Origin of the sequence: Promicromonospora sukumoe 327MFSha3.1, assembly GCF_000385135.1 — a bacterium.
Lineage (GTDB): Bacteria > Actinomycetota > Actinomycetes > Actinomycetales > Cellulomonadaceae > Promicromonospora > Promicromonospora sukumoe_B.
Genome location: NZ_ARQM01000011.1, coordinates 57,423 through 115,093 on the forward strand (window position 1 = coordinate 57,423; position 57,671 = coordinate 115,093).

Genomic DNA, 57,671 nt, shown 5'->3' on the forward strand with positions numbered 1-57,671 from the left:
TCAGCGGCCAGCGCCGGCCCGACGCCGGGGTGGTGCGCCTGAACGGCCACGACCCCCGCGACGCGCGGTCGCGCACCGTGCTCGGCCTGACCCCGCAGGAGACCGGCCTGCCCGCCACGCTGCGCGTGCGCGAGGTGGTCGACTTCGTGGGCGGGCACTACCCCGACCCGGTGCCGACGGCCGAGCTGCTGGACCAGTTCGGCCTCGCCGACCTGGCCAAGCGGCAGACCGGCTCGCTGTCCGGCGGGCAGAAGCGGCGGCTGGCCGTGGCGCTGTCGCTGGTCGGCCGGCCCCGCGTCGTCCTGCTCGACGAGCCCACCACCGGCCTCGACGTGTCCGGCCGCGCCGCGCTGTGGGACGCCATCCGCGAGTACCACGCGAGCGGCGGCACCGTGCTGCTCACCTCGCACTACCTGGAGGAGGTGCAGGCGCTCGCCGAGCGGGTCGTCGTCATCGACCACGGGACCGTGCTCGCCGACGACTCCCTGGAGAACATCCTCAGCAAGGTCGGTGCCCGCCGCGTGCAGCTGACCGACGCCGCCGGGGTGCGCCAGGAGCACCTCGTCGCGGACTCCGACGCGTTCGTGCGCGACCTGGTCCGCTCCGGCACCGAGTTCAAGGACCTGGAGATCCGCGGCGCCTCCCTCGAGGAGGCGTTCGGCCAGCTTGTCGACGCGACGAACGAAGGGGCAGTGCGATGAGCGCGACCACGAGCACGACCGGGGCCCCGGGCCTCGACGCCCCCGCCGGGCAGACCCAGTCGTTCTGGGTGCTGTCCTGGCTCCACCTCAAATACCAGTTCCTGGAGACCGTCCGGATCCCGATCGCGGTGCTCGGCAACGTGCTGTTCCCGTCGCTGTCGATGTTCTTCTTCGTGGTCCCGCAGGAGTCCGTGGCGGGCAACCCCCTCTATGCCACCGTCGCGGTCGCGGGCCTCGGCCTGTTCGCCGTCTGCTCCGCCAGCCTCTTCACCTACGGCCTGGGCGTCGCGGAGGACCGGCAGCTGCCGTTCTACCCGTTCCTGCGGTCGCTGCCCGCCGGCCCCGGGCCCCAGATGGTCGCCCGCGTGCTCAACGGCGGCGTCTTCTCGCTGTTCGGTCTGCTGCCGCTGATCCTCATCGGCTGGCTGTTCACGGCGGCCACCCTGACGTTCGGGCAGCTCCTCGCCGGCATCGGGACCATCCTCGCCGTGTCCGTGCCGTTCGTGCTGCTGGGCATGGCCATCGGCTACAAGCTGTCCGCCAAGGCGGCGCTGCCCGTGGTGCAGGTCATCCTGTTCCCGCTGGCCTTCGCGGGCGGCCTGTTCCTGCCGCCCCAGATGTTCCCCGCCTGGCTGGACGCCATCTCGAAGGCCACGCCCACCCGTGCCGGCCGCGACCTGCTGGTCCAGGCGACCACGGGCCTGGACGCGTACGCGCTCGCGCTCCCGGTGCTGGCCGGGTGGACCGTGCTGTTCGCGGTGCTGGCGATCCTCGCCTACCGCAGCGACGAGGGGCGCCGCTTCCGCTGACGTCAGCCGGCGCGGCGCAGGCGCAGCGAGTTCGCCACCACCAGGACCGAGCTCGCCGCCATCGTCCCGCCCGCGATCATCGGGCTGAGCAGCCCGGCCGCCGCCAGCGGGAGCGCCGCGACGTTGTACGCGAACGCCCAGAACAGGTTCTGCTTGATCACCCGCAGGGTCTTCCGGGACAGGCGGACGGCGCTCGCGGCGGCCCGCAGGTCGCCGCGGACCAGCGTGATGTCGCCGGCCTCGATCGCCACGTCGGTGCCGGTACCCATCGCGAGGCCCAGGTCGGCGGTGGCCAGGGCGGCGGCGTCGTTCACGCCGTCGCCCACCATCGCCACGGTGCGGCCCTCGGCCTGCAGCCGGGCCACCACCGCGGCCTTGTCGGCGGGCAGCACCCGCGAGATGACGTCCTCCTGCGGGATGCCCACGGCCTCGGCCGCGACGCGGGCCGCGCCCGCCGAGTCGCCGGTCAGCAGGTAGGGACGCAGGCCCAGCCCGGTCAGCTCGGCGACGGCCTCGGCCGACGTCGCCTTGGCCGGGTCGCGCAGCGCGATCACACCGCCCGCGGCCCCGTTCCAGGCGACGGCCACGGCCGTCGCCCCGGCCTTCTCCTGCTGCCCGACGGCGGAGCGCACCTCCGCGGAGACCGTCACCCCCTGCTCGGCGAGCCAGTCCGGGCGGCCCACCAGGACGCGCCGGGTGTTCAGCGCGCCGTCCGGCGTCAGCCCGGCGTGCGCCCGCCGGACCAGGCCCTCGACACCGCCGCCCGGGTGCGCCACGAAGCCCGTGACCTCCAGGGGCGTCTCGGGGTCCGGGTCGGCGGCGGCGCGGCCCGCGGCCGCGACGGCCCGCGCGATCGGGTGCTCGCTGAGCGCCTCGACGGCGGCCGCGTACCGCAGCACCTCCGGGGCGTTGGTGAGGTGGTTCGCGTCGTCGGCGGCCGAGTGGCCGACGCCGGCCATCGCGGGGCTCCGGTCGGGGCTCCACACGTCCACCACGCGCATGCGGCCCTCGGTGACCGTGCCCGTCTTGTCGAGCACCACCGTGTCCACGCGGCGCGTGCTCTCCAGGATCTCCGGCCCGCGGATCAGCACGCCGAGCTGGGCGCCGCGGCCCGTGCCGACCAGGATCGCCGTGGGCGTGGCCAGCCCCAGCGCGCACGGGCAGGCGATGATCAGCACCGCGACGGCGGCGGTGAAGGCGGCCTCGACGTCGCCGGTCACGGCGAGCCAGCCCGCCAGGGTCAGCACGGCCAGCACCAGCACGACCGGCACGAACACCGCCGAGATGCGGTCGGCGAGCCGCGCCACGGGGGCCTTGCCCGTCTGGGCCTGGGCCACGAGCCGCCCGATGCGGGCGAGCATCGTGTCCTCGCCCACGCGGGTCGCGCGCACCAGCAGGTGCCCCGACATGCTCACCGTGCCGCCCACGACGTCGTCGCCGGCGGACACGTCCACGGGGACGGGCTCGCCGGTGACCAGGGACGTGTCGAGCGCCGAGACGCCCTCCACCACCGTGCCGTCCGTGGCGACCGTGCCGCCCGGGCGTACCGCGAACACGTCCCCCACCTGCAGCGCGGCCACCGGCACCGCGGTGGTGCGCCAGCCGCCGTCGGGCACGCGCAGGGGCGTGCCGTCCGGGCCGAGCGCGATGCGCTCGGCGTCCTTGGCGCCCAGGCTGAGCAGGGCGCGCAGGGCGTCGCCCGCGCGGCGCCGCGACCGGTGCTCGGCGTACCGCCCGGCCAGCAGGAACGTGGTGACCACGGCGCCGACCTCGAAGTACACGGCCGGGCCCATGCCGTGCTCCGCGGGCCGGACGACGCCGGCGACCAGGACCCAGAGAGACCACAGGGTCGCCGCGACCACGCCGATCGAGACGAGGGTGTCCATGGTGGAGCTCGCGTGCCGGGCGGCCCGGAACGCCGCGGCGTGGAACGGCCAGGCGCCCCACACCACGACGGGCAGCGCCAGCGCGGCGACCAGCCACTCGCTGCCCGGGAAGGACAGCCCGGGCACCATCGACAGCAGCAGCACCGGGACGGTGAGCACGGCCGAGACACGCAGGCGGCGGAGCAGGTCGTCGCCGCGGTACCCGTCGCCGGGGGCCGCGCCGGGACCGGCGGCGTCCTCCGCGCCGGGACCGGCGTCGTCCGCGGCCGCCCCGTCCGCGGTGCGGCGGCGCGTGACGCGCGCCTCGTACCCGGCGGACTCGACGGCGTCGACCAGGTCCTGGTCGGTGACGTCGGCCGAGAGCACGACGTGGGCCGACTCCAGGGGCAGGTTCACGGTCGCGGCGACGCCGTCGAGCCGGTTGAGCTTGCGCTCGACCCGGGCGACGCACGAGGCGCACGTCATGCCGGACACAGCGAGCTCGACCTCGCCGAGGGGGTGCAGGGCCTCAGCGGCAGGCACGGTGCTCCTTACTGGGGGTGGGGCGTCCGATCAGGACTGGACGATCGGCAGCATGCGGGTCGCCTGGCGGCCCGGGGCCTGGGCGGCGGACTCGGCCGCCACGGCGTTCTCGAGCACCTCGACGTCGGCCACCTCGTAGCCGGCCTCGTCCACGGCGTCGCGCAGCGCGGCCTCGGCGAGCGGCAGCTTGGAGATCACGTGGACCTGCGAGGTCTCCCCGGCGTGCAGCTCGATGCTGACGTCCTGGACGTCGGGCACGCCGCGCAGCTCGTTGGTCACGGCGGACACGCAGTGCCCGCAGGTCATCCCGGTCACGGCGAGCTTGGTCACGGTGGTCATGCGTTCTCCTCGGTTCGTGGGCTGCTGGGCGTGCGGATGCTGCCGGCCATGCTCGGGTCCCTGGACCGTCACATGCGGACGAGGCGTGCGATCGCCTCCGAGGCCTCCCGGACCTTGGCGGCGCCCTCGGCGTCGGAGGCCTTGGCCGCGTCCACCACGCAATGTCCCAGGTGGTCCTCGACGAGCGCTAGGCTCACCGCTTGCAGCGCCTTCGTCACGGCGCTGACCTGGGTGAGCACGTCGATGCAGTACTCGTCCTCGTCGATCATCCGGGCAATTCCGCGAACCTGCCCCTCGATGCGGCGCATCCGCTTGAGGTAGCCGGTCTTGTCGGACGCGTAACCGTGCGGCCCGTCGTGCGCACCGGCCGCGTGCTCGTTCGGGGTGGCGGCCTCGGTCGCCTCGGTGATCTCCGTCGCCTCGGTCATGCAACCATGAGATACCCCTATGGGGTAGTGAGTCAAGTGCCCGGGCCACAGCCCGGGGGCGGCGTTCACCACCTCCCAGGATCGGATACCTTTCGTCCTTAATACCCCAGATTCTGCATGAGAGGTCCTCCCGCCGGCATGCCCGCCTCGATGACTCGCCGCCTCCTGCTCGCCGCGCTCGCCGCGGCCGGACCGCTCGCCCTCACGGCGAGCGCGGCACCCACCGACTCCCCCGTAGCGCCGCCCGCCGTGGTTCCCGCGGCGACGCGGAAGGCCCAGGCCCAGGAGGCGCCCCGGATCTACATCGCCGGCGACTCGACGGCGGCCCAGAAGTACGCCGGGGTCTTCCCCGAGACCGGCTGGGGCATGGGACTGTCCTGGTACGTGGCACCGCGGATCGAGGTGCTCAACCACGCGATGAACGGGCGCAGCTCCAAGAGCTTCATCACCGAGGGGCGCCTCGACGCGATCCTGGACGTCCTCCGCCCCGGCGACGTGCTGCTGGTGCAGTTCGGCCACAACGACGAGAAGGCCCACCCGTACGTCCACAGCGACCCGTGGACCACCTACCCGTCCCACCTGCGCCGCTATCTCGACGGCGCCCGGGAGCGGGGCGCGCGGCCGGTGCTGCTGACCCCGGCGGAGCGCCGCCGGTTCGACTCGGCCGGGAACGTCGTCGCGACGCACGGGTTCTACCCGGACGCGATGCGAGCGCTGGCCGTCGCGGAGGGCGTGCCCCTGGTCGACGTCACCGCGCAGACCATGGCGCTCTGGCAGGAGCTCGGGCCCGACGGCACCCAGGTGTACTTCCTGAACACCTACGAGGGGCGGCAGGACAACACCCACTTCAACACCCCGGGCGCCCGCCTGGTCGCCCGGATGGTGGCGCGCGGCCTGCTCGCCGCGGGCGTCCTCGCGGAGGACCAGGTGCGCCGCCTCGACGAGAGCATCCCGGTCGAGTGGTTCACATGGCCGGAGGAACCGCCTGCTGCGACCTGATCCGGTGCGGTGACCAGCGGAGCGGCGTCGTCGTTGCTACGTTCGACGGATGGACCAGTCAGGGGGACGGGGCGTAGCGGTCGTGGTCGAGGACGACGACCTCATACGTGAGGTCATCGAGGTCATCCTGCAGCAGGCCGGCTTCACCGTGCACCCCGCCGCCACCGGCGCCCAGGGCGTGGCGCTGGTGAAGGCGCACCGGCCCATCGTGACCACCGTCGACATCTCCCTGCCCGACATCGACGGGTTCGAGGTCGTCCGGCGGGTCCGGACCTTCTCCGACACGGTGATCGTCATGCTCACGGCCCGCGTCGACGAGGTCGACACGCTCATGGGTCTCGAGTCCGGCGCCGACGAGTACGTCACCAAGCCGTTCCGGCCGCGCGAGCTCCGGGCGCGGATCGACGCGCTCCTGCGCCGGTCCGGACACCTGACGCCGGCGGCCGGGCCCGTGGGGGAACCAGACCCCGCTCCGGACGACAGCGGCCGGCTCGAGGTCGACACCGCGCGCCGCACGGTCCGCCTGGGCGGCGAGCTCGTGCACCTGACCCGCACCGAGTTCGTGCTGCTCGCGGCCCTGCACGACGCGCGCGGCCGGCCGGTGCCGAAGGGCGACCTGGCCAGCCTGCTCTGGCCCGACGACCACGGCTACGGGGGCACCGTCACCGAGGCGGACCGGCGCACGGTCGAGGTCCACGTGGCCAACGTCCGCCGCAAGCTCGGCGACAGCCCGACGAGCCCGCGCTTCATCCACACGGTCAGGGGGCTGGGGTACCGGTTCGAGAACGCCTGACCAGTGCCGCCTCGGTGTGGTGGGCCAGGCGCATGAGGTGGATCAGCGTGTCGATCTCGGGGACAGTGCGCGTGCGCGCCACGTCCTGCGCCGCCGCCCAGGACGCCTGGGCCAGCGGGACCGCCCCCACCATGGCGCCGGTCACGGCCAGGTCGGCCGCCGTGTCGTAGACGGCGTACACGCTGCCGTCCAGGGCGGCGACGGTGAGCAGCTCGAGGCGGCGTCTGAGACCGGCCGCGAACTGGTCGGCGAGCCGGCGGGCGGTCTCCGCGCCGAGATCCTGGTCGAGGTCACGGAGCACGGTCTCGTCGAGGATGCCCGAGGCGAGAGAGTGTTCCGGCCGCTCGGGTACGGGCGCGCCGCCGTCCGGGCAGCCGGTGCGGGCGGACCGCCCGGCCCCGCCGGTCCCGGTGTGTCGTCGAATCTCGGTCATGGCCCGCCTCCCCGTGAGTGCCTGTGCGGCTACTCCCAGGGTGCGGGCCGGAACTCAACGCCCGGCCGAAGAACCTCAAGGACTGCTCAGGATCGGTCTTGAGGTACTTGAGGTTTCTTGAGGTTCTCCGGGCTCGGCGCGCTCCGGCGTGCTTGCGCTGCTCAGCGCGTCAGGTTCCCGATCACGATCGCGACCACGGCCACCGCCGCCCACAGCAGCAGCCCGAACCGCCACCAGAAGTTCAGCGTGAGCCGGTTCGGGGCATCGAGCTGCATGGCCTCCTCGTCCGAGAGGGGTCGCGTGGCCCACCCGGCCTCCGTGGCGGTCGCGAGGCTGTACCGCAGGCCCCACGACACGCGCAGGATCCAGAACAGGTGGAAGTACGAGTAGCGCAGCACCAGGGCACGCCCCGCGTCCAGCGGCGCCGTCTTGCTCTTGCTGCCCCAGCCGAAGAAAACCATGTTCGATCCCTTGTCTCTGACCGCGCACGCCCTGCGCGCGGCGAGCAGAGCGTGGCAGAACCGCGCCCCCAGGTCAGTGGGGAGAACTCCCCACCCGGGACCGGCGGACGCCGTCGGGCAGAGGGGATGAGGTTCGCCGTCGCGGATGAGAGTCCCAGGGGCCCGGCGTAGCGTGAAAAGGGACCGAAGCCAGTTCAAGGATGACCTGGAAGGGGTAACCCAACATGCCTGGAAACAAGGCGGTCGCTTACCGCGAACCCGGCGTGGTTGAGGTGGTCGACATCGACTACCCGACGTTCGAGCTCCGGGACGGACCCGGGGTCAACCCGGCCAACGTGGGCCGCAAGGTGCCGCACGGCGTGATCCTGCGGACCGTGTCCACCAACATCTGCGGCTCGGACCAGCACATGGTCCGCGGCCGCACTACCGCGCCTCCCGGACTCATCCTGGGGCACGAGATCACCGGCGAGATCGTCGAGAAGGGTCCGGACGTCGAGTTCCTCGACGTGGGGGACATCGTCTCGGTCCCGTTCAACATCGCCTGCGGGCGCTGTCGCAACTGCAAGGAGCGCAAGACCGGTATCTGCCTGAACGTGAACCCGGACCGGCCGGGGTCGGCGTACGGGTACGTCGACATGGGCGGCTGGGTGGGCGGCCAGTCCGAGTACGTGCTGGTGCCGTACGCGGACTTCAACGCGCTCAAGTTCCCCGACAAGGACCAGGCGCTGGAGAAGATCCTCGACCTGACGATGCTGAGCGACATCTTCCCGACGGGCTTCCACGGGTGCGTGAGCGCGGGTGTGGGCGTGGGCTCCACCGTGTACATCGCGGGTGCCGGACCGGTCGGCCTGGCAGCCGCGGCGTCGGCCCACCTGCTCGGGGCCGCCGTGGTGATCGTGGGCGACCTCAACAAGGAGCGGCTGGAGCAGGCGCGTTCGTTCGGCTGCGAGACGGTGGACGTCGCCGCCGGGCCGATCGGCGACCAGATCGATCAGCTCCTGGGCGAGCCGGAGGTGGACTGCGGTGTGGACGCCGTCGGGTTCGAGGCGCGCGGGCACGGGTCCGACTCGGCGACGGAGCACCCGGCAGCCGTGCTGAACGGCCTGATGGAGGTCACGCGTGCGGGCGGTGCGCTGGGCATCCCCGGCCTGTACGTGACGGGTGACCCGGGGGCGTCGACCGAGGCCGCGAAGGTCGGGTCGCTGTCGCTGCGGCTGGGGCTCGGCTGGGCCAAGTCCCACGCGTTCACGACCGGTCAGTGCCCGGTGATGAAGTACAACCGGGGGCTGATGCAGGCGATCCTGCACGACAAGGTGCAGATCGCCAAGGCCGTCAACGCCCAGGCGATCTCCCTGACGGACGCGCCGACGGGCTACCACGAGTTCGACGAGGGTGCGGCGACGAAGTTCGTGCTGAACCCGAACGACTACATCAAGGCGGCCTGACGGCGGCACCGCTGGTCGAGCCGGCCACCGCTGGTCGAGCTTGTCGAGACCCGGGTCTCGACAAGCTCGACCAGCGGAGGGGTCTCGACAGGCTCGACCCGCGGGCGGGCTAGCGCGGAGCCGCAGCGGCCGCCGCCCGTGCCGCGGCCGGGAGCGCGTCCAGGATCCGGTTCACGGCGTCGTCGTCGTGCGCCGCGGAGACGAACCAGGCCTCGAACACCGACGGCGGCAGGTTGACCCCGGCCTCCAGCATCGCGTGGAACAGGGCCGTGTACCGGAACGTCTCCTGCGCCTGGGCCTGCGCGTAGTCGCGCACGCCCGACGCCGCGGCCAGCGGCCCGAAGAACACCGAGAACAGGGAGCCCGCGCGCTGCACGCGGTGCTCCACGCCCTCGGCGGCCAGCGCCGCGCCCACGGCGTCCGACAGCACGCGCGAGACCTCGTCGACGTGGGCGTACACCGCGTCGTCGGCCAGCCGCAGGGTCGTCAGGCCCGACGCTACCGCCACGGGGTTACCGGACAGCGTGCCCGCCTGGTACACGGGCCCCAGCGGCGCCAGGTGGTCCATGACCGACGCGGGCCCGCCCAGCGCGGCGACGGGCATCCCGCCGCCGATGACCTTGCCGAACGTGAACAGGTCGGGCGTGTAGCCCGCGCCCCCGGCGGCGCGGATCGCGTCGTTCTCGACGCCCCACCAGCCGGCCGGACCCACGCGGAACCCGGTGAGCACCTCGTCCATGATGAACAGCGCGCCGTGCGCCGACGTGATGCGGCGCAGGCCCTCGTTGAAGCCCTCGACCGGCGGCACCACGCCCATGTTCGCCGGCGACGCCTCGGTGATGACGGCGGCGATCTCGGAGCCGCGCTGCGCGAACGCCGCCTCGACGGCCGCGAGGTCGTTGTAGGGGAGCACCAGCGTCTCGGCGGCGGTCGCATCGGTCACGCCCGCCGAGCCCGGCAGGGCGAGCGTCGCGACGCCGGAGCCGGCCTCGGCCAGCAGCGCGTCCATGTGCCCGTGGTAGCAGCCGGCGAACTTGATGACGAGCGGCCGTCCGGTGACGCCGCGGGCCAGGCGGATCGCCGTCATCGTCGCCTCGGTGCCCGTGGAGACCAGGCGCACGCGCTCGGCCGCGGGGACCCGGCGGCGCACCTCCTCCGCGAGGTCGACCTCGGCCACGGTCGGGGCGCCGAACGACAGGCCGCGCGCGGCGGCGTCCTGCACGGCGGCGACGACGTCGGGGTGCGCGTGCCCCAGGAGCGCGGGGCCCCACGAGCAGACCAGGTCCACGTACTCGCGCCCCGCGACGTCGGTGACGTACGGGCCGCTGGCCGAGGCCAGGAACCGCGGGTCGCCGCCCACGCTGCGGTAGGCGCGGACCGGCGAGTTCACGCCGCCCGGGATCGCGCCCTGCGCGCGCAGGAACGCCGCGTGGTTCGCCTCGGGCGCCCGGCGCAGCCCCTGCGCCTCGACGGTGTCTCCGTTCGGTTCGGTCACTTGATCCACTCCGCGATCTCGAGGGCCCAGTAGGTGAGGATGACGTCGGCGCCCGCCCGCTTGATGCTCGTGACCGACTCCAGGACGGCGCGGTCGCGGTCGATCCAGCCGTTCGCGCCGGCCGCCTCGATCATCGCGTACTCGCCCGAGACCTGGTACGCGGCCACGGGCACGTCGCTCCGGTCGGCGACGGCGCGCAGCACGTCCAGGTACGACCCGGCCGGCTTCACCATCACCAGGTCGGCGCCCTCGGCGAGGTCCAGGTCGGCCTCGCGCAGGCCCTCGCGGCCGTTCGCGGGGTCCATCTGGTAGGTCTTGCGGTCGCCCTGCAGCTCCGAGTCCACGGCCTCGCGGAACGGGCCGTAGTACGCGCTCGCGTACTTGGCGCTGTACGCCAGGATGCTCGTGTCGGCGAAGCCCGCGTCGTCCAGCGCGTCCCGGATCGTCGCGACCTGGCCGTCCATCATGCCCGACGGCGAGATCACGTCGGCGCCCGCCTTCGCCTGCGCCACGGCCATGGAGGCGTAGCGCAGCAGCGTCGCGTCGTTGTCCACAGCCCCTGTGGACGTCAGGACGCCGCAGTGGCCGTGGTCGGTGAACTCGTCCAGGCAGGTGTCTGCCATCAGCACCGGGGTGGCGGCACCGGGGGCGAGGCCTTCGTCCAGCGCCGCGCGGGAGGCACGCAGCGCCCGCTGCAGGATGCCGTCCGCGGCGTCGGCCTGCGAGCCGCTCGCGTCCTTGACCGAGGGGATGCCGAACAGCATGACGCCGCCCAGCCCCGCGTCGCGCGCGGCCCGCACGGCCTCGACCAGCGACTCCTCGGTGTGCTGCACCTGCCCGGGCATGCTCGTCAGCGGCGCGGGCTCGGTGAGCCCCTCCTTGACGAAGAGCGGCAGCACCAGGTCGGCAGGGTGCAGGCGGGTCTCGGCGACCAGGCGGCGCATGCCCGGTGTGGCGCGCAGACGACGGGGCCGGTACACGATCCCGGAGGAGCTCACGATGTCCTTCTCTCTCGTTGTCGTGTCAGACCTACAGGTCACCAGAGTGACCTGTAGGTCTGACAGGTGCATCAGGTTCTGACAAGTGCTTCGGTCACGGCCGCGGCCAGGGCCGCGTCGGTGGGTGCTTCGGCCACGCCGAGCACCGTGTGCCCGACGTCGCCCGCCACGCGAGCCGACGGCTCCCCGATCGCCACCACGCGCTGCGGTCCCAGCTGGGCGGCGACCTGGCGGGCGGCCGACCCGGAGGCGACCACGACGACGTCGTAGTCCCGCCGCAGCTCCGGCGGAATCTCGTGCGAGACGGTGCGGTAGGCCGTCACGACGTCGACGACCCAGCCCTTGGCCACCAGGCCCGCGCGGACGGTATCGGCCGCGAGGTCGCCGAGCGGGAGCAGCACGCGCGGCGCGGTGCCCGGCGCCGCAGGGGACGCGGCGTCGGCGGGCGCCGTGGGGAACGCGTCGGCGAGGCCTGCTCCGGTCGCGGTCCCCGGCACGAGGTCGACGGCGACCCGGTGCGCGGCCAGGGCCTGCTGCGTCGCCGGCCCGACGGCGGCCCAGCGGACCCCCGCCGGCTCGGGTGCGGCGCCCTGCCCGACCGCGTGCGGGACGGCGTCCGGGGTCGTGCCGAGCAGCGCGTCCACGGCGTTCACGCTGGTGATCGCCACCCAGTCGTACGCGCCGGCGGCGAGGCGCTCGCGGGCGGCGTCGAGCGCTTCCGGGTCCTCGACGGGAGCGCGCTCGATCACGGGCGCCGCTACCGGGTCGAGCCCGCGCTCGCGCAGCAGTGCCAGCAGCCCGGCGGCGCGCTCCGGGGAACGTGCGACCAGGACGGTGGGCGCACCCTTGGACGCGACCACCGGGGGGACCGGCTCGGTCACGCCTTCTCCGGGACGGTCGCGCTCAGCGGTGCGAGCCGCTCGGCGCCGTCGGCCAGCAGGTTCTCGGCGACGGCCACACCCAGCGTGCGGGCGGCGGCGTCGAGGGCCTCGGGCGCGACGTCCTGGGACAGCGGCGTCTCACCGGTGCGCGACATCTGCTCCGAGCCGTCCACGGCGGCGACGACGGACCGCAGGCGCAGCACCGATCCCGACACCGTCGCGTGCGCGCCGACCGGGGCGGCGCAGCCGGCCTCCAGCCGCGCCAGCACGGACCGCTCGGCGAGCACCGCGAGGCGGGTCGGCCGGTGGTCCAGCAGATGGATCGCCTCGGCGAGGCTGTGTCCTGAGCCCGCCGAAGGGTCGGGTGCGACAGGCGGCGCACCGGCCTCGGACACGATGTCCGCGGTGCGCACCTCCACGGCGAGCGCGCCCTGGCCGGGGGCGGGGGAGACGACGTCGACGTCGAGCACCTCGCTGATCACCTCGGTGCGGCCCAGGCGTGCGAGCCCCGCGTATGCGAGGACCACGGCGTCGAGGTCGGCCTCGGGGCCGAGCGCGCGGTTGAGCCGCGTGCCCACGTTGCCGCGGATGTCCACGACGTCGAGGTCCGGCCGGGCGGCGCGGATCTGCGCGGCCCGCCGCGGCGAGCCGGTGCCAACGCGCCCGCCGTGCGGCAGGGTGGCGAGGGTCAGGCCGTCGCGTGCGCACAGGGCGTCGCGCGGGTCCTCGCGCTCGGGCGTCACGAAGGTGAGGCCGTCCGCGGGCGTGGTCGGCAGGTCCTTGAGCGAGTGGACGGCGACGTCGCAGCGCCCGTCGAGCAGCGCCTCGCGCAGCGCGGTCACGAAGACGCCGGTGCCGCCCAGGCTCGCGAGGCTCCCGGTCTTCACGTCGCCCTCGGTCCGAATGTGCACCAGCTCGACCGGCCGTCCGGTCAGCTCCTCGAGGCGCCTGGCCACCAGACCGCTCTGGGTCGTGGCGAGGGCGCTCGCGCGGGTACCCAGGCGGATCGGCGTGGCGTCGGCCGGGGTGCTTCCGGATGTGCTGACGGACAGGGGGGTCGGGGTCACCAACCCAGTCTCCACCCGAACCCCCGCCGGGAGGAAACCGGAAGGTGCCCGATGGACGGATTTCACAGGGTTGGTAACGGGTTGTCAGAACGTCGCGCCGAAACGCGCCCTCCGGACCCTCCCTCAGGCCCCTTCGCTCAGCCGTTCGGCAGTGCGACCCGCGTGCGCGACGATCGCCGCCAGCCCCGTACCGGCGATCCAGCCGCCCGTGACGTCGAGGCCGGGCTCGGCCAGGACGACGTCCTCGAACTGCCGGACGGCGGCCCGGTAGGCGGGCGTCGGCGGGGGCAGAGCCCCGTCCCAGCGCTGGTGCAGGCTGTCCCGCACGCGTCCGGTCAGGTCGACGCCGAGCAGCGCGGACGCGTCGCGTACGGCCTCCTGCGTGGTGGGCTCCGGCGTCGGCTCGCCCAGGCGCCCGTAGCTGAGGCGCACCACGTGCACCCCCGGCCCGACGGCGTCGCGCACCCGGCGGGCGAGCCACGGCCACTTCGCGGTCGCGTGCGTCAGCGCCTTCGCCCGGACGGCACCCGGCGCGGTGCCCGGGGCGACGAGCATCCCCGAACCGCGCGGCGCGGCGTCGAGCGCGGGCGCGTCCAGCAGCAGCGTGACGAGCCAGATGTCGGCCCCGTGCTCTGGCCGCGCGGGCGGCTCCAGCGTGGTCCGCTGGGTGGCGGCCGCATCGGCGGCGGCTTCGACTTCGGTCGGTTGCACCGAGGCCGGTCCGTCAACCGACCGGTCTCGATGCGACCGACCGATCTCGGAGTCAGGTCCCAGGTCTGGGGCAAAGTCCGGGCGGGTCGCCAGGACCACGCGGGGCGTGCGCAGCGCCCGGCCGTCGGCCAGGTGCACCAGCCAGTCCGGCCCGGTCGCAGCGTTCCCGCCGACCGCAGCGGCAGCGTTCCCGCCGGCCGTGCCCGCGGCAGTCTCTCCGCCCGCGGCATCCGAGCCGACGGCGTCCGCAGCACCTGCACCCGCACCGGCCCGGTCGCCCACGCGCTCCAGGCCCGTGACCGAACTGCCGAACCGCACGTCCAGCCGGCTCACCAGAGCGTCGACCAGCGCGTGGACCCCGCCGTCGATCCCGCGCACCGCCGACCCGGGCGGCGCCGCGGCCCGCAAGGACGCCACGGCGCGCGACAGGGACCCGGTCCGCTCGTACGCGTCCAGCAGCCCGGGGGCGACGGCGGCGACGTCGAGCCGGTCGAGCGGCGCCGAGTGCACGCCGGCCGCGACCGGCGTGACCAGCCGGTCCGCGACCCGCGAGCCGAGCCGCGACCGCGTGAGGGCCCCGAGGTCGGTCGGGTCCACGAGCCGCGCCGGCAGCACCCGGTCGAGCGAGCCGCGAAGCACGCCCGGCCAGCCGATCGCGCGGCGCACGTCGGCGGCCCAGGGCCGCGAGGGTATGCCCAGGACGCCGGCGGCCGGCAGCGGGAAGGCGCGCCCGGCGGCGTAACCCCAGGCGGAGAGGCCCGCGGGCGCCTCGACGGTCAGCCCGAGTCCGGCGACGAGCCGCTCCACGGCCCCGCCCCGCACCGCGAACGACTCGGCCCCGAGGTCCAGGGGCACGTCGGGCAGCGAGCCGAACGACCCGCCCCGGATCGGTCCGCCCGCCCGGTCGGCGGCCTCCAGCACGACGACGCGCAGCCCGCGCTCCGCGAGCGTGTGCGCGGCGACCAGCCCGCCGATCCCGGCCCCGACGACGACGGCGTCGGCCACCTCGGCAGCACGGCCCGCCTCAGCACGGCCCGCCTCAGCAGCACGCCCCGCCCCGGCACCGCCGCCCGCAGCCGCGCCCGACGAGGTCACAACGAGTGGACCAGCTCGACCACGCGGGTCAGCACCGTCGGGTCCGTGTCCGGCGGTACGCCGTGGCCCAGGTTCACCACGTGCCCGGGCGCCTTGAGCCCGCGCGAGACGACGTCGCGCACGTGCGCCTCCAGCACGTCCCACGGGGCGGCCAGCAGCGCGGGGTCGATGTTCCCCTGCAGCGGCACGCCCGGCAGCAGCGCCGCGGCCTCGTCGAGCGGGGTCCGGTAGTCGATGCCCACGGCATGGTCGGAGATGCCGGCGTCGGCCAGGACCTGGCGCATCGCGGGCAGCAGGTGCCCGGTGCCGGTGCCGAAGTGGATGGCGGGCACACCGGCGTCCGCGACGTACGACAGCGCCCGCGTGGACGACGCGGCGACCCGCGACGTGTAGTCCGTCAGGGACAGCGAGCCGGCCCAGGAGTCGAACAGCTGCACGGCGCTGGCGCCCGCCTCGACCTGCGCCCGGAGGAACGACCCGGTGAGGTCGGCGGTCCACGTCACGAGCGCGTCCCACGTCTCGGGGTCGGCGTGCATCAGGGTGCGCGCGGCGAGGTGGTCGCGCGACGGGCGGCCCTCCACGAGGTAGGCCGCCAGCGTGAACGGCGCGCCGCCGAACCCGAGGAGCGGCGTCGACCCGAGCTCCGCGACCGTCAGTGCGACGGCCGCCCGGATGGGTTCGAGGGCCTCGTCGTCCAGCGTGCGGGAGGTGAGCCGGGCGACGTCCTCGGCCGTGCGGTACGGCTGGTCCATCACGGGACCGACGCCCGCCGTGATGTCCACGCCCACCCCGGCCAGCTTGAGCGGCACCACGATGTCCGAGAAGAAGACCGCGGCGTCGACGCCGTGCCGGCGGACGGGCTGGAGTGTGATCTCGGCCGCGAGCTCGGGCCGCAGGCAGGCCTCCAGCATCCCGGTGCCCCGCCGCACCTCGCGGTACTCGGGCAGGGAGCGGCCGGCCTGTCGCATGAACCAGACAGGCGTGCGACCAGGACGTTCACCCCGGAGCGCCTGCACGAGGGGTGCGGCGGTGGTCCGCCCGTCGACGAGCGGGTGAGCAGGGGTGATCGTGGTGGACTTCACGCTTCACGATTCTGCCCTGCCCGGCCGTGGTGCATAAAGTTGGAGCACTGTGGTTCTCCTCTCCCTCACCGCCAGCCACCGCGAGCTCGACCTCGACGCGCTGGAGCGCCTGTCCACGGGTTCGTCGTCAGTGGGCCGTGTCGTCGTGGGTACCTGCGGCCCCGTCGCCGGCGCCGTGGTCATCTCCACGTGCAACCGATTCGAGCTCTACCTCGACGTCGACGCGCCGCTCAGCGGCGACAGCGTGAAGCACGCGACGCGCCACGTGGCGCAGCTCGTGGCCCACGCGTCGGGCGTGACCGGCGACGTCGCCGCGCGCAGCTTCACCGTCCGCACCGGCCCGGAGGTCACCGAGCACCTGTTCGCCGTGGCGTCGGGCCTGGACGCGATGGTCGTGGGCGAGCGCGAGATCGCCGGCCAGGTGAAGCGCTCGCTGGCCATCGCCCGCGAGCAGGAGACCACCTCCAAGACCCTCGAGCTCCTGTTCCAGACGGCGTCGCGCACCTCCAAGCGCGTCGGAACGGAGACGGAGCTCGGTGCGGCGGGCCGCTCCGTCGTCGCCCTCGCGCTGGACCTCGCCGAGACCGAGCTGCCGCCCTGGGACGGCGCGCGCGCCGTGCTGATCGGCACCGGCTCGTACGCGGGCGCCTCGGTCGCGGCCCTGCGGGCCCGCGGCTGCGAGGACATCGGCGTCTTCTCCCAGTCCGGCCGGGCCGCGACCTTCGCGGAGTCGCACGGCGTACGGTCGGTCGACTCGCTCGTCGAGGCGCTCGCCGACGCCGACATCGTGGTGAGCTGCAGCGGCGCCCGCGGGCGGGCGCTCGCGGCGCGTGCGGAGTCCGACGACGAGCAGCTCGGCGCCATGGTGGCCGGGAACTTCGGCGGCGAGACGGTGCTGCCGCAGGGGCTGTCGGGCGACGGCGGCCCCGAGGCGAGCCTGGGCCACGTGCTCGACGCCGCAGCGGTGGTGCGTGCCCGGGAGCGGGCCGCGGAACGCGCCGGCGACGAGCCGGAGCCCCGCCCGCTCGTGATCCTGGACCTCGCCCTGCACCGTGACGTCGACCCGCGCGTGGCCGACGTCGAGGGCGTGCTGCTCTACGACCTCGCCACCCTGAAGGCGCACGCGCCGGCGGTCGCGCGGGACGTCGTCGCGCACGCGCAGGGAATCGTGGACACCGCCGCCCGGCGCTTCGAGGAGACGCGCCTGGGCCGCGAGGCCGACGCCGCCGTCGTCGCCCTGCTGGACGAGGCGGAGGTGCGGGTGGTGGCCGAGATCGACGCCGCCGTCGCCCGGCTGACCGACGAGCTCGCGCTGCGCGGCGAGCCCGCCCCCGAGGAGTCCGACGTCGACGTGATCGCCCGGGACGTGCGCAAGCGGGCGCACGCCGAGCTGCACGACCAGATCGTCGCCGTCCGCGCGCGGGCCACCGCCGAGGCGCGTGCCGCGGAGGCCGCGCTGGTGCAGGGCGCCGAGGCCCTGACCCTGGAGGCGTCCGCCCAGCGAGACGCCGACCACCCCACACGCCGATAATCAACCGGTGATAATTGTCCGGATAAGCCGGGCGGACTGGTATCTCGGGTCCAAAGCTGTCTTCGTTACCGAATCGTGATCTGGGTGATTTTATTCACCCGGTGGTCCGCACTAGGTTCGGGGGCTCAAGGACCGAACGCGCATTTGCGCATCGAGATGCTGGAGCAACTTTTGAAGCACGCAGCACACAAGAAGAAGACCGCATCGGCGGGCGCGCGGACCATCGCGACCGTCGCCATCGCAACCGCGGCCACGAGCATGGCCGCGCCGGCCATGGCCGCCGAGACCTCGCCGCTGGACTCCCTCGGGGGCCTCGGCACCACCGCCGAGGGCCTGAAGTCGACCGTCCCGGCCCTGTCGTCGACCTCGATCGACCTCAGCGAGCTGACCGGGTCGCTGCCCGCGACCGACGTGGTCACGGACGTGGCGAAGAAGGCAGAGCTGCCCGCCTCGATCGCCCCCACCACGGCCCTCGCGCCCAACTACGAGCCGGCCCAGTACGTGTCCGGCGCCCTCCAGGGCGCGGCACCCCAGGTCGTCTCCGGTGTCGTCTCCGGCGTGACCGGCGGCTCGGCCGTCTCCGGTGTGACCGGCACCGCCAAGGCGGCGCTGGCCAACGTGCTCGGCGGCGGCGTGGTCGGCACCGCGACCGGTGTCGTCGGCACCGCGACGGGCGTGGTCGGCAACGCGACCGGCGTCGTGCACGGCGTCGCCGGCGGCGCGCTGCAGGGCGACGTCGTGAACGGCGTCGTGGGCGGCGTGGCCGCGGGTGATGTCGTCTCCGGTGCCACGGGCACCGTGGCGGGCGTCGCGGGCGGCGCCGTGGACGGCGTGCCGGCCACCGTGGCCGACGTGATCCGCAACGTGCCGAACGTGTTGGGCGGCGTGACCGCTCCGGTCGCCGGCCTCACCGCGAACCTGCCGGGCGTGCTCGGTGGCGTGGGTGGCGTCGTGAACAGCGTCGTCTCGAACGTCCCCGGCGTCGTCGCGAGCGTCCCGGGCATCGTCGCCAAGGTCACCACCCCGGCCGCCGGTGCGGTCGAGACGGTCGTGGGCGACGTCGCCGTGGACGGCGTCGTCAAGCCCGCCGTGACCGAGGTCGTGCCGGGTGCCGTGGGCACCGTCCAGGGCAGCGTCGTGCCGGGCGTCACCTCGACCGTCGGCAACGTGACGGGCTCCGTGGTCCCGGGTGCCGTGGGCACCGTGACCCGTGACGTGGTGCCGGGTGTCGTCGACGGCGTCGCCAAGCCGGTCGTCGGGGACGTCGTGCTCGGCGGGGTCGTCGGGGACGTCGTCAAGGGCAACGTCGTCGAGGACGTCGTGACGCCGGTCGTCAAGGACACCGTCGTGGACGGCGTGGCCAAGCCGATCGTGAAGGACGTCGTCGTGGACGGCGTCGCCAAGCCCGTCGTGAAGGACGTGGTGGTGGACGGCGTGGCCAAGCCCGCCGTGAAGACCGTGACCGACACCGTCGAGGGTGTCACCGGCGGCGCCGTGAAGGACACCGTGGGTGGCGTGACCGGCACCGTGGACGGACTCACCGGGGGTGCCGTGAGCGGCCTCACCGGCGGCCTGCTGGGGGGTCTCTCCTGAGCTGATTCCCCCGAGAGGACCCCAGCCTCTTCGGTCTTGACCTTGACGTATGCGGGGTGGAGCGCCTTTGGCGCTCCACCCCGTTTGCGTTCTTCGGCGCTTTGAGAAGGTTCCATTCTTTCGTTCGTTGTTATCGGATCGTTACCATCGCATGAGGTTTTTCCGGTGTACCCCTTTTTCCTGCTATTACCGATCAGGTAACGTGCGAGCCAGCCCGGGTTCCGGGCCGTCGTAGCCGATCAGCTGGAGCAGCTCTCATGAAGCACGCCGCAGTCAAGACCTCGTCCGTCGCCCGGTCCACGGCCACCCGTGTCGTGGCGACGCTCGCGCTCGCCACCGCGGCGACCGCCATCGCCAGCCCGGCGATGGCCCACGACGGTCGCGGGCACGGCGGGAACGACGGGCGCTCCGCGGACTACGACCGCGGCCACGACCGGGGTCGCGACGGCCACCAGGGCGGCCGCCACTCCGACCAGGCGCCGCGCTCGTACCAGCCGTCCGCCTACACGCAGCCCAACTACGACGTGCCGCAGTACAACGGGTCCCAGGACAGGTCCGACGAGGGCCGCTCCGGTGGCAACTGCGGTCGTGGCGAGTCCCAGCAGGGCGGCCGCAACCAGGCGCACGGCAACCAGGCGCAGGGTCACGAGGCCGGCTGGAGCCACGAGGACCGCGAGAAGGTGCGCGACGCCGTCCGCGAGTACGTCAAGGAGGCCAACGACTCGGCCGCCGAGGCCCAGCCGCAGGTCGAGGCCGAGGTCGAGAAGCCCGCCGCCCCCGCCGAGAAGCCGAAGCCTGTCGAGGCGGAGAAGCCCGCCGAGACCGCGACCACGACGACGGTGGCCACCGCCTCCGAGCCGCTGAGCGCCGTGCAGGCGCCGGGTCAGCAGTGGGAGGGCACGCCGGAGAAGGTCGACACCTCTGGCGCCGAGCTCACCGCGTACGTCCCCGGCGAAGGCGCCGCGGCCGAGAGCATCGAGCAGGACGCCTCCACGCTCACCGAGGCCACGCTGGACGCGCCCGTCCGGCTCGCCACGACCGGTGCCGAGGCCACCGCCCTGACGGTGGCGGCCGGTGCCCTGGTCCTCGGCGGCGCGGGCTCGCTCCTGGTCGCCCGCCGCAGCCGCGTCCGCGCCTGACGTTCTTCCCGAGCCGGGCCTGACCTGACGGGGCCCCGGGCCGGACGGCCCGGGCGTCGTCGTCGGCCCGGTCAGGTCCGCTGGCCCCCGCGGCTGCGCCAGCCCGGAGCGTCCGTGCCCCACGCGTGCGCGGGGTGCGGGTAGTCGTCGTACCCCGGCAGCACCGGCCGCGCCGTGGTCACGCCCGCGTGCGTCACGGTCACCCCGGGGCCGTCGTCCGGCCCGCTGCCCGACGGCGCCGCGGCGGCCGGGTGCAGCGGGTCCCGTCCCGGCAGGTCCAGCAGCCAGGCCGCGGTGCGGGCGAGCGAGACCGAGACGTCGCGGCCGAGCCCGTCGTGGTCCCGCTGGACGAGCGCGTCCACGATGCCCGCCGCGAGCAGGTACCCCGAGGCGTGGTCGAGCGCCTGGGCAGGCAGCGCGCCAGGGACCCCGTCGCGGCCCTCCAGCAGCGCGATGCCGCTGGCCGCCTGCACTATCGAGTCGAACCCGCGCCGGCCCGCCCAGGGGCCCTCGTCGCCCCAGGCGGAGACCCGGCCGGTCACCACGCCGGGCGGCACCCGCAGGCCAAGTCCTTCGATCGCGCCCGGCCGGTAGCCGGTCACGAGCACGTCCGCCGAGTCGAGCAGGTCCTGGGCCGTGCGGTGGTCGCGGTCGTCCCGCAGGTCCAGCACGGTGCTGCGCTTGCCCTGCCCCGAGTCGAGGTGCTGCCAGCCGATCTCCGCGGGGTCCGGCGGGTCCACGCGCAGCACGTCCGCGCCCAGCAGCGCCAGCGTCCGCGTGGCCACCGGCCCGGCGATCACCCGCGTCAGGTCGAGCACGCGGACGCCCGCCAGCGGCGCGGCGCCGTCCGCCACCGCGTGCGGTGCCGGGCCGGGGGCGAGGTGCCGTCCGGTCGCTCCCGGGCGCGGACCCGCTCCCGGGCGCGGACCCGCGCCCGGCTCGGCGCCGGCGCCCGGCTCCCCGCCGTCCCGCACCCGTACGCGCACCAGCGGCCCCGACGCGGCGGCGAGGCCGGGCGCCGACTCCCGCCACTCCTGCTCGGTCCGCACGCGCGCCACGATCGCGCCGACGCGGGCGGCCTGGCCCTCCAGGTCGTGCGCCGCGAGGCCGGCGAGGCGCTCGGCGAAGGCGTCCCGTCCGACGTCGTCGGGCAGGGCGACGAGGTCCGTGAGGCGGGCGCGGTGGTGCGGGTAGTTCGCGTGCGTGCGGACCCAGCCGTCGGCCGTGCGGAAGAACCCGGAGAGCGGGGCGAACCCGGGCACGGGCTCCCCGTCGAGCCTGAGGACCCGGTCGGACGCGAAGCCCGCCGCGACCCGCGCGGGGTCGAGCGGGGCCAGGTCCGCCGGCCCGGCGGCGCCGTCGGGCCGCCGTCCGGCCCGCGCGGCCGCCCGCTGCACGGACCGGACGGCGTCGAGCGCGAGATCCGGCACGGGCAGGTGGGCGGCGAGCCAGGGTTCCACGCATCCATCATGTCCCGCCCGCACTGCTGCGAAAACATCACCGGCCCGACAGATCTGCCTCCATCCGCGCGGATACACTCGCCGCATGGCCAAGAACCCCTCCTCCGACTTCGTGCTCCGGCCCTTCGAAGGTCTCCCCGGGGAGACCGACTGGGTGTCGATGCGCGAGATCGTCCCGTCGGCGACCGCTACCGCTCGCACCACCGCCGAGTACGGCTCCCGCGACGTCACGGTCGTGACGCTCCTGCCGGGTGCCTGGACGGCGCTGCACCGGGCCGACGGCACGCTGCTGCTCGCGGTGCAGGGCATCGTCGGCTCGGGCGACGTGAGCCGCGACCTCGCGGCCGCCCTGCTGGACGCGATGGAGCTGGAGCCGGGCACGGCCGTCGAGTCGGTCGAGCTGCCGGGCGAGGGCCCGCGCCTGCAGGACGTGCTCGACCTGAGCGTCCCGTTCGAGGTCACCGTGCACGACACGTTCGACTACTGGCTGGACCCGAGCGCCGACGTCACGCCGGACCTCAAGCAGAGCCTGGAGGACGCCGCCGACGGCGCGATCCCCACCGTCAAGGTGCCGTCGGTCGAGTCGGCCTACTGGTGCAGCATGTCGCGCGAGTTCCTCCGCTGGGCACGTCCGGAGCCCGAGGACGACGTGATCGACGCGATCTCCCGGCTGCACGCAAAGCGGGAGTCAGGGCTCGCGGGTGGAAGGTTCGTGGGAGCGTTTCGCGCGTCCGGCCTGGTGGTCCCGGTCTGGGAGCTGCCGAAGGGGACGCAGGCCGAGGACCTGGAGGGCCCGGTCGAGGAGCTGGGCGAGAAGCTCGCGAAAGCACTTTCCATCAAGGAGCCGCTTGATGCGAACGAGCGACGCGCAAGAGCAGGTATCGTCTCTCGGCAGGTCACCCTGCGCTAGACCGGACGCCCCGGCCGGTCGTGCGCGAGCGACCCTGAACGCTAGGGCTGTCACCGCGGATCGCCACGAGCGACCCTGGTTTCGGCAACTAGCGGACCAAGGGAGTAGGATTCCAGGGGTAAACCTTTGCACTCACCAAGCAAAGGGCTATCCGAACACCCACCAAGGCAAATCGACGCTTCAGGCAGGACAGGTGTGAACGCTCTCCCGGTCGCGAAGACCACGCGTCCCGGCAATGCACAGGCAGGCAAGAACGTCCAGCGGGTGGCGGCGATCATCCCCGCCAAGGACGAGGCCGAGCGCATTGCCGCTACCGTGCGCTCTGCGCGTGCGATCCCACACGTCGACCTCGTGCTTGTGGTCGACGACGGCTCCGAGGACGACACGCAGCACGTCGCGCGTGCCGCCGGCGCCGTCGTCGTGCGCCACTCCCACAACCGTGGCAAGGCCGCCGCGATGGAGACCGGCGCCGCGGTGGTGGCCATGCGTGACGCCGACGGGCGCCCCCCGCGCCTGCTCATGTTCATCGACGGCGACCTCGGCGACACCGCGGTGAACACCGCGCCGCTGGTGCGCCCCGTCCGCGAGGGCGTGGCCGACCTCGCGATCGCCCTGCTGCCCAAGCAGGCGGGTGCGGGCGGCCGCGGCGTCGTCGTCGGCGCGTCCCGCCGGGCGATCGAGGCCATGACGGGCTGGAGCCCGTCGCAGCCGCTGTCCGGCATGCGCTGCCTCACCCGCGAGGCCTTCGAGGCCGCCACGCCGCTCGCGCGCGGCTGGGGTGTCGAGACGGGCATGACGATCGACCTGCTGCGCAAGGGGTACGTCGCCGTCGAGGTGCCGTGCGACCTCAAGCACCGGGCGTCCGCCAACGACCTCAAGGGCCAGATCCACCGGGCGGCCCAGTACCGCGACGTCCTGCTGGCCGTGAACGCCCGCAAGATGCGCGGCGCGGTCGACGCCGTGCGGCACGCGGGCTCGAACGTCCGCAGCTGATCGGCCCCCAGGCAGGCCCCGTACTCTGACCCCATGGAGTGGCAGGCCTGGCTCGGGATCGTCGCGATCGGCATCGGCGTACTGGTCCTTGCGGTAGCCGTCGGCGCCTGGTCGCAGCAGGCCTGGATGCGGCGCCAGGACGGACAGCGGGCGGTACCGCAGAGCGTGCAGGCGGCTCCCCGGGTCGCCGTCGTGGTGAACCCCTCCAAGCTGCACGCGGGCGCGCTGCCCGGGCTGGTGCGCGCGCACTGCGAGGCGCACGGCCTGCCGGAGCCCCTCTGGTACGAGACCACGATCGAGGACCCGGGCAAGGGCCAGGCGCTCCAGGCGCTGGCCGACGGCGCGGACATCGTGATCGCGGCGGGCGGCGACGGGACCGTGCGCGCCGTCGCCGAGTCCATGGTGGGCACGGGCAAGCCGATGGGCGTGCTGCCGGTCGGCACGGGCAACCTGCTGGCGCGTAACCTCGAGCTGCCGCTGACCAGCGTGGGCGAGGCCCTCGACGTGATCCTGACCGGCCGCACCCGGGCCATCGACGTCGGCTGGCTGCGGGTGGTGCAGTTCGCGGACACCCCGCGCAACGACGAGCACCCCAACCAGCCCGACCACGAGCCCGACACGGAGCGCGAGCACATCTTCCTGGTCATCGCGGGCCTGGGGTTCGACGCCGCGATGGTCGCGACCGCCGACTCCGACCTGAAGAAGAAGGTGGGCTGGGTCGCCTACTTCGTCGCGGGGCTGTCCCACATGCAGGCGCGGCGCATGCGCGCCACCCTGCAGCTCGACGACCACCCGCCCGTGGACGCCCGCGCCCGCTCGATCATGGTGGGCAACTGCGGCATGCTTCCCGGCGGCGTCACCCTGCTGCCCGACGCCGTGCTCGACGACGGCGTGCTGGACGTCGCGGCCGTCGACGTGCGGGGCGGGGTGTTCGGCTGGGCCCAGCTGACGCTGGAGATCGCCATGCAGGGGGTGGGGGTCCGGAACGAGCTGCCCGAGAAGCTCGGCCGCATCGACCACACCAAGGCCCGGCGGGCGCGCATCCGCGTGCCGGCCGGCGAGGAGGCCCAGGTCGACGGGGATCCCCTCGGCCGGGCCGTCGAGGTCGACGTGCGCGTGGAGGCAGGCGCGCTGCTGGTCCGGGCCCCGTGACTCCCGCGGCCAACTACCCTGGGCGGGTGAATCCCCGCTCCAACCGTGCCCTGACCGTGCCCGCGGTCCTGGTCGTGCTCTTCGCTGCCCTCCTGGGCCTGATCGGCCCCACGAGCGCCTCGGCCGCTCCCCGGCCGGGCCTGGCCGCCGCCTCGGCGCCGGTCGCCGGGGCCCCCTGGACGGCAGCCGGCGAGGAGTCGCAGGGGTCCGCCGACCCCGAGCCCGCCCCCCTCGTGGTGGTGGGGGTCGCGGGCCTGCGGTGGACGGACGTGTCCCGGAGCACCACCCCGAACCTGTGGCACATGATCGGCGGCGGCTCGGTCGCCTCGATCAACGTGCGGACGGCGGCGCCCGCGACGTGCCCGCTGGACGCGTGGCTCACGCTGTCGGCCGGCAGCCGCACGGTCTCGGCGGGCAGCGCCGAGCGCGCCGCCCGGCCCGAGCCGCGGGTCCAGGACGACGAGCAGGGCGAGGCGCGCGGGGCGACGTCGTGCACCCCGGTGCCGGTGCCCACCACGAACGCCGCTCGGGGCGGTGGAGACGCGGAGCCGGCCGGTGCGACGGTCGACGGCTGGGCCCAGCTCCCCGAGTCCGACGAGGACGAGGACGAGGACAAGGCGGCCGCCGAGGCCGCCGACCGCACGAAGGCCCCGGCCCCCGGCCTCCTGGGCGAGCTGCTGGACGAGGCCGGAACCTGCTCGACGGCGGTCGGTCCGGGCGCGGCCGTGATGCTCGCCCGCGAGGACGGCACGGTGGGCCGGTACGTCCCGTCGCTGGACGCCCTGACGACCACCGACGTCGCCGGCTCGGCCGGGACGTCAGGCACGCGCGGCCCGGCCTGGGACCGGGCCCTCACCGAGTGCCCCGTGACCGTGATCGACGCCGGGAGCCTGCCCGAGGGGCCCGAGCGTGCCGCTGCGCTGGAGGAGCTGGACGGCACGCTCAGCAGCCTCACGCGCAGCCTGCCGTCGGGCACCCGCGTGCTCGTGGCGGGCGTGGCCGACACGCCGCTGACCCAGCAGGGCCTCCAGGTCGTCGTGGACTGGGTGGTCGACGTGCCGCGCGTGCGCTGGCTGACGTCGGACGCGTCGCGGAGCACCGGGTTCGTGCAGCTCACGGACCTCACGGCCACCGCGGCCGAGGCCGGCGGCGCGCTGCCGGACCCGGAGGCAGAGAAGCCCCTCCCGGACCCGGAGCTGGAGGAGCCCACGATCGACGGCATGCCGATCGAGGTGGGCGAGCCGCGCCGGACCACGGTTGCCCGGACCGTCGAGAACCGGCAGTACGTCAACGTCCTGGCCGACACGATCCCTGCCCAGGTCCCCGCGTTCGCGGGCGTCATCGTCCTCTTCCTGCTGAGCGCCGTGCTCGTGCTGGTGCTGCCCCGGCGGGCGGCCCGCCCGCGCCGGGAGCCGGGGCCCTACCGGCAGCGGCTGGCCCTGAGCGCCGTGCTGCTCGCCGTGTCGGCGCCCGCCGCGGCGAGCCTCGCGACCCTCTCGCGCTGGTGGGTCTGGCCCGCTCCCGAGTTCGGCCTGGCACTGTCGCTCACGGTCGCCGCGGTCGCCGTCGCGCTGACCGTGCGCGGCGTCTCTCGGCTGCTGCCCGCCGCTCCGTGGCGCAACGCCGTCGCGGCCGCCGGGGTCACCTGGCTGGTCTTCACGATCGACGGGGTCACCGGCTTCACGCTGCTGCAGGGCTCCCTGCTGGGCCCGCCGCTCGCCACCGCGGACCGGTTCTACGGGTTCTCGGACGTCGCCTTCCTGATCTACGCCGTGGCCGGCCTGGTGCTCGCGGGCGGCCTCGCGGCCTACGCGGCGCGCCGCCGCACCGCGGCCACCGCCGGCTCCCTGCTGGGCGACGGCGTCCACGGCCGTGACACGCCGCGACCCACCCGGCCGGCATGGCTGGCCGTGGCGGTCGTGACCGTCGTCGCGCTCGTGACGGTGGGCGTGGACGCCGCGCCGTTCTTCGGCGACCGGCTGCGCGGGCTGACGCTGTTCGTGCCGTTCGCCCTGGTCGGGCTGCTCGCGGCGCGCCCGGACCTGGTGACCCGGTTCCTCGGCGCCCGCGGCTGGCTCCCGTCCGGCCGGGAGACCGAGCCGGTGCGCCGCGTGCCGTCGGCCGTGCTGGGCCTGTCCGGCGCGCTGCTGCTCAGCCTGCTGTTCGCGGCGGCCGCGCTCCCCGTGCCCGGGGCCGAGGCCGCGGGCGAGGAGTCCGGCTCCCTCAGCAGCGGCGAACCGGTGGTGCCGCCGGGCGGTGATGTCGTGGTGATCGGCACGCAGGGCCTGCGCTGGACCGACGTCAAGCCGTCCCTCGACACGGGCAGCGCGCCCGCGCCCACCCTGTACGGCCTGCTCACCGACGGCGCGGACGCCGCCGGCCTGACCCTGCCCAACGGGCGCGCGGCCCGCTGCCCCGACAGCGGGTGGCTGAGCCTGTCCGCGGGCCGCCTCGCCGAGGTCGCCGACCAGCGCGACGAGGACAACCACTGGGTCTGCGACGAGATCACCGTGACCCCGGTGGACGAGGCGGCGGACGGCAAGGACGCCGCCGCCGAGGGCGGCACCGAGGACGCGGCGGGGAGCGCCGTGATCGCGGGCGGCGACCGGCCCGCCGTCGTCGACCAGTGGGAGCGCCTGACCGCCCTGCAGCGCGGCTCCGGTTACGCCGCCCACCCCGGCACGTTCGGCGACGCGCTCGCCGGCCGGTGCACGACGGCGGTGGGGCCCGGCGCCGCGGTCGCGCTCGCCGACGGCGACGGCGGCGTGGGCCGGTACTACGACCTCGACTCGGCGCTGGCCGCCGGCTCGGGAGCCTGGGACTGCCCCGTCACGTTCGTGGACGCGGGCTCCGCCCTGCTGGACGTCTCCGACCGCGCGGAGCTGGAGAAGCAGCCCGACGGCGCCGAGCAGGTCGCCGAGCTCCGCGCCGACCTGGTCGCCGCCGTGGACCTCGCGGTCTGGCGAGTGCTGGACGCCGCCCCCGCCGACGCGACGGTGCTCGTGGTCGACGTCGCCACGACGCCGGAGCACGCGCTCGAGCTCGGCCCGGCGCTCGTGCGCCCCTCCACGGACTACGACGGGCTGCCGCGCTACCTGGCCAGCACCGCGACCCGGACGGAGGGCGTGGGACGACTCATGGACGTCCCGGCCGTGGTGCTCGACGCCGTCGGCGTGGACCTGCCCGCCGACATCGACCCGACGCCGCTGCTGCGCGCCGGCGAACGCCCCGCCTCGGCGTGGCTCACCGCCGACGAGCTGGCCGACATGACGGCGCGTGACCACGTGCGCCGCGACGCGTACATCTGGCTCGTCGACGTGCCGTTCTGGCTGGGCCTCGCGCTGGCGGCGGCGTGCTGGCTGGTGCCGCGCCGGGTCGCGGTCGTGCCGGGCGGCCTGCGCCGGGCGACCGTGGTCGCCGCCACGGCGCTCACCGCGCTGCCCGCGGGCGGGTTCCTGGTCTCGCTCACCGGCTGGTGGCGGTTCGACCTGCCCGTGCTCGCGATCCTGGGGGCCACCCTGCTCGTGACGGCGGCGGTGACCGGCCTGAGCCTGCTCGCCCCCAGACGGCCGCTGTGGGCTGCCCCGGCGGTCGTCGCGGGCATCACGTTCGTCGCGCTCACGGTGGACGCCCTGGTCGGCACGCCCTTGAACCGGGCCGCGCCGCTGGGGTCGGCCCCGACGTTCGGCGCGCGGTTCTACGGCTTCGGCAACCCGACGTTCTCGGTGTACGCGGTCGCGGCGATCGTGCTCGCGGCGGCCCTGGCGCAGCTCCTGGTCTCCCGTGGGAGACGGGTGCTGGCCACGGTGGCTGTCTCCGTCGTGGGCGTGATCGCGATGGTGATCGACGTCTGGCCCACGCTCGGTGCCGACCTGGGCGGCGGGCTGGTGCTCGTCCCGGCGTTCGTGGTGGTGGCGACCGCCGCGTCCGGGCTGCGGCTGACGCTCTGGCGGTTCACCTGGGTCGCGGCGGCCGGCGTCGGCGTGGTCGCGCTCGTGGGCGTGCTGGACTGGCTGCGCCCGCCCGAGTCGCGCTCGCACCTGGGGCGGTTCGTGGCCCAGGTGGTCGACGGCGAGGCGTTCTCCACCCTGCTGCGCAAGGCGCTGTACGCGCTGAACTCGATCACGGGCGGTCCGGCGGTCTGGGCCACGGTGGTGCTGCTCGTGCTCACCGGGCTGGCGCTGTTCGGGCCCCCGGCGTGGCGTGCGCGCCTGACGCCGGCGTGGTTCACGTGGGCGGAGCGCAGCTGGGAGTTCCTGCGGCCCGCCCTCGTGGCGATGTGGGTCATGGCGGTGCTGGGCTCGCTGGTCAACGACTTCGGCCTGCGGATCGCCATGATCGCGCTCATCCCCGCCGTGCCGCTGCTCACGATGGTCGCGCTGCGGACCACACCGGCAGGGCAGCGCCGATAGGCTCTGTCCGTGATCGATCTCCGACTTCTGCGCGACAATCCCGACGTCGTCCGCGCGAGCCAGGTGGCCCGCGGCGACGACCCCGACCTCGTCGACGTGGCGCTCGACGCCGACGCGCTCCGCCGCTCCTCCCTGGCGGAGTTCGAGAGCCTGCGCGCGGAGCAGAAGTCTCTGGGCAAGCAGGTGGCCCAGGCCCAGGGCGACGAGAAGCAGGCGCTGCTGGCCCGCACCAAGCAGCTCGCGCAGGACGTCAAGCGGCACCAGGCCACGGCCGGCGAGGCCGAGCAGGAGCTCGACCGCGTGCTCTACTCGATCGCCAACGTGATCGAGGGCGCGCCCGCCGGCGGCGAGGAGGACTACGTCGAGCTCAAGCAGGTGGGCACGCGGCGCGACTTCGCGGCCGAGGGCTTCGAGCCCAAGGACCACCTGGAGCTCGGCGAGGGCCTGCGCGCCATCGACACCAAGCGCGGCGCCAAGGTGTCGGGCGCGCGGTTCTACTTCCTCACCGGCATCGGCGCCCGCCTGGAGCTGGCGCTGCTCAACATGGCGATGGACCAGGCCGTGGAGCAGGGCTTCACGCCCATGATCACGCCCACCCTCGTCAAGCCCGAGACCATGCAGGGCACCGGCTTCCTGGGCGCCCACGCCGACGAGGTCTACCGGCTGGAGAAGGACGACCTCTACCTGGTCGGCACCTCCGAGGTGGCGCTAGCCGGCTACCACAGCGACGAGATCGTGGACCTGTCCGACGGGCCGCTGCGGTACGCGGGCTGGAGCGCCTGCTACCGCCGCGAGGCCGGCTCGGCGGGCCGGGACACCCGCGGGATCATCCGCGTGCACCAGTTCCACAAGGTGGAGATGTTCAGCTACTGCGCCCCCGAGGACGCGGCGGCCGAGCACCAGCGCCTGCTGGGCTGGGAGGAGGCCATGATGGCCAAGGTCGAGCTGCCCTACCGCGTGATCGACACGGCGGCGGGCGACCTCGGCTCGTCGGCGGCCCGGAAGTTCGACTGCGAGGCGTGGCTGCCCACCCAGGACCGCTGGCTGGAGCTCACCTCGACGTCGAACTGCACCACGTTCCAGGCCCGCCGCCTGGGCGTCCGCGAGCGGACCGAGGACGGCTCGACCCGCAACGTCGCCACCCTGAACGGCACGCTCGGCACCACCCGCTGGATCGTCGCGATCCTGGAGAACCACCAGCAGGCCGACGGCTCGGTGCACGTCCCGGAGGGCCTGCGCCCGTACCTGGGCGGCCTGGAGGTCCTGGAGCCGGTGAAGTAACCCGGCGGTCCGCCGCTGTTCACCGGCCGGTGGGTAGGCTGCCAGCGTGCCTCCTGCCACCGAACGCAAGCTCGTCGCCCTCGACATCGACGGCACGCTCGTCACGTACGACGAGGTGCTGTCCGACGCCGCACGCGAGGCGGTGGCGGCCGTCCGGGCCGCCGGGCACCACGTGGTGCTCGCGTCCGGGCGGTCGCTCATCGCGATGACGCCGATCGCGGCCGAGCTCAAGATCGAGGACTCCTGGATCGTCGCGTCGAACGGCGCCGTCACGGCCCGTCTCGACGCGTCCGCCCCCATGGGCTACGTCCTCGAGAAGGTCGAGACCTTCGACCCGGAGCCCGTGCTGCGCATGCTCCAGGTGGAGCTGCCGCACGCGCGCTACGCGGTGGAGGACGTCGGCGTGGGCTTCCGGATGAACGAGCTCTTCCCGGAGGGCGAGCTCAACGGGGAGCACCGGGTGGTGGACTTCGAGGAGCTCTGGTCCGGCGACGTCACGCGTGTCGTGGTCCGCAGCCCCGGGGAGACGAGCGCGGAGTTCCACGAGATCGCGGCGCGGCTCGGGTTCGACGACGTGACGTACGCCGTCGGCTGGTCCGCCTGGATGGACATCGCACCGCAGGGCGTGACGAAGGCGTCGGCGCTCGAGGCGGTGCGCAAGGAGCTCGGCGTGGCGCCCGAGAACACCGTCGCGGTGGGTGACGGCAGCAACGACATCGACATGCTGCGGTGGGCAGGACTGGGCGTGGCCATGGGGCACGCGACCGAACCGGTGCGGGCGGCGGCCGACGCCGTGACCGGCTCGATCGACGACGACGGCGTGGTGGACGTGCTCCGCTCGCTGCTCTGAGTCGCGCAACACGGGGGTGAACTGTGCGGGTGAAAGAGCTATCCGTGCAAAGGTATGGATCACCAGCCGAAAGCCTGTACATTTGGGCGCGATCCGTCGAAGGGTGACGGCGCTCACGGTGCCATGGGGGTACGTGATGATCCTGGACGACCAATCGGTGTCCATGCGGGTGCGCAACGATGCGCCCCACCTGGTCGCCCTCGACATCGACGGGACCCTGTTGGTCACCGGGCAGCCGGTGCCCGGGCCGACGGTTCTGGCCGTTCGCCTCGTGCGCGGCCGGAAGCATCACGTGGTCCTCGCGTCGGGACGGTCGTTGACGGGGATCCTGCCCGTGGCCAAGGAGCTCGGGATCACCGACGGCTGGGTGGTCGCCTCCAACGGCGCGGTGACGGCGCGGCTCTGCGCCGACTGCACCAACGGCTACCAGCTCGAGGACGTGCTGACGTTCGACGTCGGCCCCGTGGCCCGGATGGCGCTCAGCCGCTTCCCCGACGTGCAGATCGGCGTCGAGGAGATCGGCGTGGGCTACCGCGTGAACCGGCTGTTCGAGCCCCACGAGGTCAACGGCGCCCAGCGGGTGGTCGGCGTCGACGAGCTGGGCGTCATGCCGGCGTCGCGCGCGATCCTGCGCGGGCCGAACGTGCTCGACCTGCTCGAACCGCTGCGCCGGCACGGCGTCACCGCCACCGAGGCCGGTCCGGACTGGATCGACGTGACCCCCCGGCACCTCAGCAAGGCGACGTCGCTGGAGAACATCCGCTCCCTGCTCGACGTCCCGCGGCACAACACGCTGGCCGTCGGCGACGGCCTCAACGACATCGAGATGCTGAGCTGGGCCGCACGGGCCGTCGCGATGGGCCACGCCCCGGCGGCGGTGAAGGCGATCGCCAACGAGACCGTCGGCGACATCACGCAGCACGGCGTGATCCAGGCGCTCAAGACCCTGATCTGACCTTCCGCCGGCTCGGGTCTTTCGCTGGTCGAGCCCTCTTCGCTGGTCGAGCCTCCTTCGCTGGTCGAGCTTGTCGAGACCCGGGTCTCGACAAGCTCGACCAGCGAAAGAGCACTACTGGCGTCGGTGCGGCGTCAGCGCGCCGTGAGGATCAGCGGGCCGTCCTCCGTGATCGCGATCGTGTGCTCCGAGTGGGCACCCCGCGAACCGTCCTCCGAGCGGAGCGTCCAGCCGTCCGGGTCGGTGAAGATCTTGTCCGTGGTCTCCAGGAACCACGGCTCGACCGCGATGACGAGGCCCGGCTTGAGGGGGAACCCGCGGCCCGCGCGGCCGTTGTTCGGCACGTGCGGGTCGCCGTGCATGGTGCGGCCCACGCCGTGCCCGCCGAAGTCGGTGTTGACCGAGTAGCCGGCCGCGTGCGCGACCTCCGCGATCGCCGCGGAGATGTCGCCGATCTTGTTGCCGGGCTGCGCGGCGGCGATGCCGGCCTCCAGCGCCACCTCGGTGGTGCGGATCAGCTTGGCGTCGCGCTCGGCGCGGGCCGGGTCCGGCTCGCCGACCACGATCGACAGGGCGGAGTCCGAGACCCAGCCGTTCACGGAGGCCGCGAAGTCGATCGACAGCAGGTCGCCGTCCTGCAGCGCGTAGTCGAACGGCAGGCCGTGCAGCACGGCGTCGTTCACCGACGTGCAGATGACCTTGCCGAACGGCATGGCCCCGAACGACGGGTGGTAGTCGATGTAGCACGACTCGGCGCCCTGGTCGCGGATCATCTTGTGCGCGACCTCGTCGAGCTCGAGGAGGTTGACCCCCACGCCCGCTGCTTCGCGGACGGCGAGCAGCACGTCGGCGACGAAGCGTCCCGCCGGGCGCATCTCCTCGATCTCGCGCGGCGTCCTCAGCTCGATCATGTCCGTCCTTCCGTAGGGGCACCAGTGATCTGGCTGCACAAGCCTACGTCCCGCCGCCGACACGCCGGCCGCCACGGGCGGGCGCGTTGCTCGCGGTCTACCCGGTGTTTCACCCGGCTTGGGTGACAGGTGGGATTGCAACGATTTCGTAATGCAAGGTGATGCTGTATGGGCTTGCATCGGATCGAGAACCACGGTTGCGTTGACGTCGGGCAGCCCGGCAGTCTTGCCGGTCCGTACCCGCAAGTCAGAGGGTTCTGAGCCCACGAAGCAGTGGAGGAGCACGAGATGACTATCCGGATGGCTTCCAAGCGCCGAGCCGTCGCCCTGGCGGCGACCGGCGCGAGCCTGGCCCTGGTCCTAGCGGCCTGTGCCGACACCAATGACGGCGGTGGCGAGGACGGCGGCGGCGAGGCGACCGGCCCGTCCGCGATCGACTGCGCCGCCTACGAGGAGTTCGGTGACCTCGACGGCACCGAGGTCAGCGTCTACACCACCATCGTGGAGCCCGAGGCCGAGACCCAGACGCTGTCCTACGAGCCCTTCGAGGACTGCACCGGCGTGACGATCAACTACGAGGGCTCGCGCGAGATGGAGGCGCAGCTGCCCGTGCGCGTCCAGGCTGGCAACCCGCCGGACATCGCGATCCTGCCGCAGCCCGGTCTGCTCAAGACGCTCGTCAACGACTACGACGCCGTCCTCCCCGCACCGGAGCAGGTCGAGGCCAACGTCGACGAGGGCTGGGCGCCGGAGTGGAAGGAGTACGGCACGGTCGACGGCACGTTCTACGCCGCGCCGCTGGGCTCCAACGTGAAGTCGTACGTCTGGTACTCGCCGAAGATGTTCGCCGACGCCGGCTACGAGGTCCCGACCACCTGGGACGAGCTGACGGAGCTCACGGCCACCATCGCCGAGGGCAACGAGGGCGCCACCCGCCCCTGGTGCGCGGGCATCGAGTCCGGTGACGCCACCGGCTGGCCGGGCACCGACTGGATCGAGGACGTCGTGCTCCGCACCGCGGGCCCGGACGTCTACGACCAGTGGTACAGCCACGAGATCCCGTTCAACGACCCGCAGATCGTCGACGCGTTCGACACCGCGGGCGACATCCTCAAGAACCCGGACTACGTGAACGGCGGCCTGGGCGGCGTCGACTCGATCGCCACGGCGACCTGGACCGACGCCGGCTACCCGATCCTCGACGGCAACTGCTGGATGCACCGCGCCGCGAACTTCTACCAGACGCAGTGGCCCGAGGGCACCGAGGTGGGCCCGGACGGCGACGTCTACGCGTTCTACCTGCCGGCCATGACCGCCGACGAGAAGCCGACGCTGGTCGCCGGCGAGTTCATCGGCGCGTTCACCGACCGTCCCGAGGTGAAGGCGTTCCAGACCTACCTCTCCAGCGCGGAGTGGGCCAACGCCAAGGCTGAGTCCACCCCCGCCGGCGGCTGGGTGAGCGCCAACAAGGGCCTCGACCCCGAGCTGCTCGCGACGGACTTCGACCGCCTCTCCGCCGAGATCCTGGCCGACCCGGCCACGGTCGCGCGGTTCGACGCGTCCGACCTCATGCCGGCCGCCGTCGGCACGGACTCCTTCTGGAACGGCATGGTCGAGTGGTTCGCCAGCGACCAGAGCAGCCAGCAGGTGACCGACACGATCGAGGCATCCTGGCCGAAGAACTGACGCCCGGCCCTCGGTCATGACGCGCGGAGGCGTGGGACTTCGAGTCCCACGCCTCCGCCGTCCTAGGCTGAGGGCCGGGACCAGTCAAGGACGACCGGACCAGGACAGCGACAGGAGATAGCCATGGACTGGCTGCTGTATGCCGGGGACGACCCCGGGCACAAGTTATTGCTGATGCTCATCGCGATCGTGCTGTTCGTCGTGCTGATGGGCATCATCCTCTTCGTGGTCGACCGGCCACGGAACCCCACCCGCTGGTTCGTCGGCTTCGGGTTCACGGGCGCGGCGCTGCTGCTGCTCCTGCTCGGCCTCGTGTACCCGGCGATCCGCACCATCATCAACTCGTTCATGAACCGCAACAGCACCGAGTTCGTGGGCGTGGACAACTACGTGGTGGCCTTCACCGAGCCCAGGTTCCTCGTCGTGCTCGGCAACACGGCGCTCTGGGTGCTGGTCGCCCCGCTCGTGGCCACGTTCCTCGGTCTGCTGTACGCCTACCTGGTCGACAAGAGCCGCTTCGAGGCCGTGGCCAAGGGGCTCGTGTTCCTGCCGATGGCCATCTCGATGGTGGGCGCGTCGATCATCTGGAAGTTCGTCTACGAGTTCAAGCCGGCCGGCGTGAACCAGACCGGCCTGCTCAACCAGTTCATCGTCTGGCTCGGCGGCGAACCGCAGCAGTTCCTGATCAGCCGGCCGCTCAACACGTTCCTGATCATGGTGGTCTTCATCTGGATCCAGGCGGGCTTCGCGATGACGCTGCTCTCGGCGTCGATCAAGGCGATCCCCGACGACATCGTCGAGGCGGCCCGGCTCGACGGCGTCTCCGGGTTCGGCATGTTCTGGCGCATCACCATCCCGAGCATCCGGCCCGCCCTGGTCGTCGTGCTCACCACGATCGCGATGACCACGCTGAAAACCTTCGACATCGTCAGAACGATGACCGCGGGCCAGTTCAACACCTCGATCGTCGCGCTGGAGTTCTACGACCAGCGGTTCCGGCAGAACGAGGCGGGCCTGAGCGCGGCGCTGGCCGTGCTGCTGTTCGTCATCGTGATCCCGGTGATCATCTACAACGTGCGCCAGCAGCGCCTCTCGGAGGACGTCCGATGAGCACCGTGAAGACAGCCGACGCCGTACCCGAGGCACCCCGGGCGAAGTCCGACCTCGGCGGACGCGCCCGCAAGGCGCGCAAGGCGCTCTCCAACCCGTGGGCGAGCACCCTCGCCGTCGTCATCGCCATCCTGTGGACCATCCCGACGCTCGGCCTGCTCATCACGTCGTTCCGCCCGGAGCTGGACATCCGGCAGAGCGGCTGGTGGACCGTGTTCGGCTCCGCGTTCGCCGGCGAGGGCGTGTTCTCGCTGCGGAACTACGAGGCCGCGCTGTTCGACGGGTCCACGAACCTCGCCGTGTTCTTCGTGAACTCGTTCGTGGTCACGCTGCCCGCGGTGTTCATCCCGATCACCCTCGCCCTGCTGGCCGCCTACGGGTTCGCCTGGGTCGACTTCAAGGGCGCCGACTTCCTGTTCATCGCGGTGTTCGCCCTGCAGATCGTGCCGATCCAGATCACCCTCGTGCCGCTGCTGTCGGCCTACGTGGACCTGGGCATCAACGGCACGTTCTGGACCATCTGGTTGTCGCACTCGATCTTCGCGCTGCCGCTGGCGATCTTCCTGCTGCACAACTTCATGAAGGAGATCCCGAGGTCCCTGGTCGAGGCGGCGCGGATGGACGGCGCCGGCCACGTGCAGGTCTTCTTCCGGGTCGTGCTGCCGCTGCTCACGCCGGCGCTCGCGGCGTTCGCCATCTTCCAGTTCCTGTGGGTGTGGAACGACCTGCTGGTCGCCCTGGTCATGGGTGACCTGAAGACGTTCCCGCTCACGGTCCGGGTGGCCGAGCTCGCGGGTTCGCGCGGTGGTGACTGGCACCTGCTGTCGGCCGGTGCGTTCATCTCGATGATCGTGCCGCTGATCGTGTTCCTGTCGCTGCAGCGCTACTTCGTGCGCGGCCTGCTGGCGGGTTCCGTCAAGGGCTGACCGCGTCGTCCCGCGGACCGGCTGCTCGGTGGTCGAGCTTGTCGAGACCCAGGTCTCGACAAGCTCGACCACCGTTCTTTCTCACGCCGAGGGTGCCTCGCGAGCCAGGAGGCTCTCCTTGATCGGCAGGCCGTAGCGGAAGCCGCCCAGCGTGCCGTCCGTGCGCAGGATGCGGTGGCACGGCACGAACAGCGCCGCCGCGTTCATGGCGCACGCGCCGGCCGCGGCGCGCACCGCCGCCGGCCGCCCGGTCCGCACCGCGTACTCGCTGTACGTCAGGCGCTCGCCGGGCTCGACCTCCCGCAGCACGTCCCAGGCGTGCGTCCGGTACGGGCCGCTCGCCTGCAGCACGGGGATGTGGCCGGGCGCCCCGTGGTCGCCGTCGTAGTAGGCGCGGACAGCGTCCGCGGCCTCGGCGAGCAGGCCCGTCGCGGCCTCGCCGTCGGCGCGGTCCGCGGCGGACGGGCGCAGGCTCGGGTGGACGAGCGCGAGGAGCGAGCCGACGTCGTCGGTCCAGCCGGCGGCGAGCACCTGCTCCGTGGCCTGGCCCGCCGGGGCGCGGTCGACGGCGGGAACCGCCGCGACGACGACGCTGAACGGGCCGTCGGGGGTGGTGAGGGTCGTGGTCTGCATGTTCTTCCTTCCAGGAGATCGAGGTGTCAGACGCACAGGTCACCCGGGTGACCTGTAGGTCTGACACGTCAGGCGGAGCGCCACAGGTGCATCGCGGCGTAGGAGCGCCAGGGCGCCCAGACCGCGCCGCGCAGGGCGAGCTCCTTGAACTGGTGCGGGCGGGAGGCCTCCGCGGAGACCAGCCCGAGGTTGCGGGCGCCGGACAGCAGGGCGACGTCGCCGTCCATCAGGACGTCGGGGTCGCCGAGCACCCGCAGCGCCACGTACCCGGCCGTCCACGGCCCGATCCCGGGCCGCGCGACGAGACGACGCCGCAGGTCGTCGGGGTCGTCGCCGACGCTCAGCGTGAGGGTGCCGTCCGCGAGGTCCCGGGCCGCACCGAGCACGGTCGCCAGGGTCCGGGCGGGCAGGCGGAGGTAGGCCGAGCCGCCCTCGGTACCGGGCCCGCCGCCGGAGCCCGGCTCAGACGGACCGGCGATCTGGCGCGAGGTCGGGAACAGCCTGGTCAGGCCCTCGAACGCCGAGACGTACGGGGTGCCCACGCCGTGCGCGAGCCGCGTCAGGTGCGTCCGCGCGGCGGCGACACTGATCTGCTGCCCCACGATCGCGCGGACCAGCAGCTCGGCCGGGTCCAGCGTGCCGGGCACCCGGATTCCGGGGACCGCCGCGACGGACGGCGCGAGCACCGGCTCGGCCGCGAGCGATGAGTCGACGGCGACCGGGTCGGCGTCGAGGTCCAGCAGCCGCCGCACGCGCGCGACGGCGACGGGCGCGTCCGCGAGGTCGGCGAGCTCCAGGTCCAGGTCGACACGCCCGCTGCCGGGCCGGGGCACGCGCACCTCGAACGCGCCGGGTCCGTGCGGCAGGAGGACGGTCCGGGCGTACCGGAGCACGGGGGCGGCGGTTGGTGCCGGGCTCGAGGGGGTGGACGAGCCGGGGGTGCCGTTCATCCTGTCCGAGCCGGGGGTGCCGATGACGCCCAGGTCCGCTGACTCCACGCCCTCGATCGCGCGCACGGCGAGGAACTCCAGCACGCCCTGCGCGTCGAACGGCTCGCGCACGGGCAGCGTGAGCGAGATGCGCACGGGCTCGCCCGCCGTCGTCGCGACTTCGGTCGGATGCATTGAGCTCGGTCCGTCAACCGACCGGGCTCGCGACGTCGGACCGAGCTCACGTTGACCAGGGCGCCGGGCCCGCGCACGGAGCTCGGACGGCGTCGCGCCGAACACCTCGGCCACGGTGTCATTGAACTGGCGGATCGAGCCGAACCCGGCCGCGAAGGCGACGTCGGCCAGGCGGAGCGAGGTACCGACGAGGAGGGTGCGCGCGGTCTGCGCGCGCTGGGCCCGGGCGAGGGCCAGCGGCCCCGCGCCGAGCTCGCCGACGAGCAGCCGGTGCAGCTGCCGCTCGGAATACCCCAGGCGCTGCGCGAGGCCGGAGACGCCCTCGCGGTCCACCACGCCGTCGGCCACCAGGCGCATCGCGCGACCCGTGAGGTCGCGGCGCAGGTCCCAGGCCGGCGTCCCCGGAGCGGCCTCGGGCAGGCACCGCTTGCACGCCCGGAACCCGGCCTCGTGCGCGGCGGCGGAGGTCAGGTAGAACCTGACGTTCTCGGCCTTCGGCGTGCGCGCCGGGCACGACGGCCGGCAGTAGATTCCGGTGGTGCGCACCGCGGTGTAGAACTGCCCGTCGAAGCGGGAGTCGCGCGCGGCGATGGCGCGGTAACGCTCGGTGAACGCGGGATCGCGGAGCTCGACGTCGGTCATGCCCACCATCCTGCGCCCCGTCCGGGCGTAGCGGCTAGCGGGATTCGGACACGGCAGTGAGGGCCGTGAGGCGGGTCTCGAGGCCCTCCCGGACGCCGGGCCACTCGTCGGACAGGATCGAGAAGTACAGGGTGTCGCCCTCGGAACCGTCCGGGGCGATGCGGTGCGCCCGCAGCCGCCCCTCCTCCTGCGCGCCGAGCTTCAGGATCGCGGCACGGGACCGCGTGTTCCGCGCGTCGCAGCGCAGCGCGACCCGGCGCAGCTCCAGCACCTCGAAAGCGTGCCGCAGCAGCATCAGCTTGCACGCCGGGTTGGTCGCGCCGGCCCACCAGTCGCGGCCGTAGAACGTGGACCCGATCTCGACGCGGCGCTGCCGGGCGCTGAGCTCGTAGAACCGGGTCGAGCCGCGCACCTCGCCGTCGGGCCCGAGCACCGCGAACGCCAGGTGGTCCGGGGCCGCGAGGGCGGCGTCCACGTACGCCTCCATGGCGGGGACGGTGTCGGGGAGCGCGCTGGTCATGCCCGCCCAGAGCTGGGCGTCGACGAGTCCGGCCAGGGCCGGTGCGTGCTCGTGGGCCAGCGGTTCGAGGCGGACGCCGTGGGCGGCGAGACGGAGATCGTGCTGCATGGCGCCATCCCACCACGCCCGCGGCGTCCCGGGCCGCCTTGTCCGGCGCCCGGGACCCGCGTCCGGCGCCCGCGACGTCGCGGGCACGAACCGGTCAGCGCAGGTCGCGCAGGTACGCCGCCGCGCCCCCGTAGCCCGCCGTCCGGCGCTCGTCGAGCGTGGCGATGATGAGCAGCACCCCGCCCGCCGCCGCGAGCGTGAGCATCCACGGCACCGCGGAGATCTCCGTGCCGAGCTGGCTGACGAACACGATCAGCACCTCGATCGGCAGCACCCAGACCCCGAGCAGGAACGGCGCCGCGAGCCCGCGCCGGGACCCCACCAGCACCCCGGTCAGTGCCACCGCGACCACCAGCACGGCCCGCCAGGTCTGCGGGTCGGTGAACGTCGCGAGCACCGAGGGCCCGAGCAGCGCCAGGATCCCGGGTCCCAGCAGGGCCCACGAGCCGGTCCAGCCCACCGGCCAGCCCACCAGGGTGCGCTGCGGGACCCGGGCGGAGTCGGGTCCGGCCACCCTGGTCCGGGCCTCCCACTCGCCGAGCGCGAAGCAGCCGGCCACGACGAGCCCCACCCCCAGCGGCACGGAGAACACCTCGACCCGCAGCTCGCGCGGGACCCAGGCCGCGATGCCCGCCGCCAGGGCGGCCATCCACACGGCCCAGGACGGCACGCCCGTCGTGTGCCCGCGCAGCAGCCGCCGCGCGACCACCACCAGGAGCACGAGCAGCGCGACCTCCACCACCCACAGCGCCACGATGGCGCCCCAGTGCGGTTCCGTGTTCGCCACGGCGCCCACGGTCAGGAACACCAGCGCCGGGACGCGGCCCGCGGCGTCGAGCACCCGCAGCAGCCGAGCCGACGACGCGCCCTGCCGGGCGCCGTTGACCGCCACGAGCGCGAGCGCGCCCGCGACGACGGCCCAGCCCAGGCCGACCGCGAACCGGGTCCCCGGCTCGCCGTCCGGCGACGCCGCCACCTGCAGCGACTCGACGGTCAGGCCCACGCCCGCCAGCAGCACGGCCCCGGCCAGCAGGGCGCGCGCCCGGGCGGACCACGCGACGGACACGAGCGGCCACCTCCGCAGCACGACGATCGCGAGCGTCAGCACGGCCCCGGCCGCGAGCAGGATCCAGGCGCGTGGGTCGCCCGGGTGTGTGCCGAGGGCCAGCGTCAGGTCGCTCGGCACCAGTGCCAGCACCAGGCCCGCCGCCGCCAGCCGCCAGCCGTGGCTCCCGCCGCGCCGGGCCAGCAGGGCGCCCACGAGCACCGCGGCCACCGCCGGCGGCAGCGTGTAGGCCTCGACGAGCCGGACGCCGCCGTCGGCCAGCGCGGTCCAGACCGCCGTGGTGGCGAGCGCTCCGGCGAGCCACCACACGCGGGTGCGGTCGGGCTCGCGCGCCACCACCCCGGCGCCGACGGCGAGGAGCAGCAGCACGGCCACGGCGATGTCCGGTCCGGCCGACGGGCGGCCGTACGCCAGGCCGACGGTGATCGCGCCGGTCACCAGCACGCTCGCCTCCAGCGTGGTGCGCACCAGCGCGCCCACCACGCTGCCGTCGGTCACCCGTGCGGCGAGGAAGGCCGCGACCCGCGGCGCCCCGCCCGCGACGACGGCGACCGCCGCCGCGACCACCGGCAGGAGCACGGGTGAACCGCTGCCGGGGATCAGCACGGCGCCCGCGCTCACGACCGCCACCGAGACGGTCGGCAGCACCAGGCCCGCCGCGATCACCCGCACGGCCGGCGCGAGGCCCGCCCGCCGGGTGAGGAGCAGCACCAGCTCCAGGACGAGCATCGCCGTGGCCGCCCCCGCGGACCACCAGGTGCGGTCGAGCACCACGGTGTACACCCCGAGCGCGAACGGCACGGCCGTCACGCCGAGCACGGCGAACCACTCGCCCCGGGTGACGCGCGTGCCGACGGTCACGGCCACCGCCGTCATCGACGCCGCGGCCGACACCGTGCACACCGCGGCCACCCAGCCGAACCCGAGCCAGCCCAGCCAGACCCCGCCCACGACCAGCGCGTACGCGTAGGCGCCGCCGACGAGCGCGGGGTGCACGGCGCGCGGCAGCGCGGCGCGCGCGGCCAGCGCCAGCGGCACGGCGACGACTGTCGCCGCCAGCACCGAGGGCCGGCTCTGCCAGGAGCCGACCGCCAGCAGGCCGAGGGCCACGCAGGCCCCGGTCAGCGCGGCGGGGCGCCAGGACGCGCCCTCCGCCGGGCTCATCGCGGACCCGCCGAACCGGACGGTGAGCCCCGCGGCCCGGCGCACGCCGTCCAGCGCGCCCCGCGCCCCGGTGACGACGGCGCGCAGCGGGCGCCAGGACCGGCCCGGGTCCGTGGTCGCCGCCAGCAGCACCACGGTGAGCACGGCCAGCAGCACGAGCGCCGCAGCGGCGGTCAGCCGGGTGTGCAGCACGGCGACGACGGCCAGGCCGACGGTCACCCAGGGGGCGAGCGCCCGGGCGGTCCGGACCAGCGGCGCCGGAGCGCCCGACGCCGGCCCCGCCGCGATCCCCAGCCGGGAGGCCGCCAGCACCAGCAGCGCCAGGACCACCACGCCGAGCGTGGCGGAGGCCCGGGCCTCCAGCGACAGGTACGGGCCACCCAGCGGCCCGTCGCCCAGGGTCAGCGCGGGGGCCACCCCGAGCGGACCGACCAGCACCTCCGGCACGCGCTGCCCGGCGGACCCCACCGCCGGGACGGTCGCGACCACGGCGACCAGCCAGGCGGCGAGCAGCAGGTCGGCGCGCGTGCGGGCGGCGGGCACGAGTGGGCGCACCCGCAACGCGACCAGGACGGTCAGCACCGCGGCGAGCACGGCCCAGGCCACGCCCGCCGCGGCGGGCAGCACCCAGATCAGCTCGGCGCCTTCCCACGCCGCGAGGCACATGGCCGCGGCCGCGCCGAGGCCCCCGGCGACGAAAGTCCACCAGCGGCGGTGCGTGCCGCGCCGCAGCACGGCGGCGACCACGGCCGTGACGGCGAGCACGGCGGCCGTCTCGGCGTCGCCCGGCACGCCGGCGAGGAACGCTGCCGGCGGCACCACGAACGCCGTGCCGACCGCCAGCACCACCCCGAGCACCTGGACCGCCTCGAGCAGCCCGAGCTCGTTCCGCAGCGTGGAGCCGACGCGCGGGCCCGTGATCCGCGCGACCACCGGGCCGGCCAGCGTGGCCAGGGCGACGAGCAGGGCGCCCGCGGCGACGGCCCACGGCCGCTCGATGCCGTCGGGCAGGGCGAGCGCCGCGGGGAACGCCGCGAACGGCGCCGCGAGCAGGCCCGTCGTGACCCAGGGCCTTACCCGCAGCACGTGCCCGGCGGCGACCGCGCCGACCGCGACGCCCGCCCACCAGAGGTCGAACGTCAGCGGGGTGAGGTTCGGCAGGGCGAACGTGGCGGCCAGCGCGCCGGGCACGGCCACCGTGCGGACCAGGCCGAGCACGCGTGACTCCCACCGCGGCACCACGCCGAGGCGCTCGCCGACCCGGCGCAGCGCAGCGGTCGCGCCGTGCGCCACGAGCGCCGCCGCGACCAGGGCGAGGATCCAGACCCAGGCGAGCAGGCCGACGTCGGACAGGCCCGCGGCGAGCAGCACCGGGACCAGCGGCGCGGAGAGGGCTCCGGCGGCGGCCCACGAGCGCACCCGCAGGCGGGCGCCGAGCGCGACGAGCGCGGGCGCGAGCAGCGCGAGCAGGGCGGCCCGCGCGAGGAACGGCTCGACGTCGCCGAGCAGCCCGGCCTCCAGGCCGAGCTCCGCGCAGACCCAGCCCAGCGCGACGGCCAGGGTGCCCACGGCCTCGGCGGACGACCGCAGGCCGGCCCGGCGCATCAGCGCCGCCGCGACCACGGAGGCGACCGTGACCAGCAGCGTCGCGACGGTGCGGAGCACGAGCTGGTCGGCGAGCGTGAAGAACACGAAGACCACGGCGGACACCGCGAGCAGCGCGGCGCCCACCCCGGCGAGGATCGGCTGGAGGGCCACGGTGCGGGGCGGGGTCGCCGGTCCCGCGGGGGCGACCGGGGCGGCGGAGCCACTCCCGTCCGCCCCGCCCACCACCGTGCCGCCCCACGCGCCGCCCGGCACCGCGCCACCCGGCTCCAGGCCGGGCACGGGCGCCTTCGTCGTCCCACGAGGTGTGCGCCGCACCGGGGGAGCATCGCCGCTCCACGCGACCACGCGCTCCGGCGCCGCACTGCGCCCGCCCGCCCGCTGCTGCCCCGCCTTCGCGCCGGTGGTTCCGACCGCTCGGCCCGCGGCCCCGGCCTTCCGGGCGTACGCGGCCGCCGCGGGCTGCTCGGCGCGCATCTCGTCGAGGATCCGCTGGCGCTCCCGGATGGCCCGCTCGACGGCGAGCGAGGCCTCGTGGACGTCGATCCCGCGCCGCCCGCCGAGGTCGAGCGCGCACGTGCCGCAGACGGCGCCGCGGAGGGGCGCTCCGCACGCGGGGCAGGACACGGTATCGGGCAGGCGCCGCAGCGCATGACTCACCCACGTCTCTTCCATGGGCGGAAGCCTGGCGGAGCCGGACGTCACCGGGGTAGCCCGGCACGCAAGGAATCGGTCACAGTTTCATGCCGAATGTGTGCTTCGCCCGTCAACTCGGCCCGGCTCGGCCGGCACCGACCGCCGTCCTGCCGGCGTCGTCAGACGTGCGCGTCCAGCCAGTCCAGCACCGTGCTCAGGTACTTCTCGCGGGCCGGCTTCGGGGACAGCGCCAGGTCGTGGGCTCCGCCCTCGATGACGGCGATCTCCACGGTCCGCCCGAGGCCTGGCGCGCGGGCGTGCATGTGCGCGACGTCGAGCACGACGTCGGTGCCGAGCTGCTCCGCGATCTCCCCGGCGTCGGACCCCGTGCGGCCGCTGGTGCACACGAGCACCGGGCACCGCACGTCCAGCCCGCGTCCGACGGTGCGGTGCCCGCGCCGGATCGCCGCCAGCCAGCCGGCGCGGACCGGGAACCCCGCGTACGGCTTCCACCGCAGGTCGTAGTCCCACTCGCCGCCCGAGCTGGTGTGCAGGGCCCGGCCGTAGCCCTCGCCGAGCCGGGACACGATCAGCCGGGGCGAGACCCGCCCGAGCACGTAGACGGCCTGGGTGACCAGGGTCCGGTCGGACCAGCTGCCCTGCAGGTCGAACCAGGGGCTGTTCAGCACGAGCGCCGTCACCCGGTCGGGGCGCGCGTTCGCGTACAGCGAGGTGATGAGCCCGCCCGTCGAGTGGCCCAGGAGCACCAGCCCGGAGTGACCGTCCGCGGCGATCACGTCGGCGGCCGCGTCGAGGTCCTGCGCGTAGAGCTCCAGACGGTTGATCATGTTGGCGTCCCGGCCCGCCGCCGTCCACGCGTCCATGGACCGTCCGTGCCCGCGCAGGTCGACGGCGTAGAACGGGTAGCCCCGCCCCGCGACCGCCTCGGCGAGGTGCCGCTGGAAGAAGTAGTCGGTGAACCCGTGGACGTACAGCACCGGAGTGCGCCCGGTCACCGGCCCGTCCTCGGGCGTGTAGCGGATCAGGGTGGCCTCGGCGCCGCCCGGGAGCTGGAGCGTGCGGGCCGCGAAGCCCGCACCCAGCACGTCCTCGGTCCAGTCGTTCACCCGGCCAGTGTGCCCGACAGGCGCGGCGTGCGGCCAGGCAACTGGCGCTCGCGGCGCAGCGCGGGCAGGAAGCACAGCGCGCCCACGGTGCTGAACACCCCGCCGATGACCATGGCGGCGGGGACCGAGAGCAGCCCCGCCGCCCAGCCGAGCGCGGGCGCGCCCAGCGAGTAGGCCGCGAACCCGACCATGGACGCCATCGACAGCACCGTGGTGCGGTTCCGGGCCTCGGCCTCCCGGTGGAGCAGCGCCTGGTAGGCCGGACCGCACGCACCGTGCAGCCCGTAGGTGACCAGGTATGCGGCGATCAGGCCGACCGGTCCGAGCGCGAGCCCCATCCACACGGCCCCGAGCCCGTTGAGCACGCGCGCCAGGATCGCCGTCCGGGCCACGCCCAGGCGCGGCGTGAGGAGACCCGTCAGGGCTGCCCCGCCCGCGAACACGGCCCACCCGGCGGCCGCGACCGGCCCGGAGACCGCGGCCGCGGCCTCGGTCCCGCCCAGGAGCTCGGCCAGCCGGATCGGCTGGAACGTCTCGAAGATCACCATCCCCACGCTCCAGAACACCTCGACCAGGAGCAGCCAGCGCAGCACCCGGTTGTCCCGCGCCAGGCGCAGGCCGTCGCGGATCACCCCGGGCGCCTGGCGCGCGGAGTCGAGCACGCGTGCGGCCACGCCCTGCTTGCCCCGGGTGCCCGACGACGGCGCCGGCGGCAGGGCCGGTGTCGCCCCGGGCCCGGCCGCCCCGGCGTCGGCCGCGGCGTCGGCGACGTGGGCAGCGGCGTCGGCCCCGGCCGGGTGCGTCGCGTCGCGCGGCGTCTCCCGGACCAGGGCGACCACGGTGACCAGGTGCACGACCGAGAGCACGACGTAGACCGCGTAGGGCAGCACGAGCGAGGACCAGGCGTCCAGCGGGTGCCACCAGACGAGGCCGCCGGAGACCAGGGCGCCGACGGCGATGGCCACTCCCATCACGGTGCCCTGCGCGGCCAGCGGGCGGTCGACGTCGGCCCCCGGTTCGGTGGCGTGCACCGTGTCGACGAACCAGGACTCCAGGGGCCCGGAGTCCAGCGCCCGGAAGATGCCCGTGACCGCCGAGGCCAGGGCGAAGGCCCAGAACGTCTGCGCGGCCAGGAACAGGGCGGCCGCCGCCACCTGCAGCACGGCGGCGGCGATCAGCATCGGGCGGCGCCCGAGGGAGTCGGCGAGGCCGGCGGTGGGCAGCTCCAGCGCGAACACGACGAACCCGCCCAGCGACAGCGCGGTGAGTGCCTGCGGCACCGAGAGCCCGCGCTCGATGGGCAGCAGCGTGGTGACGGTGACGACCAGCCCGACGGGGAACCACCGGGTCAGGGTGAGCAGCAGGAAGACCTGCCGGGCGCGGCGCGGGGTCAGGGGGGTCATGGCCGGTCCGTCTCGCCGGGCGCGGCGTCGGGCTCGCCCCCGGCGCCGGGAACGTCGTCCGGCTCCAGCGGGAACGCCGCCTGCCAGAAGTGCACGCGGCGCGCCCCGGGAGCGGGCTCGGCGTCGTGGTAGCGCTCCAGGACCGCGTCGAGCTCCTGGCGGAGCGCCTTGAGCTGTTCGGGGTTCACGGTCACCCAGGCGTCGCCCTGGCCCGTGGCGTCCTGCCAGTCGGTGGGCCAGGCCTCCGCGACGTCGAGCCAGTGCCCGAAGTCGGTGGTGAACAGGCGCAGGTAGTCGCGTTCCAGCCAGCCGAGCGCGGTGGCGGCGTCCTCGTCGTGGGCCAGCTCCGAGCGCTCCCAGCTGTGGGAGCTCGTGGCGGCGCGCCAGAGGCGCTGCTTGCCGGCGCCGTCGCCGGTGTCCGCGACCAGGCCGACGGACTCCAGCTTGCGCAGGTGGTAGCTGGTCGCGCCGGTGTTGGTGCTCAGCGCGTCGGCGAGCGTCGTGGCCGTCGCGGGGCCGCCGATCCGCAGGGCGCCGAGCAGGCGCGAGCGCAGCGGGTGGGCGAGCACCTTCACGGCCTCGGGGGTGAGGCTGAAGTCGTCCTGGGGAGCGGTCATGCGTGCACGATAACCATGCACAATCTCGGTGCACAAGAGTCATGCACAAAAATTGTGCACGCCAGACGTGCGAAGGCCCGGCTCGGCCGGAGCCGGGCCGGGCCCTCGCAGCCGGTTCGCGGTGCGTCAGGTCAGCATGACGACGGCGGTCACCACGCCGGCGACCACCACGAGCACGCGGAACACGCTCGGCGGCATCTTGCGTCCGATGCGCGCGCCCACGTACCCGCCCACCACCGACCCCGCGGCCAGCAGCCCGATCGCCAGCCAGTCCAGGTCGGCGACGACCACGAAGATGACGGTCGCGATCAGGTTCGCCGCGAGCAGCGCCACCGTCCGCAGGGCGTTGATGTTCCGCACCGCGAGGTCGGTCCCGAGCCCCAGCACCGCCGCCATCATGACGCCGGCCCCGGCGCCGAAGTAGCCGCCGTACACGCCGGTGAGCACCGAGAAAACGACGGTCGCCGGCGACATCCCGTGCCGCAGCCGGGTCGGCTCGTCGCGGGTGCGCCGCAGCCACCGGCTGATCCAGGGCTGCACGCCCACCAGCAGGCAGGAGGTCAGGATCAGCCAGGGCACGATCGCCTCGAACACCCCCGGCGGCAGGGCGAGCAGCAGCGCCGCTCCGCCGATGGACCCGACGGCGCAGGTCACGAGCACGATGACCGCTACCCGCGGGTGCTCGCGCAGCTCCTGCCGGTAGCCGAACGACCCGCTCAGCCCGGCGGGCACGAGGCCCACCGTGTTCGAGGCGTTCGCGACCACGGGCGGCAGCCCGACGGCGAGCAGCACCGGGAAGCTCAGCAGCGAGGCGACGCCGACCGTCGTCGACAGCACGCCCGCGCCGAGGCCGGCGCCGAGGACGGCGAGGTGCTCCCAGCCGGTCATCGCTCCTCCTCCCGCAGCAGGGCCACGTCGCTGACCATCTCGACGTGCGCGTGCATGGCCGCGGCGGCGGCCTCCGGGTCCCGGGCGCGGATGGCGTCCGCGATGGCGCGGTGCCCGGTCAGGGAGTTGCGCGGCCGGCCCGGCTGCGAGAGCGACTCGATGCGGCTCTCGCGGATCAGGCTGGCGATCTCGCGCATCGTCTGGGCCAGCAGGTCGGAGTGCGCCGCCGCGGTCACGGCCGCGTGGAACTGCTCGTCGGCGTCCACGCCGCGGTCGCCGTGCTCGATCGACGCCGCCATGGCGTCCAGGGAGGCGTCGATCGCGGCGAGGTCGTCGTCGGTACGGCGCTGCGCGGCCAGCGACGCGATCTTGGTCTCGAGCGCGTCGCGGATATCGATGATCTCGGGCATCCGGTCGGCGTGCGCGCGGATCGCCTCGACGATGCGGCTCTCGCTGTGCTTGCCGGTCAGCACGGTGCCGTCGCCGTGCCGCACCACCACGACGCCCACCACCTCGAGCGCCACGAGGGCCTGGCTGAGGGTCGCGCGGCTGACGCCGAGCCGGGCGGCGAGCTCGCGCTCCGGGGGCAGCCGGTCGCCGGCTTTCAGGCCGTTCTGCCTGATCCACGTGGTGATCTGTTCCGCCACCTGCTCGTAGAGGCGGGTGCGGGCCAGTGGCGTCGGCAGTTCGGCGGGAGCCTTCGGGGTCACCACCCGAGAGTACTTGACAGAAACCGGACTGGACTATTGGCTAGGCCACTGATCCATCGTGCCTCGTCGGTCAACGGTGACCGCCGCGATGGAAAGAGGAGTTCTCATGGGTCCTGAGTGGATCGCGATCATCGCGCTCGTCGCGTTGTTCGTGGCCGGGACAGTCCTGCCGATCAACATGGGCGCACTCGCCTACGTCGCGGCGTGGTTCGTCGGCGTCTTCGCCCTGAACATGGACGACAAGGAGGTGCTGGGCGGGATCAGCGCCGATCTCGTCCTGACGCTCATCGGCGTCACCTACCTGTTCTCCATCGCCAAGAACAACGGCACCGTCGACCTCATCGTCTCCAAGGCGGTCCAGGCGGTCGGGGGCCGGGTGGCCCTCATCCCCTGGGTCATGTTCGCCGTCACCGCGCTGCTCACCGCCATCGGCGCCGCCAGCCCCGCCGCGTGCGCCATCATCGGCCCGGTCGCCCTCGGCTTCGCCCGCCGCTACAAGATCAACCCGCTCATGATGGGCATGTTCGTGGTGCACGGCGCCCAGGGCGGCGGGTTCTCCCCGATCAGCATCTACGGCACCATCACCAACTCCGTCATGGCCGGCGTGGGCTACGAGGGCACCGAGATGGGCGTCTTCATCGCGTCGCTCGCGATCAACACCGCGATGGCCGTGGTCCTCTTCCTCGTCCTCGGCGGCCGCCAGCTCATGCACGAGCGGGTCGACCCCGCCGACGCGTCCGGCCACCTCGTCGACGACCTGCACGCGGGCGGCACCTCGGTGACCGTCAGCGGCCAGGGCGCCGGGATCTCCACCGTCACGCGCGGCCTCGGCGTGCGCCGCGACCACGTGCTCACCCTCGTCGCCTTCGCCGCCGTCGCGACCACGGCGCTCGCGTTCGACCAGAACATCGGCTTCGTCTCGATCACCGCCGCCGTCGCGCTGGCCATGCTCTCCCCGCACCAGCACAAGGACGCCGTCAAGCAGATCGCCTGGCCCACCGTGCTGCTGGTGGCGGGCGTCAGCACCTACGCCGCGATCCTCACCGAGGCGGGCGCGCCCGAGTACATCGGCACCTGGGCCGCGGGCCTGGGCGTCGCCGCGATCGGCGCGCTCGTCCTGTGCTACGTGGGCGGCATCGCCTCGGCCTTCGCGTCGTCGACGGCGCTCCTGCCGGTCATCATCCCGATCGCCGTCCCGCTCATCGGCGGAGGCGGCGTGAGCCCCTGGGCCATGGCCGCCGCCCTGGCGGTCTCGTCGACCATCGTCGACGTCAGCCCCTTCTCCACGAACGGAGCCCTGATGCTCGCCAACCGCCCGGACACGATCTCCGAGCAGGCCTACTACAAGCAGATCCTCAACTACGCCATCATCGTCACCCTCGCGGGGCCGCTGCTGGTGTGGGGCATCCTCGTCCTGCCGGGCTGGTGAGCACCATGACCGGACCCCTATCCGACGTCGTCGTCGTCGACCTCTCCCGGGCCCTGGCCGGGCCGCACGCCACCATGATGCTGGGCGACCTGGGTGCGCGCGTCGTCAAGGTGGAGGTGCCCGAGCGGGGCGACGACACGCGCGGCTGGGGCCCGCCGTTCGTCGGGCCGGAGGGGGCGCGCGAGTCCACGTACTTCCTGTCCGCGAACCGCAACAAGGAGTCGATCGCGCTCGACCTCAAGGCGGACGCCGACCGGGCGACGCTCCTCGAGCTCGTCGACCGGGCCGACGTGCTCGTGGAGAACTTCCGCCCCGGGGTGCTGGACCGCCTCGGTCTGGGCGTCGACTCCCTGCTGGAGCGCAACCCGCGCCTCGTGGTGCTTTCCATCACCGGGTTCGGGCACGACGGGCCGGAGGGCGGCCGCGCCGGGTACGACCAGATCGCCCAGGGCGAGGCGGGCCTCATGTCCCTGACCGGCTCCGGCCCGGACGACCCGCAGCGGGTGGGCGTGCCGATCGGCGACCTGCTCGCCGGCATCTACGGCGCGTACGGCGTGCTGGCGGCGCTGCACGAGCGGCACCGCACCGGCGTCGGCCAGGTGGTCCGCACCTCGCTGCTGGCGGCCGTCACCGGCGTGCACGCCTTCCAGGGCACGCGGTGGACGGTCGCCGGGGAGGTGGGGCGCGCGCAGGGCAACCACCACCCTTCGATCGCGCCGTACGGCCTGTTCCGCTGCCGTGACGGCGCCGTCCAGATAGCCGTGGGGTCCGAGGCGCTGTGGCAGAGGTTCTGCCTCGCGTTCGGCCTCGACCCCGACGCGGAGGGCCTGCGGAACAACCCCGAGCGGGTGGCCCGCCGCGACCAGGTGATCAAGGTGGTCGAGGACGTCTTCGACGCCTACGACGCCGACGACCTGCTCACCCGGCTCGCCGACGCCGGCATCCCGGCGGGCCGGGTGCGTACGCTCGACGAGGTGTACGCATGGGAGCAGACGGCGAGCCAGGGCCTGCTCGTGGACGTCGAGCACGCGAGCCTGGGCCGGCTGACGCTGCCCGGCCCACCGCTGCGGTTCTTCGACGCCGAGGGCGCCGAGGTGACGCGCCGCGAGCACCGGGCACCGCCGGTCCTGGACGAGCACGCGGCCCGGATCCGGGCGTGGCTCGACGCGGCGGGGTCTGCGTCTGACGGCAGGCCGGGCGCACCCGGGCCGGAGGCCGGGCCGTGACCCGGCGCTGGACCGCGCGCGAGCTGCTCGACCTCGTGCTCGACGGCGGCAGCTTCGAGTCCTGGGACGAGCCGGTCGACACCTCCGGGCACCCGGCGGAGTACCGCGCGGTGCTGGCCGCCGCGGCCGAGAAGGCCGGCACCGACGAGTCAGTGCTCACGGGGCGCGGCCGAGTGCGCGGCCGGCCCGTGGTGGTGGTCGTCAACGAGTTCCGGTTCCTCGGCGGGTCCATCGGCCGGGCCGCCGCGCGGCGGATCACCGCCGCGATCCGGCGGGCGACGGCCGAGGGGCTGCCCGTGCTGGCGACGACGGCGTCCGGCGGCACCCGGATGCAGGAGGGCACGCCCGCGTTCCTGCGGATGGTCGAGATCTCGCGGGCCGTCATGGACCACCGCGACGCCGGCCTGCCGTACCTCGTCTACCTGCGGCACCCCACCACGGGCGGCGTCTACGCGTCCTGGGGCTCGCTCGCGCACCTCACCGTCGCCGAGCCGGGCGCGCTCATCGGCTTCCTCGGCCCGCGCGTGGTCGAGGCGCTGACCGGCAAGGCCCTGCCCGACGGCGTGCAGTCCGCCGAGAACCTCGCCGCCAAGGGCGTGCTCGACGGCGTCGTCACGCCCGAGAGCCTGCCCGCGCTGGTCGAGCGGGCGCTCGCGGTGCTGGTCGACCCGCCGTCGGAACCGGCGTTGCCGCGGCGTACCGGCGAGCCCTCCGGGACGACGTCGGCCTGGGACTCCGTGCTGCAGACCCGGGCCGAGGGCCGCGTGGGCGTACGGGACCTGCTGCGCTACGGCGCGTCGGGGACGGTGCGGCTGTCCGGCACGGACGAGGGCGAGCGGGACGAGTCGATGCTGGTCGCGCTCACGCGGCTGGACGGCCGGCCGTGCCTCGTGGTCGGCCAGGACCGGACCCGGCAGTCCGCGAGCACCCCGATGGGACCCGCCGCGCTGCGCGTGGCCCGGCGCGCGATGGGGCTGGCCGAGGAGCTGCGGCTGCCGCTCGTCGCGGTGATCGACACCCCCGGGGCCGAGCTGTCGCAGGCCGCCGAGGAGGGCGCGCTCGCCGGCGAGATCGCGCGCTGCATGGCGGCGCTGACCCGCATGACCGTACCGACGCTGTCGGTGATCCTGGGCCAGGGCTGCGGCGGCGGGGCCCTCGCGCTGCTGCCCGCGCAGGCCGTGATCGCGGCCGAGCACGCGTGGCTCTCGCCGCTGCCGCCCGAGGGCGCGAGCGTCATCGTGCACGGGGACACGGCGCACGCCGCCGAGCTGGCGGAGGCCCAGCACGTGCGCGCCGTCGACCTGCTCGCGGAGGGAGCGGTGCAGCGCGTGGTCCCGGAGCACGACGACGACACGGCGCGCGACGTCGCGGTGGCGGTCGCGGCGGAATGCGCGGCGGTGCTGGCTGGTCGGTAGTTTCGGGTGGTCGGCAGAATGTCAGGTAGTCGGTATTCCGAGCTTCCGACCACCTGACGTTCTACCGACCACCCAAATTGCCGAACCCACAGCTAGCGCTTCTCCAGGGCCTTGCGGACCTGCTGGACCAGCGCGAACACGAGCAGCGCGGCGAAGGCGATCGAGGCCACGTTGTCGGGCAGCACCACCGACAGGCTCGCGCCGCCGAACGAGAACACCGACGCGACCAGGCCGATGATCGCCGCCGTCTTGAGGTGGACCAGGCCGTTGCGGGCGTTGACCCAGGTGCCCGAGACGGCGGTCGGGATCATCGCGACCAGCGAGGTGCCCTTGGCGAGCGCGGGGGCGAAGTCGAACAGCGCGGACAGGCCGGGGACGGCGATCTGGCCGCCGCCGATGCCGAGCAGACCCGACGCGATGCCCATGACCAGGCCGAGGCCCACCATCCCCGCGCCGTCGAGCAGGCTCGGGATGCCCTGCGCCGTGCTGACCGACGGCGGGTCGGCGAACGCGTCGAGCAGGGACCGCACGATGCCCGCCACGAGCACGCCGACGAACAGCCAGCGCAGCAGGGTCTCGGGCACGCGCGCGAGCAGCCGCGCGCCGTAGGCCGCGCCGACCACGGAGCCGACCACGAGCAGCCCGGCGGAGATCAGGTCGACCGCCTGGTGCGTGAGGTACGGGATGGACCCGACGATCGCGGCCGGGAGGATCGCGGCGAGCGAGTAGGCGCTCGCGCGGCGCTGCGTCAGCCCGCCGAGCGAGGTCAGGAGCGGCACCATCACGATGCCGCCGCCGAGGCCGAACAGACCGGAGAACGCTCCGCCGACGATCCCGACGAGGACGGCGCGGGGTGGGGTCAGGGAGTCGTCAGTCTGCTCGGTCACCCCGTGATGATCTCAGGTGTGCGGCGATGGTCCGCGCGCAGTCCAGCGAGGCGGTGCGCGTGGTGTCCACCTCCAGGTCGTACCGGACTCCCCGGTGGACGACGTCGGCCTGCTTCGCAGCCATGCCCGCCACCCGGTCGCCGCGGGCCGCCTCGCGCCGCCCGGCCACGGCCGGGTCGCACCGCACGCCGACCCAGAGCGTCGGCACGTCGCCCAGCGCGTCGAGCCAGCGGCGCTGCGACGCGCCGCCGCCCAGGAAGACGTCGTCGACCACGAGGTGCGCGCCCGCGCGCGCCATGGCGACCAGCCCGGTGATCCAGGCGTCCTGCAGCGCCATGAAGTCCCCGCCGACGGCGACGCCGCCGTCGTCCGCGAAGCCGATGCCGTCGCCGCCGGAGGTCAGCCGGGCGGGCATCGCGTCGACGAGGGTGTCGATGCTGAGCGAGAGCCAGGACCCGGGGAGCACGGACTGCAGGTCGCGGGCGATGGCCGATTTGCCGGAGCTCGATCCGCCGTTGAGGACGATGACCTCGGTGTTCATCCCGCCACCGTACGAGTGTCGGTGACGCGCGCTACAGTGAATACCAAGTTGAGCGGAATAGACTCAACTTTGCGCAGGTTTCAACCAGTAGACCTCTGTCCCACCTGAACCAGCCCCGGGAGGCTTCATGGACACCAAGTTCACGACCATGTCGCAGCAGGCGATCGGCGACGCCATCCAGTCGGCGTCGGCCGCCGGCAACCCGCAGCTCGAGCCGGTCCACCTGCTCGCCTCGCTGCTCACGCAGGAGCGCGGCGTGGCCGTCGGCCTGCTCGACGCGGTCGGGGCGAACGCGCAGGCCATCGGCCAGCAGGTGCGCGCGGCCCTCGTCGCGCTGCCCCAGGCCAGCGGCAGCAGCACCGCCCAGCCGAGCGCGAGCCGCGCCCTGGCGACGGTCCTCGACCTGGCGGGCAAGGAGGCCCAGGGCCTGGGCGACGAGTACGTCTCCACCGAGCACCTGCTGATCGCGCTGGCCGCCGGCCAGTCGTCCGCGGCGCAGATCCTGTCCGACGCCGGGGCCACCGCCGATGCCCTGCGCGCCGCACTGCCCGCCGTCCGCGGCTCGGGCCGCGTCACGAGCCCCAACCCGGAGGGCACCTACAAGGCTCTGGAGCAGTACGGCACCGACCTGACCCAGCAGGCCCGCGACGGCAAGCTGGACCCGGTGATCGGCCGCGACTCGGAGATCCGTCGCGTGATCCAGGTGCTGAGCCGCCGCACCAAGAACAACCCGGTGCTCATCGGCGAGCCCGGCGTCGGCAAGACCGCCGTCGTCGAGGGGCTCGCCCAGCGCGTGGTGGCGGGCGACGTCCCCGAGTCCCTCAAGGGCAAGCGCCTGATCGCGCTCGACCTGGCCTCGATGGTGGCCGGCGCCAAGTACCGCGGCGAGTTCGAGGAGCGCCTGAAGGCGGTCCTGGAGGAGATCACGGCGTCCGACGGCGAGGTGGTCACCTTCATCGACGAGCTGCACACCGTGGTCGGCGCGGGTGCCGGCGGCGAGGGCGCCATGGACGCAGGCAACATGCTCAAGCCGATGCTCGCCCGCGGCGAGCTGCGCATGGTCGGCGCCACCACCCTCGACGAGTACCGCGAGCACATCGAGAAGGACCCCGCGCTGGAGCGCCGGTTCCAGCAGGTGTTCGTGGGCGAGCCCTCGGTGGAGGACACCGTGGCGATCCTGCGCGGCCTCAAGGAGCGCTACGAGGCGCACCACAAGGTGACCATCGCCGACTCAGCGCTCGTGGCCGCGGCCTCCCTCTCCGACCGGTACATCTCCGGCCGTCAGCTCCCCGACAAGGCGATCGACCTGGTCGACGAGGCCGCGTCCCGCCTGCGCATGGAGCTCGACTCGTCCCCGATCGAGATCGACGAGCTGCAGCGCGCCGTGACCCGCCTGGAGATGGAGGAGGTCGTGCTCTCCGAGTCCGCCGACGCCGCCTCCAAGGACCGCCTCGAACGGCTCCGCGCCGACCTCGCCGACCGCCGCGAGGCCCTCGCGGCGCTCACCGCGCGCTGGGAGTCGGAGAAGGCCGGGCACAACCGCGTCGGCGACCTGCGCGCGCGCCTCGACGAACTGCGCACCGACGCGGAGCGCAAGCTCCGCGAGGGCGACCTCGAGGGCGCGGCGCGCATCCAGTACGGCGAGATCCCCGTGGTCGAGAAGGAGCTCGCGGCCGCCGAGGAGGCCGAGGCCGGTGCGGAGGACGAGCCCGAGGGCCTCGGCCCGGAGACCGCCGAGCCCCCGATGATCGCCGACAAGGTCGGCGCCGACGAGATCGCCGAGGTGGTCGCCGCCTGGACCGGCATCCCCGCCGGGCGCCTGCTGCAGGGCGAGTCCGAGAAGCTCCTGCACATGGAGGACGTCCTCGGGGAGCGCCTCATCGGCCAGCGGGCCGCGGTCGCCGCGGTGTCCGACGCCGTGCGGCGCACCCGCGCGGGCGTCTCCGACCCCGACCGGCCCACCGGCTCGTTCCTGTTCCTCGGCCCCACGGGCGTGGGCAAGACCGAGCTCGCCAAGGCGCTCGCGGACTTCCTGTTCGACGACGAGCGCGCCATGGTGCGCATCGACATGTCCGAGTACGCGGAGAAGCACTCCGTGGCGCGGCTCGTCGGCGCGCCTCCGGGCTACGTCGGGTACGAGGAGGGCGGTCAGCTCACCGAGGCCGTCCGGCGTCGGCCCTACTCGGTGGTGCTGCTGGACGAGGTGGAGAAGGCCCACCCCGAGGTGTTCGACATCCTGCTCCAGGTGCTCGACGACGGCCGCCTCACCGACGGCCAGGGTCGCACCGTGGACTTCCGCAACACGATCCTGGTGCTCACCTCGAACCTCGGCTCGCAGTTCCTCGTGGAACCGATGCTGTCGGACGAGGAGCGCCGCGACTCCGTGATGACGGCCGTGCGGGCGGCGTTCAAGCCGGAGTTCCTCAACCGGCTCGACGACGTGGTCATCTTCGACGCGCTCACGCTGGACGAGCTCGGCCGCATCGTCGACCTGCAGGTCGGCGCGTTCGCCAAGCGCCTCGGCGACCGGCGCATCACGCTGGAGGTGACCGCGGCGGCCCGCGAGTGGCTCGCCCTGGAGGGCTTCGACCCGGCCTACGGCGCCCGGCCGCTGCGCCGCCTCGTGCAGCGCGAGATCGGCGACCGCCTGGCGCGGCTGCTGCTCGCGGGCGAGGTGACCGACGGCGACACGGTGGTCGTGGACCGAGCCGACGGCGAGGGGCTCGCACTGGAGCGGCGGGTGCTCACCGCCTAGGCGAGGCGCGCTCGCCCGGGCGGGAAGCCCGGGCGAGCGGACGCCGAGATGTGACGGTGTTGTGAAAGTGGCCGCCCGAACGCCCAGAACCCGAATTGCGACTCGTCCCTCTGTATGTGCG

At 74.1% G+C, this 57,671-nt stretch carries 46 protein-coding genes (1 of these 46 only partly in view); 22 read left to right on the plus strand and 24 right to left on the minus strand.

The window, feature by feature from the left end; translation table 11 throughout:
* Together H291_RS30125 and H291_RS0114040 are read left to right on the plus strand one after the other, a co-directional pair.
* Positions 1-701, plus strand: partial view of an ABC transporter ATP-binding protein gene (locus tag H291_RS30125; protein WP_033326907.1) — the 3' portion only. The gene continues 145 nt to the left of window position 1, outside the view; 701 of the gene's 846 nt are visible here — the last part of the coding sequence; its start codon lies off the left edge, out of view; the stop codon is at positions 699-701.
* Positions 698-1,510: an ABC transporter permease gene (locus H291_RS0114040; RefSeq protein WP_020015641.1), complete on the plus strand. Its 813-nt coding sequence runs from the start codon at positions 698-700 to the stop codon at positions 1,508-1,510. Before H291_RS30125 ends, H291_RS0114040 begins: the two co-directional genes overlap by 4 nt.
* A 2-nt stretch (positions 1,511-1,512) precedes the next feature.
* On the opposite strand, the gene H291_RS0114045 is transcribed toward H291_RS0114040, so the two are convergent.
* The 3 genes from H291_RS0114045 to H291_RS0114055 all read right to left on the minus strand — a co-directional run bounded on the left by H291_RS0114045 (position 1,513) and on the right by H291_RS0114055 (position 4,685).
* Positions 1,513-3,861 (minus strand): heavy metal translocating P-type ATPase, encoded by a 2,349-nt coding sequence (locus H291_RS0114045; protein ID WP_084468230.1) that lies wholly within the window; start codon positions 3,859-3,861, stop codon positions 1,513-1,515.
* Between the two features lie 87 nt (positions 3,862-3,948).
* Positions 3,949-4,257 (minus strand): heavy-metal-associated domain-containing protein, encoded by a 309-nt coding sequence (locus H291_RS0114050; protein WP_020015643.1) that lies wholly within the window; start codon positions 4,255-4,257, stop codon positions 3,949-3,951.
* A gap of 68 nt (positions 4,258-4,325) precedes the next feature.
* A complete protein-coding gene (locus H291_RS0114055) occupies positions 4,326-4,685 on the minus strand; it encodes a metal-sensitive transcriptional regulator (protein WP_020015644.1) in 360 nt (119 codons plus the stop codon).
* Between the two features lie 150 nt (positions 4,686-4,835).
* Here H291_RS0114055 and H291_RS0114060 point away from each other — a divergent pair, with 150 nt between their 5' ends.
* Together H291_RS0114060 and H291_RS0114065 are read left to right on the plus strand one after the other, a co-directional pair.
* Positions 4,836-5,684 (plus strand): rhamnogalacturonan acetylesterase, encoded by an 849-nt coding sequence (locus H291_RS0114060; RefSeq protein ID WP_232216068.1) that lies wholly within the window; start codon positions 4,836-4,838, stop codon positions 5,682-5,684.
* A 49-nt stretch (positions 5,685-5,733) separates the two neighbouring features.
* A complete protein-coding gene (locus tag H291_RS0114065) occupies positions 5,734-6,477 on the plus strand; it encodes a response regulator transcription factor (RefSeq protein ID WP_033326909.1) in 744 nt (247 codons plus the stop codon).
* Here the strand turns inward: H291_RS0114065 and H291_RS0114070 are convergent.
* Together H291_RS0114070 and H291_RS0114075 are read right to left on the minus strand one after the other, a co-directional pair.
* Complete coding sequence (locus H291_RS0114070) at positions 6,443-6,910, minus strand: hypothetical protein (RefSeq protein ID WP_020015647.1); 468 nt, start codon at positions 6,908-6,910, stop codon at positions 6,443-6,445. The genes H291_RS0114065 and H291_RS0114070 overlap by 35 nt on opposite strands.
* A gap of 161 nt (positions 6,911-7,071) precedes the next feature.
* Positions 7,072-7,371, minus strand: a complete 300-nt coding sequence (locus tag H291_RS0114075; RefSeq protein ID WP_020015648.1) for a hypothetical protein — start codon at positions 7,369-7,371, stop codon at positions 7,072-7,074.
* 224 nt (positions 7,372-7,595) lie between these two features.
* Between H291_RS0114075 and fdhA the strand changes: the two genes are divergently transcribed.
* The gene (gene fdhA, locus H291_RS0114080; RefSeq protein ID WP_026365740.1) at positions 7,596-8,816 is read left to right on the plus strand and encodes a formaldehyde dehydrogenase, glutathione-independent; all 1,221 of its coding nucleotides are present in this window, start codon (positions 7,596-7,598) and stop codon (positions 8,814-8,816) included.
* Positions 8,817-8,925: 109 nt separating this feature from the next.
* Here fdhA and hemL read toward each other — a convergent pair whose 3' ends face one another.
* From hemL to hemE, 6 genes are all read right to left on the minus strand, one after another.
* Entirely contained in the window at positions 8,926-10,311 is a 1,386-nt protein-coding gene (gene hemL / locus H291_RS0114085; RefSeq protein WP_020015650.1) for a glutamate-1-semialdehyde 2,1-aminomutase, read from the minus strand.
* Entirely contained in the window at positions 10,308-11,255 is a 948-nt protein-coding gene (gene hemB, locus H291_RS0114090) for a porphobilinogen synthase (RefSeq protein ID WP_020015651.1), read from the minus strand. The genes hemL and hemB overlap by 4 nt, the downstream gene beginning before the upstream one ends.
* Before the next feature lie 125 nt (positions 11,256-11,380).
* Complete coding sequence (locus tag H291_RS30130; RefSeq protein WP_020015652.1) at positions 11,381-12,190, minus strand: uroporphyrinogen-III synthase; 810 nt, start codon at positions 12,188-12,190, stop codon at positions 11,381-11,383.
* The gene (hemC, locus tag H291_RS0114100; RefSeq protein WP_020015653.1) at positions 12,187-13,257 is read right to left on the minus strand and encodes a hydroxymethylbilane synthase; all 1,071 of its coding nucleotides are present in this window, start codon (positions 13,255-13,257) and stop codon (positions 12,187-12,189) included. Before hemC ends, H291_RS30130 begins: the two co-directional genes overlap by 4 nt.
* Before the next feature lie 123 nt (positions 13,258-13,380).
* Positions 13,381-14,973 carry a protoporphyrinogen/coproporphyrinogen oxidase gene (locus tag H291_RS0114105; protein WP_020015654.1) on the minus strand — a complete coding sequence of 531 codons (1,593 nt, stop codon included), beginning with the start codon at positions 14,971-14,973 and terminating at the stop codon, positions 13,381-13,383.
* Between the two features lie 86 nt (positions 14,974-15,059).
* On the minus strand, positions 15,060-16,145 hold the full coding sequence (hemE, locus tag H291_RS0114110) for a uroporphyrinogen decarboxylase (RefSeq protein WP_051109492.1): 1,086 nt from the start codon (positions 16,143-16,145) through the stop codon (positions 15,060-15,062).
* 49 nt (positions 16,146-16,194) lie between these two features.
* Here hemE and H291_RS30135 point away from each other — a divergent pair, with 49 nt between their 5' ends.
* The 3 genes from H291_RS30135 (at position 16,195) to H291_RS0114125 (ending at position 20,408) form a co-directional block, all read left to right on the plus strand.
* Positions 16,195-17,676: a glutamyl-tRNA reductase gene (locus tag H291_RS30135; protein WP_020015656.1), complete on the plus strand. Its 1,482-nt coding sequence runs from the start codon at positions 16,195-16,197 to the stop codon at positions 17,674-17,676.
* A 171-nt stretch (positions 17,677-17,847) separates the two neighbouring features.
* Positions 17,848-19,269, plus strand: a complete 1,422-nt coding sequence (locus H291_RS0114120) for a hypothetical protein (RefSeq protein WP_020015657.1) — start codon at positions 17,848-17,850, stop codon at positions 19,267-19,269.
* A gap of 257 nt (positions 19,270-19,526) precedes the next feature.
* Positions 19,527-20,408, plus strand: a complete 882-nt coding sequence (locus H291_RS0114125) for an LPXTG cell wall anchor domain-containing protein (protein WP_026365744.1) — start codon at positions 19,527-19,529, stop codon at positions 20,406-20,408.
* Positions 20,409-20,479: 71 nt separating this feature from the next.
* Here the strand turns inward: H291_RS0114125 and H291_RS0114130 are convergent, their stop codons facing one another.
* Positions 20,480-21,868 carry a CoA transferase gene (locus H291_RS0114130; protein ID WP_020015658.1) on the minus strand — a complete coding sequence of 463 codons (1,389 nt, stop codon included), beginning with the start codon at positions 21,866-21,868 and terminating at the stop codon, positions 20,480-20,482.
* 85 nt (positions 21,869-21,953) lie between these two features.
* Here H291_RS0114130 and H291_RS0114135 point away from each other — a divergent pair, with 85 nt between their 5' ends.
* The 7 genes from H291_RS0114135 (at position 21,954) to H291_RS0114165 (ending at position 32,421) form a co-directional block, all read left to right on the plus strand.
* The gene (locus H291_RS0114135) at positions 21,954-22,778 is read left to right on the plus strand and encodes a DUF5926 family protein (RefSeq protein WP_020015659.1); all 825 of its coding nucleotides are present in this window, start codon (positions 21,954-21,956) and stop codon (positions 22,776-22,778) included.
* A gap of 195 nt (positions 22,779-22,973) precedes the next feature.
* Positions 22,974-23,771: a glycosyltransferase family 2 protein gene (locus H291_RS30140; protein ID WP_142032120.1), complete on the plus strand. Its 798-nt coding sequence runs from the start codon at positions 22,974-22,976 to the stop codon at positions 23,769-23,771.
* A 33-nt stretch (positions 23,772-23,804) separates the two neighbouring features.
* On the plus strand, positions 23,805-24,923 hold the full coding sequence (locus H291_RS0114145) for a diacylglycerol/lipid kinase family protein (protein ID WP_020015661.1): 1,119 nt from the start codon (positions 23,805-23,807) through the stop codon (positions 24,921-24,923).
* A gap of 26 nt (positions 24,924-24,949) precedes the next feature.
* Positions 24,950-29,335 carry a hypothetical protein gene (locus tag H291_RS0114150; protein ID WP_020015662.1) on the plus strand — a complete coding sequence of 1,462 codons (4,386 nt, stop codon included), beginning with the start codon at positions 24,950-24,952 and terminating at the stop codon, positions 29,333-29,335.
* Between the two features lie 9 nt (positions 29,336-29,344).
* Positions 29,345-30,616 carry a serine--tRNA ligase gene (serS, locus tag H291_RS0114155; RefSeq protein ID WP_026365745.1) on the plus strand — a complete coding sequence of 424 codons (1,272 nt, stop codon included), beginning with the start codon at positions 29,345-29,347 and terminating at the stop codon, positions 30,614-30,616.
* Positions 30,617-30,662: 46 nt separating this feature from the next.
* Positions 30,663-31,466: an HAD family hydrolase gene (locus tag H291_RS0114160; RefSeq protein ID WP_020015664.1), complete on the plus strand. Its 804-nt coding sequence runs from the start codon at positions 30,663-30,665 to the stop codon at positions 31,464-31,466.
* A gap of 136 nt (positions 31,467-31,602) precedes the next feature.
* Positions 31,603-32,421 (plus strand): HAD family hydrolase, encoded by an 819-nt coding sequence (locus tag H291_RS0114165; protein ID WP_157237036.1) that lies wholly within the window; start codon positions 31,603-31,605, stop codon positions 32,419-32,421.
* A 134-nt stretch (positions 32,422-32,555) separates the two neighbouring features.
* Here the strand turns inward: H291_RS0114165 and map are convergent, their stop codons facing one another.
* A complete protein-coding gene (gene map, locus H291_RS0114170) occupies positions 32,556-33,332 on the minus strand; it encodes a type I methionyl aminopeptidase (protein ID WP_020015666.1) in 777 nt (258 codons plus the stop codon).
* A gap of 288 nt (positions 33,333-33,620) precedes the next feature.
* Here map and H291_RS0114175 point away from each other — a divergent pair, with 288 nt between their 5' ends.
* The 3 genes from H291_RS0114175 to H291_RS0114185 all read left to right on the plus strand — a co-directional run bounded on the left by H291_RS0114175 (position 33,621) and on the right by H291_RS0114185 (position 37,054).
* A complete protein-coding gene (locus tag H291_RS0114175) occupies positions 33,621-35,018 on the plus strand; it encodes an ABC transporter substrate-binding protein (protein ID WP_157237037.1) in 1,398 nt (465 codons plus the stop codon).
* A gap of 123 nt (positions 35,019-35,141) precedes the next feature.
* Positions 35,142-36,128, plus strand: coding sequence for a carbohydrate ABC transporter permease (locus H291_RS0114180; RefSeq protein ID WP_026365748.1), 987 nt, complete (start codon positions 35,142-35,144; stop codon positions 36,126-36,128).
* Positions 36,125-37,054: a carbohydrate ABC transporter permease gene (locus H291_RS0114185; protein WP_020015669.1), complete on the plus strand. Its 930-nt coding sequence runs from the start codon at positions 36,125-36,127 to the stop codon at positions 37,052-37,054. The genes H291_RS0114180 and H291_RS0114185 overlap by 4 nt, the downstream gene beginning before the upstream one ends.
* Before the next feature lie 81 nt (positions 37,055-37,135).
* On the opposite strand, the gene H291_RS0114190 is transcribed toward H291_RS0114185, so the two are convergent.
* The 9 genes from H291_RS0114190 to H291_RS0114230 form a co-directional block, all read right to left on the minus strand.
* On the minus strand, positions 37,136-37,687 hold the full coding sequence (locus H291_RS0114190) for a methylated-DNA--[protein]-cysteine S-methyltransferase (protein ID WP_020015670.1): 552 nt from the start codon (positions 37,685-37,687) through the stop codon (positions 37,136-37,138).
* Positions 37,688-37,755: 68 nt separating this feature from the next.
* Positions 37,756-39,453 (minus strand): DNA-3-methyladenine glycosylase 2 family protein, encoded by a 1,698-nt coding sequence (locus H291_RS0114195; protein ID WP_020015671.1) that lies wholly within the window; start codon positions 39,451-39,453, stop codon positions 37,756-37,758.
* Between the two features lie 34 nt (positions 39,454-39,487).
* On the minus strand, positions 39,488-40,081 hold the full coding sequence (locus tag H291_RS0114200) for a GNAT family N-acetyltransferase (protein WP_020015672.1): 594 nt from the start codon (positions 40,079-40,081) through the stop codon (positions 39,488-39,490).
* Between the two features lie 94 nt (positions 40,082-40,175).
* Entirely contained in the window at positions 40,176-44,591 is a 4,416-nt protein-coding gene (locus H291_RS0114205; protein WP_157237039.1) for an SCO7613 C-terminal domain-containing membrane protein, read from the minus strand.
* 140 nt (positions 44,592-44,731) lie between these two features.
* A complete protein-coding gene (locus H291_RS0114210; RefSeq protein ID WP_020015674.1) occupies positions 44,732-45,679 on the minus strand; it encodes an alpha/beta hydrolase in 948 nt (315 codons plus the stop codon).
* Positions 45,676-47,082, minus strand: a complete 1,407-nt coding sequence (locus tag H291_RS0114215) for an MFS transporter (protein ID WP_020015675.1) — start codon at positions 47,080-47,082, stop codon at positions 45,676-45,678. The genes H291_RS0114210 and H291_RS0114215 overlap by 4 nt, the downstream gene beginning before the upstream one ends.
* On the minus strand, positions 47,079-47,699 hold the full coding sequence (locus H291_RS0114220; protein WP_020015676.1) for an ArsR/SmtB family transcription factor: 621 nt from the start codon (positions 47,697-47,699) through the stop codon (positions 47,079-47,081). Before H291_RS0114220 ends, H291_RS0114215 begins: the two co-directional genes overlap by 4 nt.
* Before the next feature lie 126 nt (positions 47,700-47,825).
* Entirely contained in the window at positions 47,826-48,587 is a 762-nt protein-coding gene (locus H291_RS0114225; protein ID WP_020015677.1) for a sulfite exporter TauE/SafE family protein, read from the minus strand.
* Positions 48,584-49,300, minus strand: a complete 717-nt coding sequence (locus tag H291_RS0114230; protein WP_020015678.1) for a FadR/GntR family transcriptional regulator — start codon at positions 49,298-49,300, stop codon at positions 48,584-48,586. The genes H291_RS0114225 and H291_RS0114230 overlap by 4 nt, the downstream gene beginning before the upstream one ends.
* 103 nt (positions 49,301-49,403) lie before the next feature.
* On the opposite strand from H291_RS0114230, the gene H291_RS0114235 reads away from it, so the two are divergent.
* From H291_RS0114235 to H291_RS0114245, 3 genes are read left to right on the plus strand one after another with little or no spacing between them, the layout of a single operon-like run.
* Complete coding sequence (locus tag H291_RS0114235; protein WP_020015679.1) at positions 49,404-50,726, plus strand: SLC13 family permease; 1,323 nt, start codon at positions 49,404-49,406, stop codon at positions 50,724-50,726.
* Between the two features lie 5 nt (positions 50,727-50,731).
* Positions 50,732-51,952 carry a CaiB/BaiF CoA transferase family protein gene (locus tag H291_RS0114240; protein ID WP_051109519.1) on the plus strand — a complete coding sequence of 407 codons (1,221 nt, stop codon included), beginning with the start codon at positions 50,732-50,734 and terminating at the stop codon, positions 51,950-51,952.
* Positions 51,949-53,367 carry a carboxyl transferase domain-containing protein gene (locus H291_RS0114245; RefSeq protein ID WP_020015681.1) on the plus strand — a complete coding sequence of 473 codons (1,419 nt, stop codon included), beginning with the start codon at positions 51,949-51,951 and terminating at the stop codon, positions 53,365-53,367. Before H291_RS0114240 ends, H291_RS0114245 begins: the two co-directional genes overlap by 4 nt.
* 92 nt (positions 53,368-53,459) lie before the next feature.
* Here the strand turns inward: H291_RS0114245 and H291_RS0114250 are convergent, their stop codons facing one another.
* Together H291_RS0114250 and cpt are read right to left on the minus strand one after the other, a co-directional pair.
* Entirely contained in the window at positions 53,460-54,254 is a 795-nt protein-coding gene (locus tag H291_RS0114250; protein WP_020015682.1) for a sulfite exporter TauE/SafE family protein, read from the minus strand.
* Positions 54,238-54,795 (minus strand): chloramphenicol phosphotransferase CPT, encoded by a 558-nt coding sequence (gene cpt, locus H291_RS0114255; RefSeq protein WP_020015683.1) that lies wholly within the window; start codon positions 54,793-54,795, stop codon positions 54,238-54,240. Before cpt ends, H291_RS0114250 begins: the two co-directional genes overlap by 17 nt.
* 127 nt (positions 54,796-54,922) lie before the next feature.
* Here cpt and clpB point away from each other — a divergent pair, with 127 nt between their 5' ends.
* On the plus strand, positions 54,923-57,550 hold the full coding sequence (gene clpB, locus H291_RS0114260; RefSeq protein ID WP_020015684.1) for an ATP-dependent chaperone ClpB: 2,628 nt from the start codon (positions 54,923-54,925) through the stop codon (positions 57,548-57,550).
* The last annotated feature ends 121 nt before the right edge of the window (positions 57,551-57,671 follow it).

What these genes read in the sequence shown, in the direction of transcription:
- H291_RS0114240 (WP_051109519.1), top strand. Translation starts at nt 50,732, where the DNA reads ATGACCGGACCCCTATCCGACGTCGTCGTCGTCGACCTCTCCCGGGCC.
- H291_RS0114070 (WP_020015647.1), bottom strand. Translation starts at nt 6,910, where the DNA reads ATGACCGAGATTCGACGACACACCGGGACCGGCGGGGCCGGGCGGTCC.
- H291_RS0114225 (WP_020015677.1), bottom strand. Translation starts at nt 48,587, where the DNA reads ATGACCGGCTGGGAGCACCTCGCCGTCCTCGGCGCCGGCCTCGGCGCG.
- H291_RS0114045 (WP_084468230.1), bottom strand. Translation starts at nt 3,861, where the DNA reads ATGACGTGCGCCTCGTGCGTCGCCCGGGTCGAGCGCAAGCTCAACCGG.
- H291_RS0114060 (WP_232216068.1), top strand. Translation starts at nt 4,836, where the DNA reads ATGACTCGCCGCCTCCTGCTCGCCGCGCTCGCCGCGGCCGGACCGCTC.
- fdhA (WP_026365740.1), top strand. Translation starts at nt 7,596, where the DNA reads ATGCCTGGAAACAAGGCGGTCGCTTACCGCGAACCCGGCGTGGTTGAG.
- H291_RS0114235 (WP_020015679.1), top strand. Translation starts at nt 49,404, where the DNA reads ATGGGTCCTGAGTGGATCGCGATCATCGCGCTCGTCGCGTTGTTCGTG.
- H291_RS0114200 (WP_020015672.1), bottom strand. Translation starts at nt 40,081, where the DNA reads ATGCAGCACGATCTCCGTCTCGCCGCCCACGGCGTCCGCCTCGAACCG.
- H291_RS0114215 (WP_020015675.1), bottom strand. Translation starts at nt 47,082, where the DNA reads ATGACCCCCCTGACCCCGCGCCGCGCCCGGCAGGTCTTCCTGCTGCTC.
- H291_RS0114135 (WP_020015659.1), top strand. Translation starts at nt 21,954, where the DNA reads ATGGCCAAGAACCCCTCCTCCGACTTCGTGCTCCGGCCCTTCGAAGGT.
- H291_RS0114040 (WP_020015641.1), top strand. Translation starts at nt 698, where the DNA reads ATGAGCGCGACCACGAGCACGACCGGGGCCCCGGGCCTCGACGCCCCC.
- H291_RS0114190 (WP_020015670.1), bottom strand. Translation starts at nt 37,687, where the DNA reads ATGCAGACCACGACCCTCACCACCCCCGACGGCCCGTTCAGCGTCGTC.
- H291_RS0114065 (WP_033326909.1), top strand. Translation starts at nt 5,734, where the DNA reads ATGGACCAGTCAGGGGGACGGGGCGTAGCGGTCGTGGTCGAGGACGAC.
- hemB (WP_020015651.1), bottom strand. Translation starts at nt 11,255, where the DNA reads ATGCGCCGCCTGGTCGCCGAGACCCGCCTGCACCCTGCCGACCTGGTG.
- H291_RS0114195 (WP_020015671.1), bottom strand. Translation starts at nt 39,453, where the DNA reads ATGACCGACGTCGAGCTCCGCGATCCCGCGTTCACCGAGCGTTACCGC.
- H291_RS0114185 (WP_020015669.1), top strand. Translation starts at nt 36,125, where the DNA reads ATGAGCACCGTGAAGACAGCCGACGCCGTACCCGAGGCACCCCGGGCG.
- H291_RS0114145 (WP_020015661.1), top strand. Translation starts at nt 23,805, where the DNA reads ATGGAGTGGCAGGCCTGGCTCGGGATCGTCGCGATCGGCATCGGCGTA.
- H291_RS0114205 (WP_157237039.1), bottom strand. Translation starts at nt 44,591, where the DNA reads ATGGAAGAGACGTGGGTGAGTCATGCGCTGCGGCGCCTGCCCGATACC.
- H291_RS0114075 (WP_020015648.1), bottom strand. Translation starts at nt 7,371, where the DNA reads ATGGTTTTCTTCGGCTGGGGCAGCAAGAGCAAGACGGCGCCGCTGGAC.
- H291_RS0114220 (WP_020015676.1), bottom strand. Translation starts at nt 47,699, where the DNA reads ATGACCGCTCCCCAGGACGACTTCAGCCTCACCCCCGAGGCCGTGAAG.
- clpB (WP_020015684.1), top strand. Translation starts at nt 54,923, where the DNA reads ATGGACACCAAGTTCACGACCATGTCGCAGCAGGCGATCGGCGACGCC.
- H291_RS0114175 (WP_157237037.1), top strand. Translation starts at nt 33,621, where the DNA reads ATGACTATCCGGATGGCTTCCAAGCGCCGAGCCGTCGCCCTGGCGGCG.
- H291_RS0114125 (WP_026365744.1), top strand. Translation starts at nt 19,527, where the DNA reads ATGAAGCACGCCGCAGTCAAGACCTCGTCCGTCGCCCGGTCCACGGCC.
- map (WP_020015666.1), bottom strand. Translation starts at nt 33,332, where the DNA reads ATGATCGAGCTGAGGACGCCGCGCGAGATCGAGGAGATGCGCCCGGCG.
- H291_RS0114165 (WP_157237036.1), top strand. Translation starts at nt 31,603, where the DNA reads ATGATCCTGGACGACCAATCGGTGTCCATGCGGGTGCGCAACGATGCG.
- H291_RS0114050 (WP_020015643.1), bottom strand. Translation starts at nt 4,257, where the DNA reads ATGACCACCGTGACCAAGCTCGCCGTGACCGGGATGACCTGCGGGCAC.
- H291_RS0114180 (WP_026365748.1), top strand. Translation starts at nt 35,142, where the DNA reads ATGGACTGGCTGCTGTATGCCGGGGACGACCCCGGGCACAAGTTATTG.
- H291_RS0114055 (WP_020015644.1), bottom strand. Translation starts at nt 4,685, where the DNA reads ATGACCGAGGCGACGGAGATCACCGAGGCGACCGAGGCCGCCACCCCG.
- cpt (WP_020015683.1), bottom strand. Translation starts at nt 54,795, where the DNA reads ATGAACACCGAGGTCATCGTCCTCAACGGCGGATCGAGCTCCGGCAAA.